The organism is Xanthobacter wiegelii (genome assembly GCF_043193855.2).
GTDB lineage: Bacteria > Pseudomonadota > Alphaproteobacteria > Rhizobiales > Xanthobacteraceae > Xanthobacter > Xanthobacter flavus_A.
The window spans coordinates 1755909-1813579 of sequence record NZ_CM195529.1; the positions used below are offsets into that span (position 1 = coordinate 1755909).

The following is a 57671-nucleotide window of genomic DNA, read 5'->3' on the forward strand; positions in this document are numbered from 1 at the left end:
GTCCCTGGTCCATCGATCCATCGTCGCTGTGTCCGGCAGAGTTCTAGTCGATGCCCGCAGCGCTTGTCATGGGGCACGGCCCGTGGCGCTTTGCTGGAGATCGATGGAGCGATCTTCTATCAACGCTCCTCTCGCCGCGGCCGCGGCGCAGTTGAACCGGGGACGGCACATGGCGCGAAGGCTCGATCTGACGGGACAGGTGGCGGTGGTGACGGGCGGAGCGAGCGGCATCGGCCTTGCCGCCGCGACCGCCATGGCCGAGGCCGGCGCGCGCGTCATCCTCGCCGACCGTGACGGGGACGCGGCCGGACGCGCGGCAGCCGGCCTTTCTGGCGCCGAGGCGCTGGCGCTCGACGTGACCGACGAGGCCGCGGTCGCAGCCGCGTTCGGTCAGGTGGTCGCAACGCACGGCGGTCTCGACATCCTCGTCAACAATGCCGGCCTGTCCATCCGCAAGGGTCTGACGGAGCTTGAGCTTGCCGACTGGGAGAAGGTGTTCGCCGTCAACGTCACCGGCGGCTTCCTCTGCGCGCGGGCGGCTGTCCCCTCCATGACGGCGCGGGGCGGCGGCGCCATCGTGAACGTCACGTCCATCATGGGGCTGAGCGGCGGCGGGCCCTATCCCAATCCGGCGTATCAGGCGAGCAAGGGGGCGGTGGTGAATTTCACCCGCGGTCTGGCCGTGGAGCTTGCCCCGGTGAAGATCCGCGTGAACGCGGTGGCGCCCACCTGGGTGCGTACACCCTTCATCGATCCCCTGATGCGCGATCCGGACAAGCTCGCCGCCATCGAGAAGCTGATGCCGCTCGGCCGCATCGCCGAGCCGGAGGAGGTGGCGGACGCCATCCTCTTCCTCGCGAGCCCCATGGCGGCGATGGTGACGGGCCACGTCCTGGCCGTGGACGGCGGGTTTCTGGCGCAGTGATCCGTGGCGTCAGGCACGTTCTGGAAGCTTTTGCGATCAGGTCTCGGCAGTCAGCAATTAATTGCTTCTAAAGCCGGGCCGGGGCGCATTCGATGGCGCCATCCGTGCACTGCACCAGAGAGACCGGGCCATGCAGCATTTCAAGCTCTCCAGCGTTATTGCCGCGGCCCTCCTCCTAGGTCCATTTTCGAGCGCCGGAGCGGCAGAGCTCGTGAAGGCGCGCCTCGCGCAGAACCTGGCGCCCATCTCGGCGCTGACCATCGTCGCCAAGGCTCAGGGCCTGTTCGAAAAGGAAGGCCTTGATGTCACGGTCAGCAATTTCACCAGCGGCAAGCAGGCCCTCGACACGGTGATCGGCGGCGGAGCCGATATCGCCACCACCGCGGAAGCCCCGGTTACGGCTGCTGCCATGGCGGGACAGCCCATCGCTTTCGTTGCGGGCATGGAATATTCGGACGTCAAGACTCTGACCGCGAAGAAAGCGGGCATCAAGACCATCGCCGATCTCAAGGGCAAGAAGATCGCCTACACCGCCGGCACCGGCAGCGAGGTCTACACCACCGAGCTGCTGAAGAAGGCCGGGCTCACCGCCAAGGATGTCACCCTCGTCAATCTCAAGCCGCAGGAAATGCTGCCCGCGATGGCGGCCGGCAGCATCGATGCTTACGATACCTGGGAGCCCCACATCTCCAACGGCAAGAAGGCGCTCGGCGACGAGGCTGTTCTGCTCGACACCAAGGGCGTCTATTCCGAGACCTTCAACATCGTGGTGATGCAGGATTACCTGAAGGCCAATCCGCAGGTGGTCTCGAAATTCCTCGCCGCGCTCATCACCGCCGAAGCGTGGGTGAAGGCGCATCCCGAGGAGGCGATCGAGGTGGTGTCCAAGGCCGTCGGCATGAAGCCCGAGGATCTGAAGCCGATCTGGAGCGACTATGTCTATCAGGTCGGCATCGGCGCCAAGCAGATCGATGCCCTGAAGGCTCATGCCCAGTGGCGCCTCGACACGAAGAACCACCCGCCCGGTGTGACCGGCATGCCGGATTTCGCGGTGGTGCTCTTTCCCGAGCCTCTGCGCACTCTGGACGCCGCCCGCGTCAATTACAAGCTCAACTGAAGCGCCGGCGTCATGGCGGATATCTCTCCCCCGGCGGCACTCTCCCGACCAAGGAGCGGTGCGCTCCCCGCCGCAGGGGCGAGCCGGCGGCGCAAGGCCCGGCTGAGCCAGCGGATCAACATGGCGGTGGGGGTGGTGTCCATCCCGCTGTTCCTGATGGTGTGGCAACTGATCGCGCAGGCGCGGATCGTCAATCCCATCCTGTTTCCCGCGCCCACCGAAGTCGCGCGCGCCGCAATGGAATGGGTGACGAGCGGCCTGTTCGCCGAGGACGTGGTGGCGAGCCTGAAGCGCGTGGCGACGGGCTACCTCGTCGGTTCCGTCGTCGGGGTCGGCTGCGGGCTGCTTACGGGGCGCTCCGCTTTCTTCTCCGGGCTGCTCGGCCCGCTGTTTCAGGTGCTGCGGCCTATCCCGCCCATCGCCTTCGTCTCCATCGTCATCCTGTGGTTCGGGTTGTCGGAAAGCGGCAAGGTCTTCCTGATCGTCTGGGGTGTGTTCTTCACCGTGTGGCTTTCCACTCACCTCGGCGTTCAGAAGGTGGACCAGGGACTGGTGCGCGCCGCCCAGATGCTCGGCACGCCCCGCCGACGGCTGGTAGGGGAGGTGGTGCTTCTGAGCGCGCTCCCCTTCATCGTCGTCGGGCTCCGCACGGCGGTCGGGATTTCCTTCTACACGCTGGTGGCGGCGGAACTGGCGGGCGCCTTCGCGGGCATCTTCTATCGTATCCAGCTGGCCCAGCAGAACATGCAGACCGGGCTCGTCTTCGCCGGCCTCGCGGCGCTGGGCCTCATCTCCTTCATCGCCGATCGCTGCTTTGCGACGCTGGCGCAGCGCCTGGTGTGGTGGCGATGAGCATTATCTCCATGATCCGAAAGCCGACGCCCGTGCCGATGCGGCAGATGGGCGAGGTCGAGATCGACGTCCGCGACGTCACCATCGCCTTCGAGCGGGACGGCGGCGAGCTTGTGCCGGCTGTCGACCGCGTATCCTTTCAGGTGCGCCGGGGCGAGTTCATTTGTCTGCTGGGGCCATCCGGTTGCGGCAAGTCCACCCTGCTGAACGCGGTCGCGGGCTTCGAGACGCCCTATGAGGGGGACGTGGTGGTCGGCGGGAAAACCGTCACCGGCCCCGGCCCGGATCGGGGCGTCGTGTTCCAGCAGCCCCGTCTGTTTCCCTGGAAGTCGGTCCGCGCGAACGTGGCGCATGGCCCGCGCATGGCCGGAAAATCCCGCGCCGAGGCCCGCGCGATCGCCGACGAACTGATCGAGATGGTCGGCCTGTCGCGGTCTGCCGACGCGCTGCCGCATACCCTCTCGGGCGGCATGCAGCAGCGCGTCGCCATCGCCCGCGCGCTCGCCAACCGGCCGAACATCCTGCTGATGGACGAACCGTTCGGCGCGCTCGACGCCCAGACCCGGACGGTGATGCAGGAGAGCTTGCTGCGTCTGTGGGCGCAGCTGGACACCACCATCCTCTTCGTCACGCACGATATCGACGAGGCCGTTCTGCTGGCCGACCGCGTGCTCGTCATGTCGGCGGGACCGGGGCGCATCGTCCGCGATCTCGCGGTTCAGCTCCCGCGCCCGCGCACGATCGAGACGACGCTTGGCGCGCCGTTCCAGGCGCTTCGCCGCGAGTGTCTCGATCTCATCCGACAGCAGAGCCAGAAGGCCTTCGAAGGGACCCACGATGCTTGATAAGGTTGCTCCCGCCGCGCACCCCGCAGGCACCGGCTTCACCACCGCCCGGGCCGCGCTCGCCGCCGGGGCCGATCCGGTGGCGCTGGCGCTGGACGCAGCCGATCGCGCACAGGCGGCGGCGGAAGACGGCATCTTCACCGCTCTGGTTCCCCGCGCGGACGTGGAACGCGCTGCGGCGGCGGTTACAGCGCGCGCCAAGGCCGGCGAGCACCTTCCCCTGCTCGGCCTCACGTTTTCGGTGAAGGACAATCTGCACGTCGCGGGCATGGCGACGACGCTCAATTGCCCGGCCGTCGCCATGGCGCCGCAGGAAAGCGCGCTCGCCATCACGCGCCTCGAGGCGGCGGGCGCCGTGCTCATCGGCAAGAACACGCTGGATCAGTTTGCGACGGGCCTGAACGGCACGCGCAGCCCCGAGCCGCTATGCCGCAACGCGCTGGACCCCGCCTTCATCCCCGGCGGCTCCAGCTCCGGCTCAGGCGTCGCCGTGGCGGCTGGTATCGTTTCCTTCTCGCTGGGAAGCGACACGGGCGGATCGGGACGGGTTCCGGCCGCGTGCAATGGCATCGTGGGGCTGCGGCCATCCCTCGGGCTCGTGAGTACGCGCGGCGCCGTCTACAACAGCCGCCTGCTCGACTGCATCCCCATCTTTGCGACCCATGTGGATGACGCGAGCGAGATCCTGGGCCTGATCGCCGGCTATGACGCGCTCGACCCCTGGAGCCGCCGCGATGCTGATACCATCGGAACCGCGCCGGCACCGGCGCCGTCATCCCGCCTCGCCATTCCGCGCCAGGATCAGATGCGCTTCTTCGGCGATGCTGATGCCGAGGCCGCCTTCGCCGCCAATCTCGATCGTCTGCGCGGGCTCGGCTTCACGCTCGAGGAGATCGATTTCGCGCCGTTCGAGGAGGCGGGAAGGCTGGTGTTCCAGTCCGCGCTGGTGGCCGAGCGCCTCGTCGAGTACGACGAGATCATCTCCACCCATCGCGACGCCGTCCACCCGGCAGCGCTCGCCGCCATCGAGCCGGGGCGCGGCTATTCCGCCAAACAGGCGTTCGAGACGTTGTACCGGATGCGAGAACTACAGCGCGCGGCCGAAGGCGCGCTCGCCGACTTCGCCGCCTTCGTGGTGCCCACCGTGCCCACCATCTACACAATCGATGAGATGCTGGCGGACCCCATGGCCAGGAATTCGGTGATGGGCACCTACACCTATTTCGTGGCTCCCATGGACCTATGCGCCATCGCTGCGCCGGGCGCTCCCGCCCGCGCGGGCCTGCCCTCGTCGCTCAGCTTCATCGGGCTCGCCGGGCAGGATGGCGTGGTGGCCGGTCTCGCGCGGCAGTTCCAGCGGCAGGTGTGACCCTGCCGCTTCCGCATCGAAGGATTACGCCGCCGGTACGGCGGCGTTCTGCTGGTGGGCGAAGGCCCTCAGCGTTTCCGACCGGATATGGGCGAAGCATTCCCGCTTGATGGCGACGAACGCCTCCGAGAACTGCACTTCGGGCGCGCGCGGGCGGGGAATGTCCACGCGGATGTCGGCGACGATGCGTCCCGGATTGGCGCTCATCACAACCACGCGGTCGCCGAGGAAGATGGCTTCCTCGATATCGTGGGTGATGAACAAAACCGTGGTGCGGAACTCCGCCCAGATATTCAGGAGCGCTTCCTGCATCATCGCCCGCGTCTGCGCGTCGAGGGCGCCGAACGGCTCGTCCATGAGCAGCACGCGCGGGTAGTTGGCGAGCGCGCGGGCGATGCCCACGCGCTGCTGCATGCCGCCCGACAGCTCTGACGGATAGTGCTTCTCGAACGCCGCAAGACCGACGAGCGAGAGGAAGGTCCGCGCCGTCTGCTCCGCCGTCGAGGTGCTCCCGGTGGACATGAGCGGGCCGAAGGCCACGTTGTCCAGCACGCTCTTCCAGGGAAACAAAGTCGCCTGCTGGAACACCATGCCCCGGTCCGCGCCGGGGCCGCGGATGGTCTCGCCATCCACTTCCAGAAGCCCGCGCGCGGCGGGCACGAAGCCCGCCACCGCATTGAGCACCGTCGACTTGCCGCAGCCGGACGGGCCGAGCACGCAGACGAACTCACCCGGCTCCACGTCGAGGTCGAAGCGCTCGACCACGGTGCGCCGCGCTGCGCCCTCGCCGTAGGCGATGGAGAGGTCCTTCAGCTGCAACCGGCCTCGCCCCGGTGCGGGGGCGAGGTGCGTGGGCAGGGGAGGGGGCGGGGCCATCGCGGTGGCCACCCGAATGCCGCTCATTTGCCGAGCGCCTTCGCGAGGTAGGACGGATCGATGAAGGCCGCGTAGCCGGCCCGGTCCAGGACGGTGGGAAGCCGTCCCTGGTCCTTCAGGAAGGTGGCTGTCGCGAGGGCCGTATCGGCGAACTGGCCGATCTGGCCGGGCGTGCCGAGATAGTCCTTCGTCAACTGCTCGGGGCAGGGCACGATGGTGGTGCCCTGCATCATGCGCGCGGCGTCATCGGGCGGCAGGGACAGTTCCTTGGCGATGATGTCCACCGTCTCCTTCGGATGCTTCAGCCAATAGTCGATTCCCTCGCATTCCGCTTTCACATAGGCGACCACCTGCGCGGGATACTTGGCAGCGAAGTCGTTCATCACGACACCCACGTCCCAGGTGGGATAGCCGCGCTTCGCCATCTCGCCGCTGGTGAGGAAGATTTCGCCGCCATTCTTCACGATCTTGTCGAGGTTGGGCTCCCAGATCCAGGCCGCGTCGATGTCCTTGCGCAGCCAGGCGGCGACGGCATCGGAGGGCGAAAGGTCGATGAGCTTCACGTCGGTGGGGTTCACCCCCGCCTCCTTGAGCGCGGCGATGAACAGATAATGGGTGGTGGAGCCGAAGGGGGCGGCCGCCGTCTTGCCGGCGAGGTCCTTCAGGGACTTGATGTTCTTGTCCGAGCGCACGGCGAGGGATTCCACCGGGCCGAGCATGTTGAGCACGAAGATGCCCTTGTAGGGCAAAGCGCGGGTGGCGCCGAGGGTGAAGGGCGGGTTGCCGACGCCGCCGAAATCCACCTGGTTCGCCGCGACCGCGCGGTTCATGTCGCCGCCCGAGCCGAACTTGACCCACTTGATCGGCACGCCGGATTTCTCGTGCAGGCCCAGCGCCTTGGTGACGAGCTGGGCATTGACGAGGTTGAGATAGCCGATGGTGATCCCCTCCGGCTTCTGCTGCGCCCGTGCGCCGGCAGAAAGGCCGAGGGAGAAGGCGGCGGCGAGTAGAAGCGAAGCCGTGCGTCGAAGCGTGTTCATCTCAGTCTCCAGTCGGCGAAAGGGGGTCAGCGGAAGCGCCAGGGGGTGAGGGCGCGCTCGGTGAGGCGGATGAGGAGATCCAGCGCCATGCCGGTGAAGGCGAGGACGAACAGGCCCATGATCACGATGTCGCCGAGCAGGAACTTGCTCGCGTCCCAGATCATCCAGCCGAGGCCGGCGGTCGCGGCGACGATCTCGGCAGCCACCAGCACCGTGTAGGTGAAGCCGAGCGAGATGCGCATGCCGGTGCAGATGCCGGGCAGGCAGGCGGGCAGGAAGACGTGCCGGAAGAGCTGGCGCGAATTGGCGCCGAGGCTTTTGGCCGCCTTCACGTAGCGCGGATCGACACTCGCCGCCGCCTGCATGGAACTGATGGTCAGCGGCGGCAGAGCGGCGAGGAAAAGGATGGCGATTTTGGACGCATCGCCGATGCCGAGCCACATGACGATGAGGGTGTAGAGGGCCAGCGGCGGCAGGGGCCGGTAGAATTCGATCACCGGATCGAACACCGCCTTCACGTCGCGGCTGAGGCCCATGACGATCCCGAGCGGGATGCCCACGAGGCACGCGAGGCTGTAGCCCGCCAGCACCCGGTACAGGCTGGCGATGAGGTGCTCGTGCAGGAGGCTGCCCTGGTAGCCCACGGTGGCGGTGCGCACGAAGGCGTCCCACACCGTCCTGGGCGAGGGCAGGAAGAGCGGGTTCACCCACGCATAATGGGCCGCGAGCCACCACAGCGCGAAGAGCGTGGCGGCGGTCAGCGCCGTGAGGAGCCGCGTGCGGGGCAGGGCGGCCCGCAGCCGGGCCGGCAGCAGCCTTGGCCGGACCGGGCTTGAAGCGTGCTCGGGAGCGGTCTCCACGGCGCTCATTCCTCCACTCCCAGCAGATCCATGACGGTGAGCGCGAGGATGCGCGTTGCCGCCACCGCCTTCCCGATGTGGATGCTCTCGTTCACCGGCGCCCAGCCGTCTTCACCTGGGCCGAAGGTGATGGCCTTGAAGCCGCGCTCGGAGAAGCGGATGGTGTCGTTGAAGGCGTTCTTGCGATAGAGCTTCGGCTCGCCCGAAAGCACCTCGCCATAGGCCTTCCGCAGAGTGCGCACGGGTTCGGCGTCCGCCTCCTGCTCGCCCGTGCCATCCACGAAAAGGGCACCGGGGAAGGGACGGGCCTCGGCCTTCAGGGTCGGGTCGGCAGCGAGCGCGTCCGTGATCACGGCATTGATGTCCGCCATCACGCTCTCGCGCGTCATACCGGGCAGGATGCCCACCACGCCCAGCACCGCCTTGCAGCTGTCGGGCGTGAACTGCATTTCGCGCGGCACGCCCCCGGCGATGCGGAGCACCGTGACCATAGGCGGGGTGCCGCCCGCGTGCGGGGCAGGGGTATGGGCGAAGCTCATCTGTTCGAGCTGCGGCAGCAGCTCCATCATCTTGGTGATGGCATTGATGCCGGTATCGGGCCGCCAGAGATGGGTCTTGATGCCGGAGGTCTCCACCTCCACGAGGAAGTTGCCGCAATTGGCGATGGCGATGCCCATGCCCCAGCCGCCATCGGGCGCGGTCCAGGCCGTGGGCTCGCAGACGATGGTGTAGTCGGCTTCAAGCCCGCATTCGTCGAGCAGGAAGATGGAGCCGTCCGGCCCGTTCTTCTCCTCGTCTGCCGTATAGACGCACTTCAGCGTGCCCTTGAGGCGCACGCCAGCCGCCCGGATTGCCTCCACCGCGAGCAGTGTGCAGGCGAGATTGCCCCGCGTGTCCGACGTGCCGCGCGCATAGAGCAGATCGCCGTGGCGCGTCGGCCGGAAGGGATGGCCGCCGGTCATGGTCCAGGCCGCCCAATCGCCGGCAGGGTAGGTGTCGAGGTGATCGTTGAGGATGAGGGACGGTCCCTCCCCACCCCCCGCAAGCGCGCCGATGACATTAAGCCGGTGGGGCGTGCGGGCCTTCAGGTCCACCGTGAAACCGAGCGCGGCCAGCTTGTCGGCAAGTAGAAGTGCGATGCCCTCTTCCTTCCCGCCCGGCAAGTCCGGGTCCAGCGGATTCTCCGCCTCCGGCTGGCCGGCCGGGATCAATTCGCAAGCGAGATCGAGCCACGCCTGTTCGGTGATGAACGACAAAACCGCGTCGCGGTGGGAGGCTACGGCGGGCTGGGCGGATCGTGCGACGGTCATGGCATCCTCGGAATATGAATTGACCTCAGCAAGGGGGATGCCACTTGCGGAATGCGCCGTTATCTCGTTGGAGAATAGAGCGGTTCTGCCATTGCAAAGGAATTGCTTTTGAATGGCTGTCGCTCAGTTTCGCGGCCGGAGCCAGAGCGGACCTTAGTCAGGCCGCTTAAAAAATATCAAATCGATAATTTATGTATAAAAGCAATTCGTTGCTTGAGACGCGCAGGCCTCGGCATCGCGCCGCCCGGGTAGATGGTCAGCGCGGGTCGGCCCGCTCCAGCTCGGAGGCGAGGGCCTCCGGCTTCAATATGACCATCAGGCCGCGCCGGTTGGTGAGGATGCCGTCCTGCTGCATCCGGCCCATTTGCACCGTCACCCATTGCCGCGTGGCGCCTATGAGGGCGGCGAGGTCCGCATGGGTGAAGGCGGCGGCGATGAGGATGCCGCGCTCATCCTTCACGCCATAGGTCTGGGCGAGGTGCTGCAGCAGCTGCACGAGTCGCTGCGCAACCGAGCGCGTGCCGAGCATCTGCGCGAAGGCGGAGTAGCAGCGTGCCTTGAACACCAGCGCATCGATGATGCCGATGGCGAGGTCCGGCACTTGCCGCGCCAGCTGGCGCAGGCCCGCGCCGGGCAGGAAGACCAGCCGGCTCGGCCGGACCGCGGTCGCCGCCCACATGTGCGTGCCGCCGCCGAACACGTCCGGTCCGCCCACGAAATGGCCTCTCGCCCAATAAGCGAGCGTGATCTCCCGGCCCGAGGGCGCCACGTAAAAGCTGCGGATCTGGCCCTCCTCGATCACCACGATCCCGTCGTGGCGCTCGCCCTGCCGGAAAAGCGGCTCGCCGGATGCAAGGCGCATCTCGTGGCCGTGCATCCGCACCAGCGCCTGGTCCTCTTCCGACAGCCGCTCTATGAGGCTTGCCTCGCGCAGAAGGGGCATCTCCCATTCCGCCAGAAGGATGGGCGCGCCGAGGCCGGGCTCCTGTCCGCCATCTGATGCCATGGGTCCTCGTCCCACCCTCTCGTCGCGCGGGAGGCCGATCTCTGGGGATATCGAGACGCCGTGTCGATCTCCCGTCTACCACGGATACCACATCTGCCTTGCGAGCGTCGGAGCGGCACCGACCAGCCCGGCGGATGTCGCGGACGCTGTCGGTCTCGCGGTCAGATTTCAAAGAGGCGGACAGGCCGAGGCACATCAAAGCACGGAGGTCGCTTATGAGCGCGCAGGGGCATGCCTGCCGTCATTTCCGGACCGGTTTACGCTTGGTGGAAAGGGTGTTGGCCCCAGGCCGAGTCCTTCCATCTGTACCGCTCGGGCTCATGCCCTCCTGATCCTTGCTGGCGATGAGCGACTTGAGGATGGACAGGAATTCGGCCGCGTTGGGCGTCATCACGACACCCTTCCGCGTGACGATGCCATAGGGCTCCAGCTCTCCCTTCACCTCCAGTGGCAGGCGGACGAAGCCGCCGCCGGCCACTTCCTGCGCGACAATGGTACTCGGCAGCATGGACACCATGCCCGCGTGCCGCACCAGATTGAGCGTGGCGAAGATGGAGGACGTCTCCACCAGATTGTCGAGCGTCCTGAGCCCTGCCGCGCCGAATGCGGTATCGATGAGACGACGCATGGGGCTCGGGGCCGGCTGGAGCACCCACGGCAGATCGCCCATGTCGGCGAGGTCGAGATGGGTCCGCCCGGCCAGCGGATGCGAAGCCGCCGCGAACGCCCACAGCTCCTCCATGGAGAGGGGCTCGAAATCGAACTTCGCCCGGTCCTCGCTGGTGGGCAGGCGGCCGATGACGAGATCCAGCTCGCCCCGCCCGAGCGCCCCGATGAGCTGGTCGGAGGTGGTGGCGAGCACCTGGATGGTCATGAGCGGACGCTGGCGCTTCAGCTCGGCGATGGCGCGGGGCAGGAGGTCGGACGCGGTCGCCATGATGGCCCCGAGCGCCAGCGCGCCATAGCCGCCGCGCTTGAGATTGGCGAGGGCTCCGGCGAAACGTTCGCCATCGGTCAGCGTACGGCGCGCATAGTCCACCACATGGGTGCCGATCTCGGTGGCGATCATGGCACGCGGCGTGCGCTCGAACAGCTTCACCCCCAGCGTGTCCTCCAGATCCTGCAGGATTTTCGTCGCAGCCGGCTGCGTCATGTTCAGCTCCGCTGCCGTGCGGCGGAGATTTCCCGTGCGTCCGAGAACGTCCACGAGCCGAAGCTGCTTGAAGCGCAGGCGCGAGAGGAGCGCCGTCGGTGCGAGGTCCCGCATGGCGATAACCTGATGGAATAGGCTGAACAGAATTTCTCATTATCCCGTTATCGCTCAGTCGGCTAGCGTCCCCGCGAATTGGCTCGAACCGGTCCGGCCCATAACGGACGAACGGCGGACCGATGGGAGGAAACACATGAAGCTCGTTCGCCATGGCGCGGCGGGGCAGGAACGCCCTGGCCTCATCGACGCGGAAGGCCGCCTGCGCGACCTCACCGGCATCGTCCCCGACATCGCCGGAACCGCCCTGCTTCCTGACAGCCTCGATCGCCTGAAGGCCATCGACCCGGCGACCCTGCCGCTGGTGGAGGGCAATCCCCGCCTCGGCGCCTGTGTCGGCTCCGTGGGCAAGCTGGTCTGCGTCGGCCTCAACTATTCCGACCATGCGGCCGAGAGCGGTCTGCCCGTGCCATCCGAGCCGGTGCTGTTCATGAAGGCTACCAGCTCCATTGTCGGCCCCAATGACGATGTGGAAATCCCCCGCGGCTCGAAGAAGACCGACTGGGAAGTGGAATTGGGCATCGTCATCGGCAAGCCCGCCAAATACGTGAGCGAAGAGGACGCCCTCTCCCACGTCGCCGGCTATTGCGTCATCAACGATGTGTCCGAGCGCGAATTCCAGATCGAGCGCGGCGGCCAGTGGGACAAGGGCAAGGGCTGCGACACCTTCGGACCCATGGGTCCTTGGCTCGTCACCGCCGACGAGGTGGCCGACCCGCAGGACCTCCACATGTGGCTGGAGGTGGATGGCAAGCGCTTCCAGGACGGCTCCACCCGCACCATGATCTTCGGCGTCGCGCACCTCGTGAGCTACATCAGCCAGTTCATGAGCCTCCAGCCGGGCGACGTGATCTCCACCGGCACCCCTCCCGGCGTCGGCCTCGGGCAGAAGCCCCCGCTCTATCTCACGCCGGGCCAGACCATGCGCCTCGGCATCCAGGGCCTCGGCGAGCAGCGCCAGACCACCGTGCAGGGCTGAGGAGCAGCGCCATGACCAACATTGATCTCAAGGGCCGCGTGGCCATCATCACCGGCGGCGCGCGCGGTATCGGATATGCCACCGCGCAGCGCATGCTCGCCTCCGGCGCCGAGGTTTCGCTCTGGGACATCGACGCCGCCCGTCTCGCGGAGGCCGTGGCTGAACTCGGCAAGATCGGTACCGTCTCCACCGAGACTGTGGAACTGACCGACGAAGCCTCCGTCACCGCCGCCGCCGCCAGCGTCGCGGCGAAGCACGGCAAGATCGACATCCTTGTCAACAATGCCGGCATCACCGGCGGCAACGGCAAGACGTGGGAACTCGCCACCGACGTGTGGCGGCGGGTGATCGACGTGAACCTCGTCGGCCCCTTCCTCACCTCCAAGGCGGTGGTGCCGCATCTCCTCGCCAACGGCTGGGGCCGCATCGTCAACGTCGCCTCCATCGCCGGCAAGGAAGGCAATCCCAACGCCTCGCACTATTCCGCGTCGAAGGCGGGCCTCATCGGCCTCACCAAGTCGCTGGGCAAGGAACTGGCGCAGTCCAACGTACTGGTGAACTGCATCACGCCCGCCGCCGCGCGCACCGAGATCTTCAACCAGATGAGCCAAGAGCACATCGACTTCATGCTGTCGAAGATCCCCATGGGCCGCTTCCTGGAAGTGGACGAGGCGGCGTCCCTCATCACCTGGCTGTCGTCCGAAGACTGCGCCTTCTCCACCGGCGCGGTGTTCGACATCTCCGGCGGCCGCGCGGTGTATTGACCGCAGTCCGAGAATTACTGGCGGCGTGATGCCGCCGTCTCCCCGCGCGCCCCGCCACCTTGGGGCGCGCCAATACAAGAGCCGTCCGGGAATGAGCCCGAGACGGCCGGAGGCAACGGTTCCCATGGAGAGGCTCATGCCCGCCCCGTCCGCGTCGCTTCAGGCGACGATTTCCAAGGTCACAAAGCGGCTCCTGCCGTTCCTTCTGCTGATGTACGTGCTCGCCTTCCTCGACCGGGCGAACGTGGGCTTCGCCAAGAAGGCGTTCCAGGCCGACACCGGCATCTCGGATGCCGCCTTCGCGCTCGGCGCCTCCATCTTCTTCCTCAGCTACGCGCTGTTCGAGGTGCCTTCGAACATCATCATGCACCGTGTCGGTGCGCGCATCTGGATGGCGCGCATCATGATCACCTGGGGCCTCATCTCCGCGGCCATGATGTTCGCCCACAACGAATTCACCTTCTACGTCCTGCGCGTGCTGCTGGGCGCCGCGGAGGCCGGTTTCTTTCCGGGCGTGATCTTCTATCTCACCCTCTGGTTCCCCTCCTTCGCCCGCGGCCGGGCGATGGGGCTGTTCTATTTCGGCGCGCCGCTCGCCTTCATCTTCGGCTCGCCCCTGTCCGGCCTGCTGCTGGATTGGCATGGCCTCGGCGGGCTGCATGGCTGGCAGTGGATGTTCATGGTGGAAGGGCTGCTCGCCACCGTCGTGGGTGTCTGGGCCTATTTCTACCTCGACAACAAGCCGGCTGACGCCAAGTGGCTGACCCAGGCCGAGAAGGACGAATTGAGCGGCGTTCTCGCCGCCGAGGAGGCGCACAAGACCACCCACGGCCCGTCGCACCTGCTCTCCGCCATGCGCAACATGAAGGTGCTGCACTTCGCGCTCATCTATTTCCTCATCCAGATGAGCGTGTACGGCGTCGTCTTCTATCTGCCGACGCAGGTGGCGAACCTGCTCGGCACCAAGGTCGGCCTGCAGGTGGGCTTCGTCTCGGCGATCCCGTGGGTGTGCGCGCTGGTGGCCGCCTACATTCTGCCGCGCATGGCGGACGCCTCCGGCAACCGGCGTGGCTATGCGGCGGCGATCCTTGCGGTGTCGGGCCTTGGCATCGCAGCATCGGTGGCCACCACCTCGCCGGCGCTGGCGCTCCTCGCGCTGTGCTTCGCCGCGGCTGGCTTCATCGCCGTGCAGCCCATCTTCTGGACCTTCCCCACCGACTATCTCGGCGGCGTGGCGGCGGCGGGCGGCATCGCCCTCATCAACTCGCTCGGTGCGCTGGGCGGCTTCGTGGCGCCGAACGTGAAGACCTGGGCGGAGGCGGCTTTCGCCTCCCAGTCGGCCGGCCTCTATCTGCTCGCCGGGACGACGCTTATCGGCGCGTTGCTGATCCTCGCCATCGGGCAGTCGCGGGCGCTTCCCGCCGCGCCGGCCGCCCGCCGCGCGTGATCTGCGCCTGATTTCGACCAACTGACGCCCCGCGCACGACGCGGGGCGAAGAGGAGACAGAACCATGGCCATGCCGACCATCAAGGCGGTCCGCGCCTATACCGTGCGCGGCGGCGGCGCCGACTATCACGACACCCAGGGCTATCACTGGATCGACGACCACATCGCCACCCCCATGGCGCGCTACGAGGAATATCGGCAGAGCCGCCGCTCCTTCGGCATCAATGTGCTCGGCACGCTGGTGGTGGAGGTGGAGGCCTCCGACGGCACCGTCGGCCTCGGCGTGACCACTGCCGGCGAGATCGGCGCCTTCATCGTTGAGAAGCACCTTTCGCGCTTCCTTATCGGCCGTCAGGTGACCGAGATCGAGAAGATCTGGGACCAGATGTATTTCGCCACCCAGTTCTACGGCCGCAAGGGCGTGGTGGTGAACACCATCTCCGGCGTGGACATCGCATTGTGGGACCTGCTCGGCAAGCTGCGCGGCGAGCCGGTGCATGCCCTGCTCGGCGGCCCGGTGCGCGATGAGCTGCAGTTCTACGCCACCGGCGCGCGGCCGGACCTTGCAAAGGAAATGGGCTTCATCGGCGGCAAGCTGCCGCTGCTGCACGGCCCGGCCGAGGGCGACGAGGGCCTGAAGAAGAACATCGAGAAGCTGGCCGACATGCGCGCAAAGGTCGGAGACGACTTCTGGCTCATGTACGACTGCTGGATGAGCCTCGACCTCAACTATTCCATTCGCCTCGCCCAGAAGGCGCAGGAATTCGGACTGAAGTGGATCGAGGAATGCCTCTCCCCCGATGACTATTGGGGCTACGCGGACCTCAAGCGCAACGTGCCCAAGGGCATGCTGGTGACCACCGGCGAGCACGAGGCCACCCGCTGGGGCTTCCGCATGCTGCTGGAGATGGACTGCTGCGACATCATCCAGCCGGACGTGAACTGGTGCGGCGGCGTCACCGAGCTGATCAAGATCTCGGCCCTGGCGGATGCCCACGGCAAGCTCATGGTGCCCCATGGCTCGGGCGTCTACAGCTACCATTTCGTCATCACGCGCCATAACAGCCCGTTCACCGAGATCATCATGAGCGCGCCCAATGCGGACGAGGTGCGCCCCGCCTTCAGCCCGCTGCTGCTGGACGAGCCGGTGCCGGTCAACGGCCGCATGAAGGCCTCGGTGCTCGACAAGCCCGGCTTCGGCGTGCGCCTCAATCCCGAGGTCGAGCTGCACCGCCCTTACGGCAACTGAGTTCCGTCTCCTCCCAGGCTGGCCGGCGCCGTGTGCGCCGGCCTTTTTTGTTGGGCGTCCTCCCACTCGCCCGGCAGCCCGAGCGCGGTTGGGTCCGCTGTCCGCGCGAATGAGCCCTGCCGGCGCACGCCTGCGCTCCCACTTTCCGCCAGACATTCGATGGGAGAAAAATATTTCCCCCTCGGGCAAGCGGGCGGGACATGCGATCCCGTTCCCGGCTACCTTATGACGAGATAGTCTCCGATGCTGGCGAGGTGCGGCGCGCTGTCGGCGTCCCGCTCGGCGGCCACGGTCTGACTCAGGGCCGATCTCGACGAAAGGCAGGACAGTGGCAATGGATGTGGTCCATCTCGAAACCGACATTCTGGTGATCGGCTCCGGCGCCGCCGGCATGATGGCAGCGCTGGAGGCCGCGAAGGATGGCGCCAGCGTCATCCTCGCCGACCGGAGCCTCATCGGCCGCAGCGGCGCGACCATCATGGCGCAGATGACCGTGGCGGTGGCGCTCGGCTCCCAGACGCCGGATTCCTGGGAGCATCACCTCGCCGATACCCTCGCCGCCGGCCGCGAACTCTGCGACGTCTCCCTCGCCCAGCTGGTGTGCGAGGAGGGTCCCCGCGACATCCTCCAGCTGGACGCGTGGAAGGTCGGCTGGGCGCGCAACGACGACGGATCCATCCGCCAGGCGCTGGCGCCGGGTCACGACCGGCCGCGCTGCGTCTACGTGGACTTTCTCTCCACTGGCCCGGCAGTGGCCAAGACCCTGCGCGGTCGCGTGCTGCGCCAGAAGGAGGTCACCCGTATCGGCGATCTCTACATCACCGACATCCTCGTGACCGACGGCGTCGCGACCGGCGCGGCGGGCTTCTCGCTCGCCGACGGGCGGCCGGTGGCGGTGAAGGCCAAGGCCGTCGTGATCGCCACCGGCGGCCTCACGCGGCTGTACCAGCGCAACAGCGCCTCCGCCAACATGGGCGGCGACGGATACGCCCTCGCGCTCCGCGCCGGCGCGGAGCTGACGGACATGGAGTTCGTGCAGTTCTTCCCCATCGGCCACCTTGCCCCGCGCCTCGTGGGCATGGATCCCATCATGTGGGACCCCTTCCGCTACAAGCTCGGCGGTCGCCTGCTCAACGCCGAGATGCGCGAGTTCGTCAACGACTACGGCAATGAGGAGGCCGGCACCTATAATGTGACGCGCGACCGCGCCACGTTCGCAATCCTCTCCGAGGTGAAGGCCGGCCGGGGCTCCCCCGCGGGCGGCGCCTTTCTGTCGTTCCAGCACATCCCGGCGGAGACGCTGCGGGCCTCCTTCGGACCGGTCATCGACCGGCTCGCCGCCAACGGCATCGACCTCACCCAGATGCCCATCGAGGTGGCACCCATCGCGCACTACCACATGGGCGGGGTGAAGGTGGACGCCCAGATGCGCACGAGCGTGCCGGGCCTGTTCTCCTGCGGCGAGGCGAACGGCGGCGCCAACGGCGCCAACCGCCTCTCCGGCAATGCCATCACCGAAGCCTTCGTGTTCGGCCGCACTGCCGGCCGCACCGCATCGCTCCATGCGCGTTCAGCCGGGAATGCCGATGCTCCGGTGCGGGCCGGCGCGCTCGACCTCGTCTCCGCAGTGACGCCCGATGGCGGCGAGATCCACGCCGGCCTCATCGCCGACCTGCAGCAGACCATGGCCGTGAATGTCGGCCCGTTCCGCACCGAGGAGGGCCTTCGCCGGGCGCTCGTCGCCATCGCGGACCTCAAGACGCGCCTCGGCGCACTGCCGCCGGGTGCGCCCGGCCCTTACAACATGGCGCGGCTCGACTGGTTCGATCTGCGCACGATGCTCCTCGTCGCAGAGGCGGTGACGCGCTCCGCGCTCCTCCGCAAGGAGAGCCGCGGCGCCCACCAGCGCGACGATTTCCCCGCCATGGATCCCGCCTTCGTGCTGCACCACACGGTGAAGCTGGCGGGAGACGACATCGTGCTCGACCGCGCCCCGGTCGAAGGCCGTACCCTCTGCGAGGTCGCGTGATGCGTGAGACAGCCACCCTGATCGTCCGCCGCGGCCATGCCGGTGAGGAGAGCCGCACCTCGACCTATGAGGTGCCCTACACGCCCGGCCAGTCGGTTCTGGACGGGTTGCGCTTCGTGCGGACCAACCTCGATTCCACGCTGTCCGTCCGCCACTCCTGCATCAATGCCAACACCTGCAAGGAGTGCATGATCATCGTCGACGGCAAGGTGGATTATGCCTGCACGGCCCGCCTTGAGCCGCGCGAGATGATGCTGGAGCCGCTGGGCAACAAGGCACACCTGCGCGACCTCGTGACCGAGATCACGCCCCCGGACGAGCGCCTGGAGCATGCGCTCAAGTCGGGCGTCGGCAAAGTCGTGGTGGGTGCGTGAGCAGTTTCGGTGGCCGACGGGATGATAAAGCAGTAGCCCGCCGGCTGATGGCGAAATCCGGAGCGCTGGTCTGGCGCCCCGGATTTGCATGGTGGCAACGTGCTCCGCTATTCGGCGGCATTGAGGCTCGCGGTCTCCGCGACTTCGGCCGAGATCATCTTCTGTAGGAGCTTGCGCACCTTCACCGCCGCGATGTCATTAGACATGAGAACCGGATCAAGGCTGAAGAAATCCGCCGTTCCCATCTCCTGCTGAACCGCGCGGATCACCGGCCCGTCCTCGTTCTCGAAGGCGGCATGCATGCCCTCGATCTTCAGGCGATTATATTCGGCATCCTCCACCACGTGGTTGCGGCGCGTCGCGAAGAAGTAGTGGGTGGAGAATTCGTCCTCCGGTGTGCAGGTGTGCAGATCGTACTGGCTGACCGCCTCGTCGAAGCTCTTGCCGTCCTGTACCGCGCCGACAGAGAGCTGAATGTTCGCTGGTGCGCTCCAGGTGATGTCGAAATAGTGCCGCGCTTCGTCGGCGGGGCGGGGCAGGAAGTTGGCGAAGATCATCATCGCCGGCTGCTGCGACCATTCCCAGCGCGCCGAGATATTGGCCGGCGTCTCGCGGATCTGCGGCACGATAGGGGACAGCTTGCCGCGGGTCGTGATGATCTCGCCATGCACGTGGTCGATGTGGCTGAGGTCCATCACATTGTCGATGATGAGCTCGTAATTGGCCGGCATGTGCATGTAGGTATATCCGGCGGCATTGGGATGCCCGATGTCGAGCGGCGAGTAGTCCGGCAAGAGATCGAGGTTCGGCGCCTCCTCGGCCATCCAGATCCAGATGAAGCCGTAGCGTTCCACCACGGGGAAGGTGCGCACGCGCGCCGCCTTGGGGATATGGCCGTTGCCGTGGGGATTCTTGGTGCACTGGCCCGTGCAGTCGAACTGCAGCGCGTGATAGAGGCAGGCCACCTCGTCACCGATCCTCTTGCCGAGGTGCAGCGGGGCGAACCGGTGGGGGCAGCGGTCGTGCAGCGCCACGGGCGTGCCGTCGGCGCGGCGATAAAGCACCACCGAGGTGCCGAGCAGCCTGCGCGGAAACAGCGCCTCGGGGCCGACCTCGGTGGAGAGCGCCGCCACGTACCAGGTGCGCTGCAGGTAACGAGCCTGAACCGTCATGAGAACCTCCCGTCTTGTTCTGGGCGTGCCGGCTGCGTGTCGCGGCCTGCATCAGCCCGTTCTTAAAAGGCTAGAGCCGAACCACGAGGCGCGGCGTGTGGGCGCGCGAGCAGCAGGGCGTGAAGCAGTCGTTGGCGGCGCGCTCGTCCTGCGACAGGTACATGTCCCGATGGTCGGGAATGCCGGAGAGCACTTCCATGGCGCAGGTGCCGCAAATGCCCTGCTCGCAGGAGAGCGGAATGAAGACGCCCGCCGCGGCAAGCGCCGTCGCCGCGCTCTGGTCGGCCTTGACCGCGATCACCTGACCCGTGCCGGCGATCTCGATCTCGAACGGCCGCCGGTCGCCGGCGGGGACTTCGGAGGCAAAACGTTCGAGGTGGATGCGGCTCCCCGGCCAACCGGCCGCGCAGGCGGTGGATGTGACGAAATCGATGAAGCCGCCCGGACCGCACACATAAAGGTGCGTGCCGACGGGTTGCGCCGCCAGCACCTCCGGTAGGAGCAGCATGGTCTCCGGCAGGTCATCGAAGTGCATGTTCACGGCGGGGGCGAACGGAGCCTCCTGGAGCCGCTCGCGGAAAGCGGCGCGATCCGGCGAGCGAACGCAGTAATGCAGCTCGAACGGCGCGCCGCGCGCGTTCAAGTCCTCCGCCATGGACAGGATCGGCGTGATGCCGATGCCGCCCGCGAGCAGCAGCGCGTGGGGGGCCGGCACAAGCGGAAAGAGGTTGCGCGGCGAGCTGATGCGCACCGTGTCGCCTTCGCGAATGTCCTGGTGAGCGCTCAGGGATCCGCCGCGCCCGTTCGGCTCCAGCAGGATGCCGAGCTGGTAGCGCTCCGGCTGCGCTGGCGCGTTGCACAGCGAATACTGCCGGACGAGGCCGTTCGGCAGCTGAAGGTCCACATGCGCCCCGGCGTCGAACGGGGGCAGGGTGCCTCCGTCCGCGGCCTCGAGGACGAGAGAGAGGATGTCCCGCGCGGCAAGAGCGCGCGAGACGACCCGGACATCGAACCAAGCGGCTGTCATTGTGCCGCTTCCCGCGCCGCTGCTGCCTCGTTCTCTTCCTGCAGCAGCTTGTCCAGCACGAACAGCATGCGGCCGGGGCCAGCATCGTGCACAATGTCCACCAGCGGGGCGTTGGGGAATTCCAGCATGCGCTCGCGCTGGCCTTCCAGCATGCGCTTGTCCTCGAGGAAGGCCTCCATGTTCGCCGTATGCATCAGATCGACGATGCCGGGAATATAGGTGGCCTTGCTGGTGCCCCAGGAGAAGTAATAGTCAATGGAATCATCATCACGCGGCGTCACGGCCTGGCTGGAGAACGTATCCAGCAGCAGGCGGCCGTTGGTGGGGCCGGATGTGGCGTCGCCCGCCTCGTGGACCGCGAAGGACAGGATGAAGTTGCACGGCACGCTCATGCGCACATGCACCTGGATGTCGAAGCGGGCGTCTTCGGGGAAGAGATGCTTGGCGAAGGCGGGCGCAGGCACCTGACGCACGCAATATCTGGTCTCGATGCCACGCGGCGTCACATTGTGCTTGGGCTTGATATAGCCCCAGTCCTCGGTGCCGCCGAAGGTCATCTCATGGACCCAAGAGACATGGCTGAGATCGGCGAGGTTCTGGATTTCCTGGCGGTAATTGGTCTTGATCTGGATCTTGTTGGTTTTGAGGATCCAGTCCGGATTGCCGGGGCCGATGGCCTCGCAGATGAGGTCGGCATCCGCCTTCGCGGGATCGCCCATCCATACCCACACCCAGTTGTCGCGCTCCACCACTGGCAGCGAGGGCACACGCGCATCGTCCGGCACCGTCGCCATGCCGGGAACGTGCGAACACTTGCCGTCGGGTCCGAACAGCATGCCGTGATACATGCAGCGGATGGAATCCTGCTCCTTGCGGCCGAGCGAGAGCGGGGCGGAGCGGTGGGGGCAGCGATCCTCCATGGCGACGATGCCACCATCAAGCTTGCGATAAAGGAGAATCGGGCGCCCCGCGATCTTGCGGACAACGAGATCCTTGGCGCCGATGCCGATATCGCTGTCCCAGCCGGCGCAATACCAGGCATTCTTCAGGAATGTTTCCGTCATCGTCTTCTCCCTAGATTTATGTTGGTTCAAGACTTGGGGTTCGGCCTTCGCGCCGCGCGCGGCCGAGGCGCAGCAGCCCTTTCGGCACAGACGGCAGGCATCCCTCATTGGGCAGCGCGGGCGGTGGGGGGCGCCGGCATCCACAGGGGCACGATGATGTTGGCCCAGCCGCGCGTGTCGTAGCCGCCGTAATTGTCCTCGTAGACGTCGCGGCTCAACTTCAGCTGGATCTTCATCGGCCCGAAGTCGTAACCGACCAGCCCGCCGACAGCGAACTGGCTCTGCCTTGCATAGCCGGGAAAGGGCGAGCTCAGGTCCGTGGAGCCGAAGGCGATGGCGCCGATCTCGAACTTGCCGAAGGTCTTGGTAGCGGTGAGATCGACGTTGAACCACGCGGGCCCGCCATCCATGCCTTCGACCCCCGTGCCGGAGATGAAGGTGGAGGAGAGGTTCCAGCCGTCCTTGAGGTAGCTGAAGGCGACCACGCCCTGGAAGGACGTGCCGTTGCGCCCCACCTCCGAACTCACCGGCAGGTAGACGCCGCCCTGGATGCCGCCGAAGAAGCCGCCGCCGAGATCCCACTTGATCTGCATGTCTATGATGGTGTTGCCGGCGCCGGAGAAGCTGGGGCCGTTCTTGAGATTGACGTTCACATAGGGCGTCACCGTATCGAGCATGATGCGGCCGCCGAAGAAGGTGTAGGGCGTCGACCAGATCAGCCAGGCGGTGTCGAGGCCGAACACGTCCTGCTGCGGGGTGGAATTGCGCTCGCCATAGGTGGGAATGGTGATGGAATAGATGCCCTCGGGAAGCGGCGCGCCGAGGGCGATGCCGGTGCTGATGCCGGGCAGGATTTCCGAGCCGGCGCAGGCCGGCGACGACAGAGCCGCAGCGATGCCTGCACCTGTGAGGAATCTTGCAATCTTCTTCATTTGGCGGATCCCCGAATATTTTGTCGTTATTTGGTGCGGCAGGCGGGAATGTCTCTCCGTGCCGCTATCCTGGAATTAGACTGGAGCCAAAGCACGTCGCCAATTACCGAGATGGTATGGCCTCATACCCTGGCTGAGATTCCGCTGGGCGCGCATGGGCAGGCATCGCCACGCCGAAAGGCGTGGGCGTTTTTCTTTGTGAAAGCTGGCGCGTAAACAGAAAATACTGCAACGGTTGCCGTATTCGCGTCAAGGTATAGTGTCCGACCAAGATGGTTTTGGATTCTCTCCGGCCGAACGTGGAGGATCGGGACCATGACGATATTCGCGCCCCTCTCCCGAAAATCTCCCACGATCGACAAGATCGAGACCTTCCTCGTCGATCTGCCGACCATCCGGCCGCACCGCCTCTCGGTGGCGACCATGGAAGGGCAGACGCTGATGCTGGTGCGGCTGCATATGTCGGATGGCATCATCGGCACCGGCGAGGGGGCGACCATTGCGGGCCTGGCCTACGGGCCGGAAAGCCCGGAGAGCATGAAGCTCCACATCGACACCTACTTGGCGCCCGTGCTGGCGACCTGCGATCCCACGCGCATCCGGGCAACCATGGAGACCCTCTCCAAAGCGGTGAAGGGCAATCACTTCGCCAAGAGTGCCGTGGAGACTGCCCTTCTCGATGCGCAGGGCCAGCGCGTCGGGCTGCCGGTATCGGAGCTTCTCGGGGGACGTGTCCGCGAGCGCCTCCCGGTGGCCTGGACGCTGGCCTCTGGCGACACCGCCCGCGACATCGCCGAGGCGGAGGAGATGCTGGCGCGGCGTCGCCACAACGTCTTCAAGCTGAAGATCGGTCGTCAGCCCGTGCGGCAGGATGTGGCCCATGTGGCCGCCATCAAGGCGGCGTTGGGCGAGCGCGCCAGCGTGCGGGTCGATGTGAACATGGCATGGAGCGAGAGCGAAGCGAATTTCGGCCTCGCCGCGCTCGCCGATGCGGGCTGCGACCTCGTGGAGCAGCCGGTGGCCCGTGTCGACGCGCTCGCCCGCCTCACCGCGCGCGGCATCGTTCCGGTGATGGCCGACGAAAGTCTGCAGGGCCCGGCCTCGGCCTTCGATCTCGCCGCCCAGCATGCCGCCGACGTGTTCGCGGTTAAGATCGAGCAGTCCGGCGGGCTGGACGCCGCCGCGCGGGTCGCGGAGATCGCCGATGCGGCCGGCATCGCGCTCTATGGCGGAACCATGCTGGAGGGCGCCGTCTCCACCATCGCCTCCGCCCACCTGTTCGCGACTTTCCCGCGCCTCGCCTTCGGCACCGAGCTGTTCGGGCCGCTGCTCATCACCGAGGAAATGCTCACCGAGCCGCTCGACTACAGCGACTTCGCGCTGACGGTGCCGAAAGGCCCCGGCCTCGGCATCGCGCTCGATGAAGACAGGATCGCGCGGTTCCGCCGCGACGGACCCCGCCGCACCCTTAGCGTGGTCGCATCCGGCCAAAAGGGCTGAAGCACCCCACCCGCTTCCAACATAAAGACCCAGGAGAGGCCCATGCCCAGCAACATCATCGATCGCAAGATCATCGACACCCTCGCGCGGCGCGCTGCCGGCAGCGATACCGAAGGCGGCAACCCGCGCCTCAAAGAGATCGTCCATCGCCTGACGCACGACCTCATGGTCGCCATCGACGATCTCGACATCTCCATGGACGAGTTCTGGACGGGCGTCGCCTACTTCGCCGCTGCCGGAAAGTCGGACGAACTCGGCCTGATTGCGCCGGGCCTCGCGGTGGAGCATTTCCTCGATCTGCGCCTTGACGAGGCGGAGCGTCTCGCCGGCATCGGGGGCGGTACCCAGCGCACCATCGAGGGGCCGCTCTATGTGGCAGGCGCGCCCCTCGAGAAGGGCGAGGCGCGGCTCGATGACGGCTCCGACGCGGGCGAAGTTCTGTTCATGGAGGGCCGCGTGACGGGCTCGGACGGAAAGCCGGTGGCGGGCGCCATCGTGGATGTCTGGCACGCCAACACCAAGGGCAATTATTCCCACTTCGATCCGAGCCAGGTGCCGTTCAACCTGCGTCGCCGCATCGAGACCGACGCGGACGGCATCTACCGCTTCCGCTCCATCATGCCTTCCGGCTACGGCTGCCCGCCCGGCTCGCAGAGCCGCCTCCTGTTCGAAAGCCTCGGGCGGCACGCCGAGCGCCCGGCGCACATCCATTTCTTCGTGAGCGCGCCCGGCTATCGCAAGCTCACCACCCAGATCAACATCGATGGCGACGCGTACCTGCACACCGACTTCGCCTTCGGTACCCGCGATGGCCTCATCCCGAATGTGACGCGCGTGGCGGACGCGGCCGAAGTCCATGCGCGCGGGCTCAATGCGCCCTTCGCGCTCATCGGCTTCGACTTCGCTCTGGTGCCCGATGTCGAGGGGGCGGTGACCACCGAGATCAACCGCCCGCGAGCGGCGGCCTGAAGCGTTTGTAGGAAGGTCCTTACCTTCGGCCGCAAGGATGGGGGCGCGAGGCAAGGCGGGAGCGCGCATGCTCACGCCTTGCCTCCAGCGATCTTCTTGCCCAAAGCGACGAAGTTGGAGAGCACTGCGCTCTGCTCGAAGCGTCGGTAGTTGAAAGACAGGCTGGTGCCGGGGTTGTGGCCCTCGTAACCCCTGAACACGACGCCGGGGCGTGCGCCTTCCGCCACCGATCTCGGCACGAGGCCGATGCCTACCCCGATGGAGATGAGGCTGATGGCCGTCTGGTAGTCCTGCGCCATGACCTGCTCGGCCGGGATGAAGCCGGCATGGGCGCAGGTGTCGAGCACGAGATCGGCAAAGCTTGGCCGCGGCTGGCGCGGATAGAGCACGAAGGTTTCGTGCCTGAGTTCGGCGAGATGGAACGGCCGCTCGCGGCCATCGTCCGGCAGCGCGAGGATGAGGTCTTCCTGCGCGATCGGCTCGCTCTTCAGGTCGTCGTCCACCAGCTTCGGCCGGGCAACGGCGAGGTCGATTTCCCGGTGCAGCACCGCGCGGCGCAGCTCCGCATTGTTCATGGCGGACAGGGCCAGTTCCACATTGGGATAGGTGGCGCGGAAGGCGCGGACGATGGGCGGGAACACGCCGTAGGTGGCAGTGCCTACGAAGCCGATGCGGAGCCAGCCGGATCGGCCCTCGCCGGCGCGCTGCACCTCCTCCTCCGTATGCTCCACCAGCGCCAGGATCTCGCGGGCACGGGTCAGCATCAGCTCGCCGGCATGGGTGAGGCGGATCTGGCTGCGGCTGCGGTCGAACAGCTCCGCTCCGACGTCCTGTTCGAGCTGCGCAACGCGCCGGCTGAGCGGCGGCTGCGCGATGTTCAGCCGCGCCGCAGCCCGGCTGAAATTCAGCTCTTCGGCCGCCGCGACGAAATACCAGAGGCGCTTGAAGTCGAGACTCTTGGCAAGGGAGGCCACTGATTTCCATCCGCAAATTGAAGATACGGGGGCGCTGCCTCCGGCCGGACGGGCGAAGGTCCATCGCGCATCGGACGAAACAGGAGGCCGGCAGCGGCCGGCGCGCCGGGACTAGCCGGCGTGGCGCGCGCGCAGGATTGCCGCCGGAGCCCGCGGCGCGGGCGACGGGGCGCGGGACTGCCGGGTGTGCTGCCGGTCGCACGGATCGTTCTTCAAGGCCTGCTTGCTCATGAAACACCTCCCCGCCTCATTTCATCGAGGCATTTTCTGGGATGCGCGGCCGATCGCGGCCCGCTCCCGTTTGGAGGCTTTCTAAGCATCTTCGGTGCCAACTCAGGATCGGCCCTGAAACCGAGGCGATCCGGCGATCGGTGCCCGCCAGCCGGCCGGCGGGTCGGAGGGCAACTGCCGGATTTCAGAAAGCCGGTCTTTTCGGGTGTCTGCTTTCATGGAAAGCTTGCGATCAAACAAGAAGCTGTCCCAAGGGGGAGTGATGAACGCCAAGACGGAGCAGGGTGGCAGCGCAGCCCAGCCGGGCTATGCGGGCTGGATCGACCGCGCGCTGGCCGAGCATGTCCGCTTTGCGCCCGATGTGGGACAGATCGCATTGTTCGGCCAGAGGATGCTTCTGCTCCACGCCTCCTCCTTCACCGCGCTGCGGCGGGAACTGGTGGAGCGGCTCGGCATCCCCCAGGCGCGGGAGATCATGACGCGCCTCGGCTACCAGCAGGGCTATGATGACGGCGTGCGGGTGCTCGAGAGCGCGGGCGACCACCCCATCGAGGAACTGCTCTCTATGGGTCCGCGTCTGCGGGCGATGGAGGGTTTCGTCGTCAACAGGCCCATCGACGGCATGACCTGCGACGTGGAGCGCGGCACCTTCTGGGGCGACTATCTGTGGACCTTCTCCATGGAGGCCGAAGCCCATCTGGAGCACCTCGGCCTCAGCGGCGCGCCGGCCTGCTGGATGATCGTGGGCTATGCCAGCGGCTACTGCACCGCCATCACAGGCATACCCATCCTGTGGCGGGAGATCGAATGCTGCGCCATGGGGCATTCGCACTGCCGGGTCATCGGCCGGCCGCTGGCGGAATGGAGCGACCTCTCCGAGGACGACACCAGTTATCTCCACGCCGAGACATTTGTCGGCCTCCCCAAGAGCGATGCGCCGGGGCCGGGCGCGAAGCCGTCGGCCCTTGGCAACATGGTGGGTGTCTCCGCCGGCTTCAACGCGGTGGCGGGGCTGGTTCGGCGCGTCGCGCCCACCGACAGCACGGTTCTGTTCCTCGGGGAGAGCGGGGTGGGCAAGGAGCGGTTCGCCAAGGCGCTCCATTCCATCAGCGCGCGCGTCGACAAGCCCTTCGTCGCCATCAATTGCGCGGCCATCCCCGACGAGCTGGTGGAATCCGAGCTGTTCGGCGTGGAGAAGGGCGCCTTCACCGGCGCCGACCGCTCGCGCCCTGGGCGGTTCGAGCGGGCGGATGGCGGCATTCTGTTCCTCGACGAGATCGCGACCCTGCCGCTCCCCTCCCAGGGCAAGCTGCTGCGGGCACTCCAGGAGCGGGAGATCGAGCGCGTGGGCGATTCCCGCGTGCGCAAGGTGGATGTGCGCATCATCGCTGCCGCCAACCGCGACCTGCGGCAGGAGGTGGAGGCGGGCCGCTTCCGCGAAGACCTGTTCTACCGGCTGAACGTCTTCCCAGTGACGATCCCGCCGCTGCGCGACCGGCGCAGCGACATCCCCCTTCTCGTCTCCTTGTTCCTCCAGCAATTCAGCGCACGCTTCGGCAAGACGGTGGCCGGCCTCACCCGCCATGCCCACGAGGCGCTGTGGAACTACGACTGGCCGGGCAATGTGCGCGAGCTGGAGAACATGATCGAGCGCGCCGTCATCCTGTGCGACGAGGGCGGCAGCATCGACATCCAGCACCTGTTTGCGGGTGGGGAGAAGATCAACACCCGGCTCTTCGGCATCGATGCATCCGGCCGTCTCGAAGAAGCCGGCAGGAATGCCCCCGGCGACACTCCTGTCGACGATCCGGTGGACAGCCTGCTGGACGACATGACCTCCTTCAAGGACTTGGAAGAGGCCCTCCTGAAGCGCGCCTTGCGCCGCTGCAACGGCAATGCCTCTGCCGCGGCCCGGATGCTGAAGATGGGACGCGGCCAGTTCGAATACCGCATCCGCAAGGCGATGGACCGCTCGGCCGAGTGACGCGCGCCGGCTCGGCCGAGCGGAGGCTTTCCACTACGCCCCCGTCGCGTAATAGCGTTGGCATCCGGAGTTTGAATGAAACCTAACCCTCGGCGATGCCTTCGGACGCCCACTGTCGGGCAGGGGCGCCAATTCATCGATCTCGTTCGATTGGTTGACGTTGGCGCCTAAAGAAATGGTGCCGGATGAAGGCGCCTCATTTCTCCGAAATCCAAATGAAATTAGTTATGAACTTTTTTTACAATCATGCCGATGTTAACAAAAGGACCCAAAAGTCGGGGAGATGACTTGAGGGCGCTGTCCGTCGGACTGCCGGGAGCACGCGGGAATAGACGGGACGAGGGCCGATCAGGCCGCCTCCCATACTCGGTGCAGGATCTGAGCAGCGAGCGCGCAGAACGCCTACGCGCCGTGTCCGTGCCTGTGGTGGATGTCCGGGTAATGCGGATGCCGGTGCACCATCGGCGCGTGCCGGTGCCAGTGGCTGTGCGGCTCGCCGGAGGGTGTATCCGCATCGTGGGCGTGCTGGTGGTGCGCGTCGTGGCGGTGGCGGTGCTCGTGCTCCAGCGCCTCATGTGCGTGCTCGTGCTCATGCTGCTCCGAGAGGTGCAGCCAGAGGCCGAGCGCCATGAGTAGACCCGCGATCACGAGCTGAAACGTAATGGCCTCGCCGAGCAGGGCAATGGACAGGACGGCCCCAACGAACGGCGCGAGCGAGAAATAGGCGCCGGTGCGCGCGGTGCCGAGATGGCGCAGCGCGAGCACGAACAAAGCGAGGCTAATACCGTAGCCGAAGAAGCCGACCACGGCAGCCGCTGCGGTGGCCTCGCCCGAAGGGAAGGCCGCCCCGTGGCCGAGGGCGATCACGAGATTGATGGTTCCGGCGATCAGGCCCTTCAGCATGGCGATCTGCACGGGATCGGCAGACGAGAGCTTCCGGGTCAGGTTGTTGTCGACGCCCCAGCACAGGCACGCCCCCGCGATTAGCGCGGCACCGAGGTCGAGCGTCGCCCGGCCCTGCCATGACAGCAGCGCAGAGCCGGCGAGGATCGCGAGCGCGCCCAGAAGGAGGCGCCTGTCCACATTCTCGCGGAAAGCGATCCAGGCGATAGCCATGGTCGCCACACCTTCCAGATTGAGCAGAAGGGATGCGCTCGCCCCATCGGTCCGGGCAAGGCCGAACATGAGCAGCAGGGGGCCGAGGACGCCGCCGGCGAGGATCACCAGCGCGAGCCATGGCACATCGGTCCGCCGCAGCGGCGCTTCCACCGCCGGCAGCCGGAGCGCGGCTCGGGACAGGTGGACGGCGGCGAGGCCAGCCCCTGCCCCGAGGTAGAGCAGGCCGGCCATCATCCATGGATCGATGGCGCCGAGAAGCAGCTTGGCAAGCGGCGTGCTCGTGCCGAACAGCGCAGCCGAGACAAGGGCGAAGACGACACCGAGCTTCACAATTCGACCCTATCCTCTGCGGGCAGTGCGTCGCCCTCAGCGCCCGAGATACGTGATGAGCGCGGCGATGCCGAGCACGACCAGCGCCAGGATGAGGAGGCCGAAGAGCCACATCCCCCACATGCCGCCGCTCATCATCTGATCGTAGTGCATGATGGTCTCTCCTCTGCGGGATCAGGCCACCTTCAGCACCGCCATCATGCCGGTCGCCATGTGGTAGAGGTGGTGGCAATGGAGGAACCATTCGCCCTTCGGCCCGGCATCGAAGGCGATGGTGACGGGCATGTGCGGGGGCACCATCACGGTGTCGCGCACCGCCCCGGGGAAGCGCTTCCCACCTATGCCGACCACCTGGAAATGATGACCGTGCAGGTGCATGGGATGGCTCATGCCGGTGGGGTTCATGAAGGTCATCTCCACCCGCTCTCCGGGGCTCACAACAAAGGGCTCGGCCTCGGCATGGGTCCGCCCGTTGATGGTCCAGCGGTAGCCGGCCTCCTCTCCGAGCATGATCGGAAAGACCTTGTCGGCCCTCCGCCGCGCGAGCGGCTTGCGGGCGGAAAGGCGCGCCTCGAAGTCGAGGTCGAGCAGCCCCTGCGGACGCTGGGCGGCCTCGGGAATGCGCGGGACGGACGCCCCGGCGGTCGCGAGAACAAGGCCGGTGCGGCGCCGCGAGGCCTCCACCTGTGCCAGCACGGGGAAGGCACCGCCACCAGCCGGAATATCAATCATCAAGTCAATGCGCTGGCCCTGCGCCAGCGGAAAGGCTTCCGCCAGAAGAGGTGCGCAGGGCACGCCATCGACCGTGATGCAGCGCGGCGAGAGGCCCGGTGCCGAGATGAAAAAGGCGGTGGCGGTGCCGCCGTTGATGATGCGCAGCCGCACCCGTCCGCCCTTCTCCACCCGCACCACGTCGGGATCGCCGAGGGTGCGGCGGTTGGCGAGGAAGGCGTCGTAGTCCACATCATTGGCATGGGTCATCATCCCGCCGCCCATCCCGCCGCCTGCGCCATGCCCGGAATGGTTCATTCCCTGCTTGGCCATCCCCGACATTCCCTTGATGGTCCCGCCCATGCCGTGGCTGCCGTGGGTGCTGCTCCCACCGAGGCCGGCGAGGATCTCCTCGGGGCTGCGGAAGGAGAAATCGTGCAGCATCAAGACCACGTCCTGCGCATCGCCCGCATCCGCCTCGCGGGTGACGAGCGGAGCGGCGAGCAATTGCTGCTCGCTCAGGGTGTGGGAATGCATCCAGTGGGTGCCGGGCGTGAGGAGAAAGTCCACCTGGTCCGTCCCGCCGGGCGCGAGTTCGCCGCCGTGGGGGCGGGCGCGGTCCTGATCCGCCGGGGCGAAGATCTGGCCGTGCCAGTGCATCACCGCCGGCGCCTGCGAGGCATTGAGCACCGCGCCGGTAAGGCGATCACCCTCCTTCGCGAAGATGCCTTCGCCGGCCGGGCCCTTGACGGCGAAAACCTTGGCCGCCTTGCCGTTCACGTCGATTGTGAGGCTCTCCACGGTGATGAGCGGGGCGGCGCGGACGCGGCTCCATCCTCCGGAGAAGGCGAGCGCGCCGGCGGCTGCGCCACCCGCGAGGAGGGTGCGGCGGGACAGGGAAGACGGGTGCTCAGGTCGGGTCATGGTCGGCCTCCTGGGTGCGTCGCCGGGCAGACGAGGCAAGGCAGGGATTGAGTTCAGTATTTCGCCTGGGCCGTGGTGCCATCGGGCGCGGTGAGCTGGACGGCGCCCTTAACGCCCTTGGGCACGGCGACCGGGGCGGTCCCGGCAAGGCGGCTGCCGCCGGCGGGCGTGAGGGGGAAGCGCTGGGCCTTGCCGTCCACCACCAGGATGGCATTGGCCTTGAAGCCGTCCGCCGGAACCGACTTGTCGGAGCCGTCGCTGAGATAGAGCGAGACGGCAGTCGTCCCGTCGGCCACCAGTTCCGCATGATAATGCCCCGCATCCACGCGCACGCCGCCGTGGGCGCCGGTGCCGGGCTCGTGCGCGAGCAGCGGCGTCGCGAGAAGGGGAAGAGCGATGAGGGCCGACGCAAGGGGGCGGAAGATCATGGGGCACTCCGATCAAAAGGCATCCGCGCGCGCGGCGGCCGGGTTGGGGCCGGCCTCGCCCACCGCCGCCACCAGCCGCTCCAGCGGGCGGCGGCCGTAGACAAGGACGAGGACGGGGGTGAGCACGGCATCGAGCAGCGTGGCACTGACGAGGCCGCCGAAGATGGTGACGGCCACCGGGTGGAGGATCTCCTTGCCCGGCACCTCGGCCCCGTTCATGAGCGGCAGCAAGGCGATGCCAGCGGACGTGGCGGTCATCAGCACCGGGGTCAGCCGCTCGAGGCTCCCGCGCATGACGAGGGCCGGGCCGAACGGCAGGCCCTCGGATATGGCGAGATTGATGATGTGGCTGATCTTCAGGATGCCGTTGCGCGCGGCGATGCCGGTCAGCGTCACAAAGCCGATCATGCTCGCCACCGAGAGTGGCTGGCCGGCCAGCCACAAGGCCACCACCGCGCCGATGAGGGCCAGCGGCACGCTGCCCATGATGACCAGCGCGAACAGCGCCGAGCGGTAGCGGCTGTAGAGGATGGCGAAGACCAGGAGCAGCGACACCGCCGCGAGCGCGCCGATGGTGCGCATGGAGTCCTCCTGCGCCGCGAAGGTGCCTTCGAGGCTCGTGGACATGCCGGACGGCAAGTCCGTCGCGGCGATGACGCGCCGCATGTCGGCGATGATGGCCGCCGTATCGCGCCCGCCGGAGGTGTTGGCGAGCACCACGATGCGCCGGCGCCCGCCCTCGCGCAGGATCTGGTTCGGCCCGTCCGTCTCCTTCACGTCCGCCACCTGGGAGAGGGGCACCCAGCCGGATGGGGTCTCGATGAGCAGGCGGGCCAGCCCCTCGGCGCTGCGCGTTGCCTCGGGCAGACGGACGATCAGGTCGAAGCGCCGGTTGCCGTCCACGAGGGTCGAGACCACGCGCCCGTTGGAGAGTCGCGCCAGCGCGTCCGTCACCTGCGCGGGCTGGAGGCCATGGAGGGCGGCGCGGCCGTAATCCACGCGCACCGTCACCTCCGGCACCCGCACCTGCCGCTCCACCTGCAGGTCGACGAGGCCGGGAATGGCGCCGAGGCGCTGGCGCAGGCTTTCCGCCGTTGCGCGCAAGGTGTCGAGGTCGTCGCCGAACAGCTTCAGGGCGATCTCGGCCCGCACGCCGGAGAGCATGTGGTCCAGCCGGTGGGAGATGGGCTGGCCCACGTTGAAGGACGCCGGCAGAACGGCGAGGCGGTCGCGGATATCCGCCGTGATCTCGGCCCGGCTTCGGGCGGCGGGGCTTACCCCAATAGACGACGAGTCAATCTCATCGTCTATTGGGGTTAGCCCGCGCGGCGCCTGAGCGAAGCCCTCTCGGCGTCGGTCGAAGACCGGGGCCGTCGGCATAAGGTCCACCTCGATCTCGGAGGCGTGCACGCCCTCCGCATGTTCGTCCAGCTCCGCCCGGCCGGTGCGGCGGGCCACCGCCTTCACTTCCGGCACGTCCAGGATCAGCGTCTCGGCAACAAGCCCCATGCGGTGGCTCTCGGCCAGCGAGAGGCCGGGGCGGAACGACATGGAAATGGTGAGCGAGCCCTCGTTGAACGGCGGCAGGAAGGCGCGCGGCAGGCCCGTGGCGGCGGCCAGCGCAGCGACGAACAGGAAGGCGGTTCCCGCCATCACGAGGCGCGGGTGGCGGAAGGCGGTGGAGAGCAACGCCGCGTAGCCGCCCTTCAGCAGGCGCACCAGCGCGCCGTCCCTTTCCGCATGGCGGCTGAGGGCCGGCAGCAGGTAGAAGGCGAGCACGGGCGTGAGCGTGATGGAGGTCAGAAGGCTCGCGAGGATCGAGACGATATAGGCCTGCCCCAGCGGGGCGAACAGCCGCCCCTCGATGCCCGGCAGGGCGAACAGGGGCACGAACACCAGCACGATGATGAGGGTCGCGTAGACGATGCCGGAGCGCACCTCCCGGCTCGCCGCCACCACCACGTCGAACACGGGACGGGGCGCCGCGGCGGCGGCATTCTCGCGCAGCCGGCGGAAGATGTTCTCCACATCCACCACCGCATCGTCCACCAATTCGCCGATGGCGATGGCGAGGCCGCCCAGCGTCATGGTGTTGATGGAGAGGCCGAAGGCGTGGAACACGATCGCGGTGGCCAGGATCGACACCGGGATGGCGGTGAGCGAGATGACGGTTGTGCGCCAGTTGAGAAGAAACAGGAACAGCACCACGGCCACCACCGCCATGGCTTCCAGCAGCACCTTCTCCACATTGCCGATGGAGGCAGCGATGAAGTCCGCCTGCCGGAACACGGGCGGGGAGATGCGGATGCCGTCGGGCAGCGCGCGGTTGAGGTCGGCCACCGCCTCTTCCACCGCATTGGTGAGGGCCAGGGTGTCGGCTTCCGGCTGCTTCTCCACCGAGAGAATCACGGCAGGCCGGCCCATATAGCCGGCATCGCCGCGCTTCAGGCGAGCGGCGAAATCCACCTGCGCGATCTGGTGGAGGAAGACGGTGCCGCCGGCGGGGCGCGGCAGGACGAGAGTCTTCAGGTCGTCCAGGCTCAGGGTGCGGGCGATGTTGCGGATGAGGAATTCCCGCCCGCTTTGGTCGGCGAAGCCGCCGCCGGAATTGGTCCCGAATTGGGAGAGCGCCTTTTCCAGCGCATCGAGCGTGATGCCGTAGGCGCGCATGGCGGAAACGTCCGGCGAGACGCGGAACTGCCGCACCTCCCCGCCCATGGGGATGACCTGCGCAATGCCGGGGATGGCGAGGAGGCGCGGGCGGATGACGAAGTCCGCCGCCTCCCGCACCGCCATGGGCGATGCGGTGTCGCTGGTGACGGCGAACATCAGGACCTGGCCCATGATGGAGCTGATGGGGCCCACCTGCGGGGCGACGTTCGCCGGCAGCCGGTCCCGCACGAGGGCGAGGCGCTCGGCGATCTGCTGGCGGTTGCGGAAGATGTCGGTGCCGAAGTCGAATTCCACATAGACGACCGAGAGGCCGACCCCGGACACCGAGCGCAGGCGGACGAGGCCGGGCAGGCCGTTCATGGCCGTTTCCAGCGGGAAGGTGACGAGTTGCTCCACTTCGGCGGGGGCGAGGCCATCCGCCTCGGTCATGATGGTGACGGTGGGCCGGTTGAGGTCCGGCAGCACGTCCACCGGCAGCCGCGTGACCGCATAGGCGCCGTAGACCACCAGAACGAGCGCGAGTGCGAGCACCAGCAGGCGGTTACGCAGGGACTGGGTGACGAGGACCGTGAACATCGCGGGCCTCAGCGGATCTGGTCGAGGAGTTCGGCGCCGTCGGTGACCACGCGCTGGCCGGCGGCGAGGCCCGCCAGCACCAGTACGCGGGACGCGTCGAGGGGCTCCGTGTTCACCTCGCGCGGCATGAAGCGCTCGGCGCTGACGTGTTCATAGACGATGGGCTGGCCGTTCGCCCCGCGCACCACCGCAGAGCGGGGGATCGCGATGCCAATGCGCGGGGCGCCGGCCTCCGCGAAGACCGTCAGGAACTGGCCTGGGCGCAGCTCCCCGGTATTCGAGGCGACGGAAAACAGGAGGGGAAGGGCCTGTGCCCGGTCGGATATCCCCGCGCCCACGAAGGCGAGGGCCACGCTCCGCCCGTTGGGCAGGCGTCCCGTGGCACCGGACCGCCCGGCATCCGGCGAGAAGCCGAGCGCCTCCACCCACAGCCGGCGGGGATCGACGATGCGGAACACCACCGTGTTCGGGTCCGCCATCTGCCCCGCCACGGCATCGGCGGTGGCGATGACGCCGGACACCGGCGCGCGCAGGGCCTCCGGCTCGCGCTGCACCCGCTCCAGCCGGGCGCGGCGGGTCTGGAGCCCCTTCAATTCGATTTCCGCTTCCTCTACCTCGCGGCGGGTGACGGCGTTGGGAATGGTCGAGAGCCGCTCGTAGCGCCGCTTCACGATAGCGATCTGCTGGTCCAGCTCGTAGCCCTGCTGCTCCAGGTCCTTGAGGTCGGAGGCGCCGATGGGCGGATGCACATAAGCGAGGATCTCGCCGGCCGCGACCTTCGTGCCGAGGGGCTTGAAGCCACCTTCCGGCGGCGCGAGGCGCCCGCCCACGGCGGTCTGGACGAGGCCGCTGGCATTGGCGTCCGGCACCACGCGGCCGGGCAGCTCGACGGTGCCGGCAAAGGTGCCTGCGGCGGTGACGAGGGTGCGCACGCCAAGGAGGCGCTGGGTGGGCTTGGGCACGATCACCGAGCCGTCGGGGAGGCGCTGAGCGGCATCGCGGGCGGGGGGCTGCGTGTCCGCAGCCCATGCCCCCTGCGGGACGCCGGCAAGCGCGACGCCGAGCGAACCGAGCATGAGGAGCGCGCCCGCCCGCCGCCGGGACATGGCCAGCGCCCCGGCCAGGAAGCCGATGAGGAGGCCCGCCAGAATGCCTGCGAGGAGGTCCGCCCGCAGCCCGCCGAGCTGCGCCAGCACCGCCGGCGCTTGCGTCTCGGACGGTGTCGGAGCGGCGGCGGGGACGGTCAAGGTGGCGGCAAGAACGTCCACCGTGTCGCCGGCCGTAATGGTGAAGGCGAGGTCGTGGGCGCCCGGACTGGCGGCGAAGGGAGCCGGCAGCACATAGTCGCCCGGCCCGGCGGGCTTTGCCGGTCGCGATCCTTCAGGCGTGTCCACCTCAATGGCAGCGCCCTCCACCGGGGCGTTGTCGGCGAAGCGGTCGAGGTGGATGGTGAGGGTGTCGTCGCGCAGCACCGCCACCAGCTCGAAATCGGCCGAGGTCGCCTCGGCGCGGGGGGCGAGCGTCGTCACCCCGGGCGGCGGGGGCGCACCGTGGTCGTGGCCTTCGTGGGCCGCAGCGGGGCCGGACAGCACCGCGCCGGCGAGAAGCCCGCACAGGCCGAACACGGCTTTCCGCAGAAAATGACGCCCCATGCCTCGACCCGTCCGCTGCCGATTTCGGTACGGGAGAGCGATAGCGTGGGGCGCGTCACGCCGCGTATCGCTTCTGTATCAGTTTGTTTCAGCCTGGACCTTGGGCAGGCGCACCATGGCGACGAGGCCGCCGCCGGGGGCGTTGGCGAGGGCCAGCGTTCCTCCATGCGCCTCGGCCACCGCATGCGCGATGGTGAGGCCGAGCCCGACGCCTCCAGTGGCGCGGCTGCGCGAGGCCTCAAGCCGCACGAAGGGCTCAAGCACGGCGGCCAGTTGGTCCTCTGGAATCCCCGGTCCCTCGTCCCGCACCGTCAGGACGGTATCGGATTCCTCGTCCATGATGGACACATGCGCGGAGCCGCCATAGGCGAGCGCGTTTTCCACCAGATTGCCCACCATCCGCTTCAGGCTGACGAGTCGTCCCTCGACGACCAGGCGCGGCGGGGCCGAAAGACCGGCCCGCAGGCCCCGGTCCCGCGCGTCGTCCACGATGGTTTCCACCAAAGCCACAAGATCGAGCGGCCGCACCGGCTCTTCGCTCGCCTCGCCCCGCAGGTAGGAGAGTGTGGCCTCGACCATCTGCTCCATCTCCGCGACATCCCCGGCGATGGCGTCGCGCAGCGCCGGGTCGCTCACATCCTCGAGGCGGAAGCGTAGGCGCGTCATGGGCGTGCGCAGATCGTGGGAGACGGCCGCGAGAGCCTGGGTGCGCCGCTCGACCAGTCCCGCGATGCGCGCCTGCATGCCGTTGAAGGCATGGGCCAGCTCCCTCACCTCCTTCGGTCCCGTCTCGGGCAGGTGAATGCGCGCCGCATCCGGCGGAAGGGCCGCGACGGTGCGCGCCATGGCCCGCAAAGGCCGCGTGAGCCATGCGGCGATGGCGAGGGACAGGAGCAGCACCCCCGCCGCCATCAGCGTGGTGGAGAGCAGGGAGCCGTGCCCCCCGGCGGTCTGCGGCACGGAGGCAAACAGGCGCACATTCAGCCAGCTCCCGTCGGGCAGGCGCACGGCCACGAGGCTGAGGTGCGGATCGGGCCCGGCGCCGACCAGAATGTCCGCTGCGGCAAGGTCCGGTGCGAGCGCGCGCACCTCGGCGGCGAGGCGTTGGGCGGATGGGTCGGCGTGGGGCCCCGTCGCGGCCATGGCCTCGCGGCCCCAATGGGCATCGATGGCGCCCCCCGACAGGGCATGGGCCACCTCCTCCCGACGCTCCGCAGGTGCGGCGGCGAGTGACCGGCGCAGCGCCACGACCTGGTCGGCAAGGCGGACGGCATGTGCCGCATGTCGCTCGCGCTCCATGGCATGTTCGTAGGTCCACAGGCTCAGCACATGGACCACAACGATTCCGAGCACGGCCACGACTGCGGTCCGCAGGGCGAGACTGTCGATGGCGCGGATCATGAGCGCGCCACCTCCGGGACGAAGAAATAGCCGGTCCCGCGCACCGTCTTGACCATCTCCGGCCCGCCGCTCGAATCGAGCTTCCTGCGCAGCCGGCTCACCTGGATATCGATCGCCCGGTCGAAGCCGGTGGCGATGCGGTTCTTGGCCGCGTCCATCAACTGGTCGCGCGTCAGCACCCGCTGGGGGTGTTCGAGGAAGGTCAGCAGCAGGTCGTATTCGCCGGTGGAAAGATCGACGATGGCGCCTCCCGGATTGGTCAGCTCCCGCCGCCGGGTATCGAGCGTCCAGCCGGAGAAGGCGAGCCGCCCGCCGCTCGCCGCGCCCGCTCCCGTGCCGGTCCCTTGGGGCTGCATACGCCGCAGCACCGCATGGATGCGGGCGAGCAGTTCGCGCGGGTTGAAGGGCTTCGCCAGGTAATCGTCGGCACCCAGCTCCAGCCCGACGATCCGGTCCACATCGCTGCCGCGGGCGGTCAGCATGATGATGGGCACACTCGAGGTGCGGCGGATGTCCCGGCACAAATCGAGCCCGCTCACCCCCGGCAGCATGACGTCGAGAATCACGAGGTCCACCGTGCCGGCGGCCATCGCCTCCCGCATCTCGCGGGCATCGTGCGCCGCCGTCACCTTGTGCCCGTGCTCGCGCAGGAACTTGCCGGCCAGGCGCCGGATCTCGGCATCGTCGTCAACGATGAGGATGTGGCCTTCGGGGGACACGGTCGCTCGCTCCTCGGAGCCGCATTTCTATAGCTTCGACGAGCCTTCGCAACCGTCATCACGCCGGAAGTATGCGTCGGTGTCGGTGGGGCGGAAGGGTGACAACCTATGAGGGCGGTCTGCCGGTTCCGTTCGCCCCAGTGTCAGGGCTTGAGGCGGACGCGCCAAGCTACCATGGAAAAGCAGCTGCCGGCGCCCGGCGTCCCGGACGCCGGCCGAAGTGCTTCAAGTCAGTTCCGCTTCGCGGATCGCGCCCGCCATAGCCTGCGCGCTGGCTGCGTAGGTTCGGCGCGCAGATCAGTCTCACCGAAGTGCAGGCTCTTCAGCTTGCCTGGAGCAGATCGAACTCGCTGCTGCCGCCCTGCTCCTACCATCGATAATTCAATGAGGCGTAGACGGTGCGGCGCGTGCCGTAGATCACTGAGTTCCAGTAGAAGCCGGCAGTGTAGTATTCCGTGTCGAAGATGTTTGTTCCCGACAGCGAGAAGGTGGCGCCGCGTAGCTGATGATCGAGCTTGCCAAGGTCGTAGCGAAGAGACGCGTCCACCAGCGCATAGCCTGGGATCGCGATCTGCCCGCCATTGGCATCGTTCATGACGGCCCAAGAACTGCCGACATAGCGAAGGCCGGCGCCGATGCCGAGCCCATCCAGAGTTCCCTCGTAGAAGGTGTAGTAGGCCCATAGAGCGGCGCTGTTGTGCGGGACGCCCGACGGCGCGGTGCCCACCTTGCTTATGCCGGCGTCGTTGGGATTGTCCTGCGTCACCACCGTGTCGAGATAGGTGAAGGAGGCGATGATATCGAGGTTAGCGGTGACGTTCGCCTTGGCCTCCAGCTCGATGCCTCGCGAGCGCACTTCGCCGTCCTGCACCGAATAGCCCACGTTGATGGGATCCGTGGTGAGCACGTTCTGCTGGGTGATCTGGAACACCGACGCCGTGAACATGGCCCGCCAGCCCTGCGGCTCATACTTGATGCCGGCCTCGTACTGCTCGCCGGTCGTTGGCTTGAACGACCGGCCCTGAAAATCCGTCCCAGCCACCGGCAGGAAGGAGGTGGCGTAGCTGGCATAGGGCATCACGCCGTTGTCGAACTTGTACCCCAGGCCCGCACGCCATGTGAAAGCGGAATAGTTGGCCGCCACAACTTCGTCCGTAAAGCCGTAGTCTGCGAGGATGGTGCGAGAGTAATAATTTGCTTCCTCGTTGCGCGCCCAATCCTGGCGTCCACTCAAGGTGAGCAACCAGTTGTTGATTGTCATCTGATCCTGCGCGTAGACCCCGATCTGGGAGATGGTACTCTCCGTATCCGACCAGGGGCGGCCGAACGTATAGATGAAATTATAGTTCGGCGCGAAAATGTTGATGGCGTTGTAGTTGGTGGAATTCGTTCGGATTTCGCTGGCGTTGTACCATCCCCCGTCGACGCCGAGCAGGATCTTGTGTGCCACCGGCCCGGTCTGGAAATGGCGGGAGAGATGGGTGTCGATCAGGAAGCTGTCCGAAACCTTGGGTCGCAACTGCACGCCGACATTGTAATATTTGTTGTCTACCACCGCGATAGGCCAGTCCCAGCCCCAGGCCGTGTTGTAGTCCACATCGGCGTGGGCGTACCGGGCGTTCTGTACCAATTGCCAGTCATTGTCGAACGTGTGCTTGAACTCGTAGCCGACAGAAGTGTTCTCGACGTTCCAGCTGCTCAGTCCGGGCGCACCGAGATAGAGGCTGGGCGATATCTTCGGCCCCAGCTGAAACAGGCTGTTGGCCATGGGGATGCTCTGCTCCGAGCCGCCCTTTTCCGTCTTCTGGTAGTTCGCCAGCAGGGTGAGCGAGGTATTGGCGTTCGGCTGCCAGGTAACGGCGGGAGCGATGTAGATGCGGTTGTCTGGGGAGTAGTCGATCTGCGTGCCGCTGTCCCGAAACAGGCCGGTGACGCGATAGAGCCAGGTGCCGTCTTCGGTCGCAGGCCCGCCGATATCGAAGGCGCCCTGGATGCGGTCGTAGTTGCCGCCGAGGATCTCGATCTCGTGCAACGGCGTGGCCGTCGGGCGCTTGGTGACGGCGTCGATGATGCCACCCGGGGTGCCTGCGCCGTAGAGAGCCGAAGTCGGCCCTTTGACCACGTCCAGGCGCTGGAGGCCATAGACCTCGATATCGCTGTCATAGTTGTTGAAGCCGTTGCGCAGGCCGTCGCGGTAATTGGCATTCTGATCGATAGCGCGGAAGCCGCGAATGTAGATGTCCGGCATCCCTTGGCCGCCGGGATAGTCCACGGCCCGCACGCCCGGGGTGTAAGCCACGGCAGAATTGAAATCCTGCACGCCGCGCTGGTCCATTTCCGCCCGCGTCACTACGCTGATGGATTGCGGGGTGTCGATGAGCGGCGTCTCGGTCTTGGTCCCGGCCGACGTCTCGAGCGCCACCACCTGCTGGGCGTCATCGCCTTCCACATCCACGGTGCCAAGCCAAGCCTCGCCGGAGCCGGCTGCGCCCTGCGCCTGAGGCGCTGCGATGGTCACCGTATTGGAGCTGGTGAAGCGGTAGACCAGGCCCGTACCCGCCAGCAGGCGTGCCAGCCCGGCATCGCGCGAATAGGTGCCGGAGAGTCCCGGCGCGCGGCGTCCGGCCACAAGATCTGACGGGAACAGCAGGCGAAGGCCGGCCTTGTCAGCGAATGTCGTGAGCGCGCTCCCGAGGTCCTGTGCCGGAATGCTGAAGGTGATGCCAGGTGCGCCCTCCTGCGCGCGCCCTGGGCCGGGGTAGATCATCGCCAGCATGGCGCACACGGCGGTTCCTGAAAGCCAAGCCGTCCGCCCAGCTGTCCCATCCACCTGCCACCGCCGATCCCATCCCGCCGCCATCGTCTCTCTCTCCGTCAGGCCGGCCCACCAGCGCGCCGCCGTTCAGGACCTTCGAAGACAAGGACGAAGCGACGCCGGTGACCTTGCAGCGGCGCCTGCGATTTTTTTCGCGCTCAGAGGATGACGTTGATCAGCGGCAGGCGGACCACGCGCACCGGCAGCGTCTGCTCGATGGTCTCCAGCACCGATCCGGGATCGGCCAGTTCGAACACGCCGGTCACCTCCAGCCCCTTCAGGCGGCCGCTGGCAATGATGATGCGTGCGTGGGTGTGACGCTGGAGCTCGGCCACCACCTCCACCAGCGGCCGGCGATCGAAGATGAGCTTGCCGCGCCGCCAGGCGGTGATGGAGTCGGCATTCACCGTCCGCGGCCCTATCACCCGCCCGCGGGTGTCATAGCGCAGACTTTGGTCCGCGCGCAGGGTGACGCCGCTCGCGCCTGCCGCCACGGTGACGGCGCCCTCCACAACGGTCACCACCACCCCGTCGGGCTGCATGTCGACGTCGAAGGCGGTGCCGAGGGCGCGGGTGCGCCCGTCCGCTGCGGTGACGACAAAGGGACGGTCCGGATCGCGCGCGACGGTGAAGAGGGCCTGCCCGGAGAGCAGCCTCACGGCCCGCTCGGCCCCACTAAAATCGAGCGCCAGCGCCGTGCTCGCATTGAGCAGAACGCGCGATCCGTCCGGCAGGTCCGTCGCCCGCACCTCGTTGACACCGGTAGCAACGTCGGCAGCGAGACGATCGCGGATAGTACCGGCGGCGAGCGCGCCTAGGCCCAGCGCGGCGAACGCCCCGCCACCGATCAGCGCCCGGCGCGTGATCTTTTCCCGTGATGTCTTGCGCGCCGTATCCCGCGCGACGGCTCCAGCGCCGCCGAGCCCGTGCCAGAGCGCCTCGGCCTCGCGCGCCGCCGCCTCGTGTTCGGGGCTCTCGGCGCGCCAGCGCGCGAAAGCCTGCGCCTCCGCTTCCGCCCCCGGTGCCCCGGAATGGATGCGCACGAGCCATTCGATGGCGCGATCGCTTGCCGCAATGGGTGCGCGGGCGAACGCGGGCGAGACGGAGCGGGGCGTGGGCGTCATGCGCGGATACCGAAGCAACGTGCCGAAGCTAGTCCAATGCTCGCAGCTTGTCGCGGCAGTGCCGTAGGGCTTGAACCAGATATTTCGCGACCATGCTGTCGGAGACTTTCAAGCGCGCGCCGATCTCTGCATGTGTCAGCCCGTCGCACCGGCTCAACAGCAATGCGGCCCGGGGCTTCTGCTCCAACTCGGCAAGGGCACGCACCAGCACCCGCAATTCGTCGCGGTGCAACGCATAGGCTTCCGGAGAGGGCGTGGCATCGGCAATCTCGCGTAGCACTGCGTCGTCGCTGATCTGCCGGGCGGCATGACGGCGTTCTCGCCGCAGCAGGTCGATGGCGATGTTGCCAGCGATGCGCAGGAGGAAAGCGTGGCAGTCACGCACCCCCACTGGAGCCTGCCCCATGCCGGCAAGCCGCAGCCACGTCTCTTGAAGGGCCTCTTCGGCAAGGTCCCGCGAACCGACGCGTCGACTGAGTTGGGTTCGCAACTCATGCCATTGGCGCATGTAGGCGAGCATCAGATCGCCGCCGGTGTCAGTTTTCGCAATCATCGTGGCGGGGCAGGCGGCTATTCGGTGAAGAAGAGCGAAATTGATAGCTGCTTCGCTGAAGGCGAGCAATCGCGATGATTTGGAGTAATGATAAGGTGGTGTAAGAAGAAACCTGACGTTGCCCCTCCTGGCTAATCCAGTTTGAAGTTCGTTCTGGCCCATTGAGAGGGCCAGAACATGAGGCGCAGCCGCTTCACGAAAAAGCAGATCATCGGCATCCTGAAGGAGCACGAGGCCGGGGTGCCGGTCTCGGAGCTGTGTCGCAAGCACGGGTTCAGTGACGCGGCATTTACAAGTGAAAAGCCCGTTTCGGCAGGATGGACGCGCCGGAGGCCAAACGGTTGTGGGCGCTCAACGATGAAAACGCCAAGCTGAAGTGCATGCTGGCCGACGCCATGCTGGACGACGTCGCGCTGAAGGATCTGCTGGGAAAGAAGTGGTGAAGTCCGCTGCCGAGCGCAGAGCTGTCGCCTACCTTATGGAAGCCCATGGGATGAGCGAACGGCGGCGGGGCCTCTGCCTGCTGCGCCAGTTCCTCCAGTGCTCGGATGGCCTGAACCGCCGCGCCCTTGGCCTCGTTCTGATCCCTCAACTCGGCGAGGCGGTAGACGTTGCGGGGACGCTGCGATGTTTTGAACGCAGCCATCTCAGTGTTCAGGGCCGCCCGGAACCGCTTTGGCTTCCCGCCTTCGGTTGCGGCCAGGGAGACGGACGAATTCCCCGTCCGGTGCCGGCGCATCCCGCCGCCCTCGAGTGAGAGCCCGGGCTGTGACGGGTCATGCTCGGGCCGTCCGGAAGGAGAGCGCGTTTCAAATAGGACGAGGCCGAAGCCAAAGGTGTCGAGCAACAGATCGAGCGAGACCCAAGCCGGCGGCCGCTGTCACGATCCCAGGCCTCCGGCTTGCCGCAATAGCCATCCTGGAGGCCGGCCTTGTCGTCGACTTCGAGCTGGGACAGGCCGAGCTCCTTCCGCCGCGCCTTCAGGGCATTCAACAGGCCGCAGTAATTCCATCAATAGGCGATGGTCTCGTAGTCGGCGCTCATGCAGTCCGCACCTCCTTCTCCGCCATGGCGGAAACAGCCCGCGGCGTTGCGCAGTCCGGGCACGACAAGACGCTGCCCAGATCCTCCGGCGCGCGTTCGAGATCTCGGCATAAAGGTCGGCGAACGCCATGTGCGCGGCGACGCGGCAGCTTGGGCACCAGGCTGAGAGCCGGTTGAAGCCGAAGCCGGCCAGATAGGACAGCGAGATGCCATCCGCGCCGGGGCCAGGCGCGTGCGATCCAGTAGGGTGTCGGGGACGATCGCTGTTTCTTGAAGGTCGAAATATCCGCCAGTCAGCGTCACCATCCCCATCGCGAAATTCTACAGTTGCGATGCGTCAATGCCCTGCTGCGGTGCGGGAATAGTGTCGCCGCGCGGGACTTGGAGGGCGGCGCGACAGCAGCCGCGAATCGCCGGAGGGACGGGAAGCCGTTTCTCCGGAAGGGTTCGTGCGTGCTTTCGGGGCGCGGCCAGGACAGGAGGTCGTTCCATGAACGACGAAGGTGCAATCCGGCGCAGGCCGCGATTGAAGACGCTCGCGGCGGCCGCGGCCGGCGTTGCGGTGGTTGGCGCGGCGGTTTTCGGGTGGATCGTCTCCCCGCCGCGCATTGATGATGGCGGCCGCACGCTGCCGCAGGCGGCGGCCCCGGAGCTGGTGGCCCGCGGCAAGTACATCGCGGAGCTGGGCGACTGCGTCGCCTGCCATACCACGGCGGACGGGAAGCCCATGGCCGGCGGGCGCGGGCTGGAGACGCCGTTCGGCATGCTCTATTCCACCAACATCACGCCCGATCCGAAGACCGGCATCGGCGGCTACAGCTTCGGCGCCTTCGATCGCGCCATGCGCCAGGGCGTGACCGCCGACGGCACCCACATGTACCCGGCCATGCCGTACCCGTCCTATGCGAAGATGTCGCCGGACGACATGTATGCGCTCTACGTCTACCTCATGAAGGGCGTGGCGCCGGTGGATAGCCCTAACCGGCCGTCCGGGATCGGCTTCCCCTTCAACCAGCGCTGGACGCTCGCCTTCTGGAACGAGATGTTCCTCGACACCCACCCCTTCGTCGCCGATGCCGGCAAAAGCGAGGTGTGGAATCGCGGCGCCTATCTGGTGCAGGGGCTCGGCCATTGCGGCGCCTGCCATACGCCGCGGGGCATCGGCTTCCAGGAGCGCGCCATGTCCGACACGGACGGCAGCGGCGACATGTTCCTCGCCGGCTCAAAGGTCGAGGAATGGAACGCGGTCAACCTGCGCGGCCTCGGCGACGTGGATGACACGGTGGAGCTCTTGAAGACCGGACAGAACCGCTTCGGCACCGTCTCCGGCTCCATGACCGAGGTGATCCACAACTCCACCCAGAACTTCACCGACGCCGATCTCGTGGCCATCGCCACCTATCTGGATGGCCTGCCCACCGACCAGCCCCGCCCGCGGCGGCCGGCCACGCCGGACACGGGTGTGGCCTCAGCGGTTCCTGCCGCGATGTTCACCACCCGCGGCGGGCTCGCCTATGCCCAGTTCTGCGCCGATTGCCATCGCCTGAACGGGGGCGGCGTGGCCAAGGTGTTCCCGCCGCTCGCCGGCAACCCGACCGTTTCGGCCAAGGACGCCTCGACGCTGGTCCACATCACCCTGACCGGCTGGGCGACGGCGGAGACGCAGGCCCATTCCCGCGTCTTCACCATGCCCGGCTTCGCCCGGCTGGGGGACGATGAGATCGCCGACATCCTCTCCTTCGTCCGCGCCAGCTGGGGCGGCAATGCCACGCCGGTCACGGCCGGCGAGGTGAAGGCTGCGCGCGCGACGCTCGATCCCAAGGTGGACACCCGGCCCTTCGACACGCCGCGCATCGCGGATGTGCTCAATGAGCCCAATGCGGCCCAATTGGTGCGCGGCATGCGCCTCAACACCGAGACGCACACTCTGCTGCCGAAGAATGTCGGCAACGCGCTGAACTGCGCCAGCTGCCATCTCAATGCCGGCACGGTGGCCGACGGCTCGCCCTATGTGGGCGTCTCCGCCTTCTTCCCCAGCTACGCGCCCCGGGCCGGGCGGGAGATCACGCTGGAAGACCGCATCAACGGCTGCTTCCTGCGCTCCATGAACGGCAAGCCGCTGGCCAAGGACGGCGACGACATGAAGGCCATGGTCGCCTATTTCGACTGGATGAAGCGGGAGACGAAGCCCGAGGACAAGGTGGAGGGCCGTGGCGTCGGCAAGATCAGCCAGGCGATCAAGCCGGATACGGAGAACGGCGCCAGGGTCTACGCCGCCCAGTGCGCCGTGTGCCACGGGTCGAACGGAGAGGGGATCAAGGACGCCGCCGGCGCCTTCGTCTATCCCCCGCTCTGGGGCGACCAGTCCTTCAACATCGGCGCGGGCATGGCGCGCACCTACACGGCTGCGGCATTCGTGAAGCGCAACATGCCCATCGGCTTCCACGGCGGATTCCCGCTGGGCCAGGGCGGCCTCACCGATCAGGAGGCGGTGGATGTGGCCGAATACTTCAGCCACATGCCGCGGCCGGACTTCGCCCCCAAGGTGAACGACTGGCCGAAGGACAAGAAGCCGGCGGACGCCCGCTACTGACCGCCTGAAACAACGAGCGCCCGGACCGTAACGGGGTCCGGGCGCTCGCGCATCCCCCCGTCGCGGGACGTTGGACGGGCGGAAAGGGGATGGTTGGGGAGGACTCAGCCGGGAAGCACCACCACCTTCGTGCCGTTGGGCACGCGGCGGTACAGGTCGATCACGTCCTGGTTCATCATGCGGATGCAGCCGGAGGAGACCGCCTCGCCGATGGTCCAGGGCTCGTTGGTGCCGTGGATGCGGTAGAGCGTGTCCTTGCCATCCTTGAACAGATAGAGGGCGCGGGCGCCCAGCGGATTGGTCTCGCCGCCAGCCATGCCACCGGCCCAAGGGCGATACTTGACGGGTTCGCGCGCGATCATGGCGTCGGTGGGCCGCCAGCTCGGCCATTCGCGCTTGTTGCCCACATTCGCCGTGCCGGAGAATTCGAGCCCTTCGCGGCCGACGCCCACGCCATAGCGCAGCGCCTTGCCGTTCTCCTGCACGAGATAGAGAAAGCGGTTCCGGGGATCGACCACCAGCGTGCCCGGCTCCTGCCCGGTGGGGTCCTTCACCAGCTGGCGCACGTTGCGCGGCTTGATGTCGTCCGGGTCGGCGGCGGGGATGCGGAAGCCACCGTCCTCCAGCGCGCCATAGCGCGCCGCATCGGTCGGCGCGATGCGCGGCGCCTTCACCGGCATCTCCTCCTGCGTGGTCACGCAGGCACCGAGGGCCAGCGGCAGGACGAGAGTGGTGAACAGGCTGCGACGGGAGAGCACGTTGGCGGCCAAGAGAAGATCCAAGTTCGGCATCATTCCCCCGCGGTCTGGCGGTGGCGGGCTTCGGCAACGGCGCGCTTGAAGCTGGCATAGTCGAGGGTCGAGGCGAGCAGAGGGCCGACCAGATAGGTGGGCGTGCCGCTGAGGCCGAGGGAATCCGCCTGCGCCGCATTGCGCTTCAGGAGCGCGCCGATGTCCGCGATGTGGGCTTTCAGGTCCGCCATCAGCCGGTCGAGGTCAACGCCCGAGCCGGCCACCGCCTTCAGCATGGTCGGCTCGTCGATGCGGCGGCCGGGGATGGCCATCAGGGCGTTATGAACCGTCTCGTAGCGCCCCTGATAGGTCGCCGCGAGGGCCAGCTGCGCGCCGTAGACTGAAGCCTCGGTGAGGACCGGCCAATCCTTGTAGACGAGGCGGATGTGCCCGTCCTCCTTCACCACGCGGGCAAGGTCCGGCGCCGATTTCTTGCAGAAGGGGCAGTTGTAGTCGAGGAAGGCGACGATGGTGACATCGCCGTCCGCATTGCCGAAGGTCGGCGCGGCCGGGTCGCGGAGGATGGCGTTGACGTCGACGCCTTCCGCGTATGCCCCGCCTGCGCCCGCCAGCGCGGTTGGCACGAGCGCCGTGAGCGCGGCGATGCGGATGAAGTCCCTGCGTCGCATGGGTCGTCCTTCGGTCATGGGGTCAGAGGCCCGCTTTGGTGGCGAGGTGGTCGATGTCGGCGCCGGTCAGCGCGCCCACGCGGCGCGATCCCGGCACCTCGCGGCCAGCGGGATCGAGGAGGAACAAGGTGGGCGGGCCGATGACCTGATAGCGGCCCATGAGGGCCTGCGCGCCGTCGCCATACCGGGTCACGTCCACGGCGATGCGGTCCAGCCCGGACAGGCGCGCGGCTGCGGCCGGCTCGGCCATCGTCGCCTCGTTGGACTTGCAGACCGTGCACCAGTCGGCGGTGAAGGAGACGAGGGTGGGCCGGCCGTCCTGACCTGCGGCGGCGAGCGCCTGCCTCAACGCCGCGGGGGACGACACCCGCACCTCCCGCACTTCCGCGGTGGCGGGGCGGGCCGGCGCGGCGAGGAAGCCGAGGGGACGCAGCGGGTCGCTCGCGCCACCGGCCGCGCCGACCAGCAGCAGGAGACCACCCGCCACGGCGGCGATGCCCGCCGTCTTGCCCAAGGTTTCGCCTATCCGGCGGCCGGCATCGGCGTCGGACGTCAGCGCATCGAAGCCGCCGGCGAACACGCCGAGGCCGATGGCGAGAAGGCCGTAGAGGGCCAGCCCCGCCGCGTCGGGCAGCACGCGCGCCGCGAGCCAGGCGGCGATGGCGAGGAAGAGCACGCCGCAGCCCTGCTTGATGGCGAGAAGCCAGCGTCCCGAGCGGGGCAGGATCTGCGCGCCGAACGCCCCCACCGCCACCAGCGGCGCCGCCATGCCGAGGCCCAGCATGAACAAAGCGGAGCCGCCCCGCCCCGCATCCCCCGTCTGCGCCGCATAGAGCATGGCGGCGGCAAGCGGCGGCGTCACGCATGGCCCCACCACCAGCGCCGAGGCGAAGCCGAGGCCGGCTGCTCCCGCGATGGAGCCGCGCCCGCCCGACGGCAGCCGCGCCGCCAGCGCGGAGGGGACGGCAAGATCGAAGAGGCCGAACATGGCGCCGGCCAGCGCGACGAACACGGCAGCCATCAGTCCTATGGCCCATGGCGTCTGCAGAGCCGCCTGAAGGTTCGCGCCGGTCCAGGCCGCGCCCATGCCGAGCACGCCATAGGCCGCGGCCATGGCAAGGCCATAGGCGCCGGACAAGGCGAGGCCGCGGGCCGGTGTCGGCTTCGCTCCGCCGCCGGCGAGGATGCCGGAGAGGATCGGCAGCATGGGGAAGACGCAGGGGGTGAAGGCGAGCAGCAGGCCGAGGCCGAAGAAGGCGGTGAGGAGGGGCAGCAAGCCCCTGTGGAACAGTGCATCCATGGCGGCCGGTTGTGCGGCGGGCTCGGCCGCTGCGGCCGGTTCGCGGGGGGACGCGGTGCTCCCTTGGTCCTGCGCGGGCGAGGCGTCGGCAGGCGGACGGGCGGGGGTTACGGCGAGCGTCGCCAGATCCACGCGCCGTGTCACGGCGGGGTAGCAGACGCCCTGCTCGGCACAGCCCTGGAAGGAGATGTCCAGCGCCCCTGTCGCCGGCAGGCCGGTGGCCACCGCCGTCACCGCGCGGTGATAGATGTCCACCGGCCCGAAATTCGGATCGTCCTTCTCCTCGCCGGACGGCAAAGCGAGGGGGACGGCGGTGCCGTCCTTCCCGGCCTTCAGGCTATCGCGATAGAGATAGGTGCCCGGCGCGATGCGCCAGCTCAGGGAGAGGTTGCCGTCCGTCCCCCGTGTCGCCGAGACGGTGAAAGCCTCGTCCGCCTTCAGGATGCGGCCCTGCGCCAGCGCAGGGACGGCGCCGATGGCTGACAGCACGATGAGCCCCAGCGCGGCGAGCGCGCGGCGGAGGGGGGAGAGGGGAGAGCGGAGCGTGTTCGCGGCCATGAACGCTCCCTCGGATGCCCACCTTAAGCGGGCCTTAAGGTCGGGGTAGAAGGGAAGGGGCAAGGAGAGCGGTGTGATGCGCATATTGGTCGTCGAGGACGACCCGGTCCTGATGGACGGCCTCAAGGTGGGGCTCGGCCTCGCCGGGGCGACGGTGGACGATGCGACGACCTGCGCCGATGCGCGGGCGGCGCTCGCGGCCGCGCGTTTCGATGCGGTGGTTCTCGACGTGATGCTCCCGGACGGCTCCGGGCTCGACGTGCTTGCCGGCCTGCGTGCGCAGGGCGACGCGACGCCCGTCCTCCTGCTCACCGCCCTCGACGAGGCGCCTGACCGAGTGCGCGGCCTCGATGGCGGCGCCGACGACTATCTCGGCAAGCCGTTCGACCTCGATGAATTGAATGCCCGCGTGCGCGCCATCGCCCGCCGCGGCCACGGCCGGGCCGGCCCTCTGCTCAAGGTGGGAGCCCTGGTGCTCGATCCCGCCACCCTCGCCGCGACGCTCGACGGGCAGTCCATCGCCCTGTCGCGGCGGGAATTCGCCGTGCTCTCCGCGCTCATGGAGCGACCCGGCGTGATCCGCTCCCGCATGGAGATCGAAGAGCGGCTCTACGGCTGGCAGGAGGAGGTGGAGAGCAATGCCGTGGAGGTGCACATCCACAATCTTCGGGCCAAGGTCGGCCGCGAGACCATCGAGACCGTGCGCGGCCTCGGCTACCGCGTCAGGGGGGCGGCATGACCTCGCTCAAGCGCAGGCTGGTGCTGATCCTGCTGGCGGCAACGGGCGTCATCTGGCTGTGCGCAACCGGCTGGATCTACGCCTCGAGCCGCAGCGAGCTGGAGCATGTGCTGGACACCCGCCTGCAGGAGGCGGCGCGCATGGTCCATTCGCTGGTGGCCGGCGGCAACATCGCGGCCGCCGAGGCCGTGGCGCAGGCGACGGCTCCGCCGGAGGCCGGCTACGAGCGCCAGCTCTCGTGCCAGATATGGTCGCTGGACGGGCGCCTCGTCGCGAAATCCGGTGGTGCGCCGGAAGAGGCGCTGGCCGGGCCCGCGGAAGGCTTCTCCGAGCGCACGGTGAACGGCGAGCCGTGGCGGGTCTATACCATCCTTGATCCGGACAAGGGCGTGCGGGTCATGGTGGGCGACCGCATCGGCCTGCGTGACCGGCTGGTGCGCGATCTGGTGGCGGGGCTGCTGGCGCCGGTGATCCTCGTCGTACCCCTGCTGGGCCTGCTCATCTGGATCAGCGTCGGCCGCGGGCTCGCGCCGCTCCATGCTGTGGCCGGCGACATCGCCGCCCGTGACGGCGAGGACATGCGCCCCGTGGCGCCGGCGGCGGCCCCGGCCGAAATCCGCCCGCTGCTGGAGGCCATCAACGGCCTGTTCGCCAAGGTGGAGGCCGCGCGGCGGCAGGAGCGGGACGTGACGGCCTTCGCCGCGCACGAATTGCGCACGCCCCTCGCCGGTCTGAAGACGCAGGCCCAGATCGCGTTGGCGGCACATGATGCACCGACGCGCGAGGGCGCACTGCGGCAGATCCTCGTCTCGGTGGACCGCACCACCCGCCTCGTGCGGCAGCTGCTGGCGCTCGCCAAGCTCGAAGGCACGCCATCCCCGTCGCTCGAAGCTCCCGGCGAGACGGAGGCCGGGGCGTTGCTGCGCGACATCGTGCGCCAGACGTCGAAGCCTGCCACGGCGCATGTGGTGGTGGACCACGCCCTCGACGGAGTGAAGCTGAAGGGCGACCGCGAGGCGCTGCACCTGATGCTGCGGAACCTGCACGAGAACGCGGTGGAGCACACCGTCGAGCATGCGGCCGGCGGCGGCACCATCTCCTGGCGCCCCTGCGCCGGCGGGCTGTGCGTGGAGGACGAGGGGCCGGGCATTCCCGAAGACGAGCTGCCGCTGGTGACACGCCGCTTCTACCGGGGCCGCAGCCGCAGCGGGGCGGGAAGCGGCCTCGGGCTCACCATCGCCACCATGGCGGCCGCCCGCGCCGGCGCCCGGCTCACGCTGGAAAACCGCCCTGATCGACAGGGGCTGAGAGCCACGATCATTTGGTCGCGCACCTGAATTCCGGCAATGGCGGCTCCGGCCCAGGCGAACAATCGCCGCCTGCCGCTCGATTCGACCTGCACTGGGATGGAACAGGGGAACACCGGTGTTCCGGACAATTCTCTGCCTTAAAAATTTCCGACCCAGGAGCCGTTTGCGCTCCGTTGCCTGTTCCACCCACTACGCTTGTCTACCTAAAAACTCAGGCGTTATAAGGCGTTAAGTGGGACAGCTGGGTGGGCTCGAACCCCCGACCTCCGGCTCCACAGGCCGGTGCGAGGGTTGGATCACCGCCTCCTTCTTCACTCATCTGTACTTTGACTTCGGTGGCGACGCGGGGCGACCTATCCGACTTCAATATCTCGCTGTCTGATTTTTCTTTATATATCAAATGCTTAAATGGTGCCGGATGAGGGCGCCTCAATTCTCACATATCTAGTTGAAAATAGTTATAAATTTCAGTCCTATATCAAGTTGGTGCCAACACAAATGCCAACAAATCGGGGCGATGCTGCTCGATGGCACTATCCGGCGAACTGCCGGGATCTGGCGCGAAGGGACAGAACGATGGCCACTCAGGCCGCCTCCCATACCCGGTTCAAGATCCGCGCGGAGATAGCCTTCTTGTCCACAAGGGCAGTGCCGCCGGGACCGACGGCCGGGCTCACCTAGCCCAGCGCTGCGAGCACCATCCCCGCCAAGCCGCATATCGCAAGGGTTGGGAGCATCCCGAGCCTGAGCCGGAACATGGCGATCATCGCCATCGCGGAGAGCGCGGCCGCGCGCCAGTCGATGGAGGAGAGCACGGGCAGGTCTGGCCCGATGCCGCGCCAGTCCACGCTCACCACCTGCCGGAAGACGACGTGGATTCGGGAAATACGCGGAGCCCATGTCGTCTTTCTTGGACGTGCGCCTCGCGAGATCGACCGCGAGCCATGCCCATGGCATTAGGCCCCCATCCAGTCGAGGCGCGCGGAATGCGATGGGGCGAGGCCGAGAGCGTTACGGGGTATCACGCAAATCTCGCCCCGTCAGCGCCGAGGCCTAATCGCTGCCAGCCGCGTGCGCTCGGCGCGGCTGCTCTTCAGGAAGAAGCGCACCATTTCGCGGCTCGCGTCCGGCCCGTTCGGATCGGTAAAGGATCCCGACGGGCTGCCGCCGGACCAAGCATGACCGGCACCGTGGAGCACCCAGTTTTCCAGCACCCCATTCCCCGCGGCATCGCTGTGGACTTCCCGGGTGTAAGCCACGCCGCCCGGAGACTGGCCGGAGGTGACCGTCGTCCGGAACTTCATTTCCCCCTGCGCCTGCGCGGCTGCCTGCGCCACCACCTGCGTGCCGTTCACCGGATGGACCGTCCTGTCGCCGTCACCGTGAAAGACAATGGTGGGCACGACAACCCCATCGCTGCGGTGCGCCGCGGGACTGCCGCCCTGGCGCATCGCCGCGAAGGCGGAAGGCATGTCGCGGGCGGCACCGCACGCCAGTCCGGAATGCACACCAATGGCGCGGAAGAGATCGGGATAGGTCGCGCCCATGATCGCTGCCGTCGCACCCCCGGCGGACAGGCCGGCGGCAAATACCCGGTCCGGGTCGACCGGGAACTCGTCCATGATCTGGCGCGTGATGCCGGCAATCAGCGAGGGCTCGCCCCGGTCGCGCTTCTGATCGCTCGCATTGAACCAGTTCCAGCAGCCGGAGGCGTTGGCATCATGGCTCTGCGCTGGATAAGCGACGATAAAGCCGTGCTCCTCCGCCAGCTCGTTCATGCGCGTGCCGGCCGCGAAGTCGTCCGAGGACTGGGTGCAGCCGTGCAGCATCACCACGAGCGGCACGGCCTCGTCCGCCAGGCTCTGGGGCACGTAAAGCTTGTAGGATCGGCGGCCCGCCTGGTTGGCAAAACTGCGTTCCTCGAAGCGGGCACCTTCCGGCACCGGCACCTGCGTGGCCACGCGCGGTCTCCTCGCCTTGAGGCGGGCAGAGGGGCTGGCGTCAAGGACCAGATCCAGCATTCCGTCCAGCCAGGAGGCGGGCCGGGCGGCGACGTGGTCGACATGGACAGGGGCAGCCGTTGTGGCTGCAGGCGCAGTCCAGGCGCTGCCGGTTTCCGGCGAAGGCGGAACGAGGTCGACGATCGATGTGCCCGCGTCCGCTTCGGCAGGCCGATCGGTGTCAGGGGAGTTGGAAAGGCCGTCACGCAGGACGGTCATGGCTTCTTCGAGCCGGCCCTGGCGGGTGAGGCGTGTGGCTTCCAACACGTCGATCTTGAATTGTCTGGCCATCTGGTGCGGCTCCACGAGTTCATTCGGACAAAGCGCAGGAGCCGGCCCTGCGGTGAAAGGCTGGAATTCTCCAGCATTGGCGAGTTCAGGTCGTCAGCAGATCCGATCGGCCAGCGCCGCCTTGACACCCGCGCTGGCCTGGAGGGCCCCGAGAATCTGAAGGGAGGCGATGGTGGAGCGCGCCAGCTCGGGCGAAACATCCTCCTCGATGACCGCCATGCCGAGCACATGGATATGGAGCATCTCGCCGGAATTGTGCGCGGCCTCAAGATCCTTGCGGCTATAACGCCGCAGACCCAGGTCCAGCTGATGCCGGCTCAGCGATTTTTTCAGAGCCTCATCATGGCGGTCGATCTGATTGCGGATCGCGGTGCGGATGAAATCCGTGCGGTTGGAATAAAACCCTTCGCGCACCAGAAGGTCCACCTGGCCCAGGTCCACGTAACCAAGGTTGATGGTGATCTTCTCGCTCTCCGCCTGCCGCGGCCTGAGCTCCTGCACCTTGTGGGCCATTTTTCCATCCCTAAACCATCTGTGTGGATGGTAGATGGCCCTGCCAGTCGCCCTGCACAAGGGGCTCCGGTGAAGGTTTTTGTCGCGTCAGGACCCGAGCCGTACGTGGACGGCACGCTCTCCCGGTTCATCCCGCAGCGGGATGAGGAGCGGGCTTGTGGACAGTGCAACACCGTCGAGGGTTGCCGAAGCAATGCCCCGGCTCACCCCCTTCGGATTGTCCACGGTGATGCGATAGCGCGCCGCGCCATGGCGGATCGTGAGATCGAACCCGGGCCAGTCCCGCGGAATGCAGGGATCAAGGCGCAGCATGTCCCCTTCCTTGCGCAAGCCCAGGATGCTCTCGATCCCCGCCCGCTGCATCCATCCCGCGGAGCCGGTGTACCAGGTCCAGCCACCGCGGCCCGCGTGGGGCGGCTCGGAATAGATGTCGGCAGCGAGCACGTAGGGTTCGACCTTGTAGCGCACCACGTCCGAGCGAGTGCGCGCGTGATTGATGGGATTGAGCATGGAGAACAGGTCCGAGGCCTTGTCGCCTTCTCCCAGGGCCGCGAACGCCATCACGGACCAAAGCGCCGCATGGGTGTATTGGCCGCCATTCTCGCGGATGCCCGGCGGATAGCCTTTGATGTAGCCGGGATCCAGCGGCGTCCTGTCGAAGGGCGGCGTGAACAGCAGCGCCAGCCCTTCCCCCGGCCGGATCAGCTCCCGCTCCACGGCCGCCATGGCGCGGACCGCCCGCGCGGGATCGCCCGCGCCGGAGAGCACCGCCCAGGACTGCGCGATGGAATCGATGCGGCATTCGTCGCTCATGGCCGAGCCGAGCGGGGTGCCATCATCGAAGAAGGCGCGGCGGTACCAGTCTCCATCCCACGCCGTGCGCTCGAGGGCGGCTTGAAGTCCTTCCGCATGGGCGCGCCAGCGCGCGGCCCGACCATCCTCTCCCCTTGCTTCAGCGAGGGGCGCAAACGCTGTCAGCGCAGCATGCAGGAACCAGGCGAGCCAGACGCTCTCGCCTTCGCCGCCTTCGCCCACACGGTTCATGCCATCGTTCCAGTCCCCGGTGCCGATCAGCGGCAGGCCGTGCCCCCCGAGCGCGAGGCTCTCGTCCAGGGCGCGGGCGCAGTGCTCGAAAAGGGATGCAGACTGATCGGACACACTGGGCGGGAAGAAGGCCTCATGCTCGCCGGGATGGAGCCTCTGTCCTTCCAGGAAGGGCACCGCCTCATCGAGGACCGCGCCATCGCCGCTCACCTTCATATAGTGTGCGGTGGCATAAGCGAGCCAGGCCCGATCGTCGGAGATGCGGGTGCGCACGCCGCGGCCGGAATGGGGCAGCCACCAATGCTGCACGTCGCCCTCCACGAACTGCCGCCCGGCGGCGCGCAGGAGATGGGCGCGCGTCATGTCGGGACGCAGCGGCGCGAGGGCCATGCCATCCTGCAGTTGATCACGGAAGCCGTAGGCCCCGCTTGCCTGGTAGAAAGCCGAGCGCGCCCACACCCGGCAGGCCAGCGACTGGTAGAGCAGCCAGCCGTTCAGCATGATGTCCATGGCGCGGTCGGGTGTGTGCACCTCGACGGCGCCGAGGATGGCGTCCCAGCCTCGGGTCACTTCGGCGAGGACCGCGTCGAGGTCGGCGGCGCGGAACCGGGCGATCAGGTCGCGGGCCTCCGCCGCATCGGCGCCCTGGCCAAGCAGGATGACGATTTCCGCGCTGGCGTTGGGACGCAGATCCATCGTGGTGCGCATGGCGCCGCAGGGGTCCAGACCCGCTCCCACCAGCCCGGAGAACCGTCCGCCCCGCAGCATCGCCGCGGGCGCGGCGAGGGTACCGTTCCGGCCGATGAATTCGCTGCGGTCGCCCGTCCAGTCGGTCTGGTGTCCGGCCATGTCGAGGAAAGCGACACGGGCGCCGAAATCCCCATTCCAGGTATTGCGGGCGAACAGCGCGCCGGTCTCGTCGTCGATGCCCGTGGTCACGAACGGAGAAGTTGCGGCGCGTGACGGGCCAAGCACCCATTCCACATAGGCCGCGAGGGAGATCCGGCGCGGGCGATGGGTCATGTTGCGCAGCTTCAGGCGCGCGATCTTGATCGAGCCTTCCACCGGCACGAACTGGATGAGCTCGCTGGCGATCCCGTGTGCCGCGTGGGTGAAGGCGCTGTAGCCGCGCCCGTGCCGGGCGACGTAGGTCGCCGCCTCGTCGCGCATGGGCAAGGCGGTGGGCGTCCAGACGGCGCCGGTCTCGTCGTCGCGCAGGTAGAAGGCTTCGCCGCTCCGATCGGTGACGGGATCGTTGGACCAGGGGGTGATCAGGTTCTCCCGGCTGTTTTCCGCCCAGGTGCAGCCGCTGCCTTCGGTGGCCACGTGGAAGCCGAACGCGGGGTTGGCGACGACATTGATCCACGGCGCCGGGGTGGACCGGCCCGGGCCGAGCACGGTCACATATTCGCGCCCATTGTCGGCGAAGCCGCCGAGGCCGTTGAAGAATTCCAGCTCCGGCACGATGGGCGGCGGCTCCGGCACCACCACGCGACGCTTGGGCGGGGCGCTGGCGGCGAATTCGGCTTCGCTGATCCGATCCAGCTGCTCCACGAGGCTGCCGCGCTGCGCCACGAGGACGATGCGGGCGATGGAGGACAGGAGCGACCGCGTTTCCCCCGGAATGAGATCGGCCCGCAGCACGAAGACGCGCCCCGTGGGCTTCCGCTCC

The 57671-nt window shown here is 67.5% G+C and carries 45 protein-coding genes and 1 pseudogene (1 of these 46 only partly in view); 18 read left to right on the plus strand and 28 right to left on the minus strand.

Annotation, left to right across the window (positions count from 1 at the left end):
* The first annotated feature begins 169 nt into the window (after positions 1-169).
* The 5 genes from V5F63_RS08100 to V5F63_RS08120 all read left to right on the plus strand — a co-directional run bounded on the left by V5F63_RS08100 (position 170) and on the right by V5F63_RS08120 (position 5108).
* On the plus strand, positions 170-925 hold the full coding sequence (locus V5F63_RS08100) for an SDR family NAD(P)-dependent oxidoreductase (protein WP_209488574.1): 756 nt from the start codon (positions 170-172) through the stop codon (positions 923-925).
* A gap of 130 nt (positions 926-1055) precedes the next feature.
* Positions 1056-2042 carry an ABC transporter substrate-binding protein gene (locus V5F63_RS08105; protein WP_209488575.1) on the plus strand — a complete coding sequence of 329 codons (987 nt, stop codon included), beginning with the start codon at positions 1056-1058 and terminating at the stop codon, positions 2040-2042.
* 12 nt (positions 2043-2054) lie between these two features.
* Positions 2055-2894 carry an ABC transporter permease gene (locus V5F63_RS08110; protein WP_394102029.1) on the plus strand — a complete coding sequence of 280 codons (840 nt, stop codon included), beginning with the start codon at positions 2055-2057 and terminating at the stop codon, positions 2892-2894.
* A 47-nt stretch (positions 2895-2941) separates the two neighbouring features.
* Complete coding sequence (locus tag V5F63_RS08115; RefSeq protein ID WP_245327496.1) at positions 2942-3739, plus strand: ABC transporter ATP-binding protein; 798 nt, start codon at positions 2942-2944, stop codon at positions 3737-3739.
* The gene (locus V5F63_RS08120) at positions 3732-5108 is read left to right on the plus strand and encodes an amidase family protein (RefSeq protein ID WP_394102028.1); all 1377 of its coding nucleotides are present in this window, start codon (positions 3732-3734) and stop codon (positions 5106-5108) included. The genes V5F63_RS08115 and V5F63_RS08120 overlap by 8 nt, the downstream gene beginning before the upstream one ends.
* Positions 5109-5132: 24 nt before the next feature.
* On the opposite strand, the gene V5F63_RS08125 is transcribed toward V5F63_RS08120, so the two are convergent.
* The 6 genes from V5F63_RS08125 to V5F63_RS08150 form a co-directional block, all read right to left on the minus strand.
* Complete coding sequence (locus V5F63_RS08125) at positions 5133-6011, minus strand: ABC transporter ATP-binding protein (RefSeq protein ID WP_394029784.1); 879 nt, start codon at positions 6009-6011, stop codon at positions 5133-5135.
* Positions 6008-7024 (minus strand): taurine ABC transporter substrate-binding protein, encoded by a 1017-nt coding sequence (locus V5F63_RS08130; protein ID WP_209488579.1) that lies wholly within the window; start codon positions 7022-7024, stop codon positions 6008-6010. The genes V5F63_RS08125 and V5F63_RS08130 overlap by 4 nt, the downstream gene beginning before the upstream one ends.
* Before the next feature lie 26 nt (positions 7025-7050).
* Positions 7051-7893: an ABC transporter permease gene (locus V5F63_RS08135; RefSeq protein ID WP_394102027.1), complete on the minus strand. Its 843-nt coding sequence runs from the start codon at positions 7891-7893 to the stop codon at positions 7051-7053.
* A complete protein-coding gene (locus V5F63_RS08140) occupies positions 7890-9194 on the minus strand; it encodes a M20 family metallopeptidase (RefSeq protein ID WP_394102026.1) in 1305 nt (434 codons plus the stop codon). The genes V5F63_RS08135 and V5F63_RS08140 overlap by 4 nt, the downstream gene beginning before the upstream one ends.
* Before the next feature lie 256 nt (positions 9195-9450).
* Positions 9451-10200 carry a Crp/Fnr family transcriptional regulator gene (locus V5F63_RS08145; RefSeq protein WP_209488582.1) on the minus strand — a complete coding sequence of 250 codons (750 nt, stop codon included), beginning with the start codon at positions 10198-10200 and terminating at the stop codon, positions 9451-9453.
* 241 nt (positions 10201-10441) lie between these two features.
* Positions 10442-11467, minus strand: a complete 1026-nt coding sequence (locus V5F63_RS08150) for a LysR family transcriptional regulator (RefSeq protein ID WP_394102025.1) — start codon at positions 11465-11467, stop codon at positions 10442-10444.
* A 136-nt stretch (positions 11468-11603) separates the two neighbouring features.
* On the opposite strand from V5F63_RS08150, the gene V5F63_RS08155 reads away from it, so the two are divergent.
* The 6 genes from V5F63_RS08155 (at position 11604) to V5F63_RS08180 (ending at position 18309) form a co-directional block, all read left to right on the plus strand.
* Positions 11604-12446 carry a fumarylacetoacetate hydrolase family protein gene (locus V5F63_RS08155; protein ID WP_394102024.1) on the plus strand — a complete coding sequence of 281 codons (843 nt, stop codon included), beginning with the start codon at positions 11604-11606 and terminating at the stop codon, positions 12444-12446.
* An 11-nt stretch (positions 12447-12457) separates the two neighbouring features.
* Positions 12458-13210, plus strand: coding sequence for an SDR family NAD(P)-dependent oxidoreductase (locus V5F63_RS08160; RefSeq protein ID WP_394102023.1), 753 nt, complete (start codon positions 12458-12460; stop codon positions 13208-13210).
* Positions 13211-13346: 136 nt separating this feature from the next.
* Positions 13347-14657 (plus strand): MFS transporter, encoded by a 1311-nt coding sequence (locus tag V5F63_RS08165; RefSeq protein WP_209488586.1) that lies wholly within the window; start codon positions 13347-13349, stop codon positions 14655-14657.
* 64 nt (positions 14658-14721) lie between these two features.
* Positions 14722-15906, plus strand: coding sequence for an L-rhamnonate dehydratase (gene rhmD, locus V5F63_RS08170; protein WP_394102022.1), 1185 nt, complete (start codon positions 14722-14724; stop codon positions 15904-15906).
* Positions 15907-16240: 334 nt separating this feature from the next.
* Entirely contained in the window at positions 16241-17935 is a 1695-nt protein-coding gene (locus tag V5F63_RS08175) for an L-aspartate oxidase (RefSeq protein ID WP_394102021.1), read from the plus strand.
* Complete coding sequence (locus tag V5F63_RS08180; protein ID WP_209488589.1) at positions 17935-18309, plus strand: 2Fe-2S iron-sulfur cluster-binding protein; 375 nt, start codon at positions 17935-17937, stop codon at positions 18307-18309. Before V5F63_RS08175 ends, V5F63_RS08180 begins: the two co-directional genes overlap by 1 nt.
* A gap of 107 nt (positions 18310-18416) precedes the next feature.
* Here V5F63_RS08180 and V5F63_RS08185 read toward each other — a convergent pair whose 3' ends face one another.
* The 4 genes from V5F63_RS08185 to V5F63_RS08200 all read right to left on the minus strand — a co-directional run bounded on the left by V5F63_RS08185 (position 18417) and on the right by V5F63_RS08200 (position 22504).
* Positions 18417-19481, minus strand: coding sequence for a Rieske 2Fe-2S domain-containing protein (locus tag V5F63_RS08185; RefSeq protein ID WP_209488590.1), 1065 nt, complete (start codon positions 19479-19481; stop codon positions 18417-18419).
* Positions 19482-19551: 70 nt separating this feature from the next.
* Positions 19552-20508, minus strand: a complete 957-nt coding sequence (locus V5F63_RS08190; protein ID WP_394102020.1) for a PDR/VanB family oxidoreductase — start codon at positions 20506-20508, stop codon at positions 19552-19554.
* Entirely contained in the window at positions 20505-21572 is a 1068-nt protein-coding gene (locus tag V5F63_RS08195; RefSeq protein WP_394029774.1) for a Rieske 2Fe-2S domain-containing protein, read from the minus strand. The genes V5F63_RS08190 and V5F63_RS08195 overlap by 4 nt, the downstream gene beginning before the upstream one ends.
* A 104-nt stretch (positions 21573-21676) precedes the next feature.
* Entirely contained in the window at positions 21677-22504 is an 828-nt protein-coding gene (locus V5F63_RS08200) for a transporter (RefSeq protein ID WP_394029773.1), read from the minus strand.
* A 315-nt stretch (positions 22505-22819) separates the two neighbouring features.
* Here V5F63_RS08200 and V5F63_RS08205 point away from each other — a divergent pair, with 315 nt between their 5' ends.
* Entirely contained in the window at positions 22820-24004 is a 1185-nt protein-coding gene (locus V5F63_RS08205) for a muconate/chloromuconate family cycloisomerase (protein WP_209488594.1), read from the plus strand.
* Between the two features lie 42 nt (positions 24005-24046).
* Complete coding sequence (gene catA, locus V5F63_RS08210) at positions 24047-24973, plus strand: catechol 1,2-dioxygenase (RefSeq protein WP_394102019.1); 927 nt, start codon at positions 24047-24049, stop codon at positions 24971-24973.
* Positions 24974-25044: 71 nt separating this feature from the next.
* On the opposite strand, the gene V5F63_RS08215 is transcribed toward catA, so the two are convergent.
* Positions 25045-25947: a LysR family transcriptional regulator gene (locus V5F63_RS08215; RefSeq protein ID WP_394102018.1), complete on the minus strand. Its 903-nt coding sequence runs from the start codon at positions 25945-25947 to the stop codon at positions 25045-25047.
* Between the two features lie 493 nt (positions 25948-26440).
* On the opposite strand from V5F63_RS08215, the gene V5F63_RS08220 reads away from it, so the two are divergent.
* Positions 26441-28162: a sigma 54-interacting transcriptional regulator gene (locus V5F63_RS08220; protein ID WP_394102017.1), complete on the plus strand. Its 1722-nt coding sequence runs from the start codon at positions 26441-26443 to the stop codon at positions 28160-28162.
* Positions 28163-28564: 402 nt separating this feature from the next.
* On the opposite strand, the gene V5F63_RS08225 is transcribed toward V5F63_RS08220, so the two are convergent.
* From V5F63_RS08225 to V5F63_RS08270, 10 genes are all read right to left on the minus strand, one after another.
* Complete coding sequence (locus tag V5F63_RS08225; protein ID WP_394029882.1) at positions 28565-29614, minus strand: DMT family transporter; 1050 nt, start codon at positions 29612-29614, stop codon at positions 28565-28567.
* Between the two features lie 171 nt (positions 29615-29785).
* The gene (locus V5F63_RS08230; RefSeq protein ID WP_394102016.1) at positions 29786-31246 is read right to left on the minus strand and encodes a multicopper oxidase family protein; all 1461 of its coding nucleotides are present in this window, start codon (positions 31244-31246) and stop codon (positions 29786-29788) included.
* A gap of 53 nt (positions 31247-31299) precedes the next feature.
* Positions 31300-31674: a hypothetical protein gene (locus tag V5F63_RS08235; RefSeq protein ID WP_394102015.1), complete on the minus strand. Its 375-nt coding sequence runs from the start codon at positions 31672-31674 to the stop codon at positions 31300-31302.
* Between the two features lie 12 nt (positions 31675-31686).
* Positions 31687-34923 carry an efflux RND transporter permease subunit gene (locus V5F63_RS08240; RefSeq protein WP_394102014.1) on the minus strand — a complete coding sequence of 1079 codons (3237 nt, stop codon included), beginning with the start codon at positions 34921-34923 and terminating at the stop codon, positions 31687-31689.
* A gap of 8 nt (positions 34924-34931) precedes the next feature.
* Positions 34932-36575: an efflux RND transporter periplasmic adaptor subunit gene (locus tag V5F63_RS08245; RefSeq protein ID WP_394102013.1), complete on the minus strand. Its 1644-nt coding sequence runs from the start codon at positions 36573-36575 to the stop codon at positions 34932-34934.
* 78 nt (positions 36576-36653) lie between these two features.
* Positions 36654-37976 carry an ATP-binding protein gene (locus tag V5F63_RS08250; RefSeq protein WP_394102012.1) on the minus strand — a complete coding sequence of 441 codons (1323 nt, stop codon included), beginning with the start codon at positions 37974-37976 and terminating at the stop codon, positions 36654-36656.
* Positions 37973-38695, minus strand: coding sequence for a response regulator (locus tag V5F63_RS08255; RefSeq protein ID WP_209488603.1), 723 nt, complete (start codon positions 38693-38695; stop codon positions 37973-37975). Before V5F63_RS08255 ends, V5F63_RS08250 begins: the two co-directional genes overlap by 4 nt.
* Positions 38696-39062: 367 nt before the next feature.
* On the minus strand, positions 39063-41471 hold the full coding sequence (locus V5F63_RS08260; RefSeq protein WP_509210825.1) for a TonB-dependent siderophore receptor: 2409 nt from the start codon (positions 41469-41471) through the stop codon (positions 39063-39065).
* Positions 41472-41668: 197 nt separating this feature from the next.
* Positions 41669-42634 carry a FecR family protein gene (locus tag V5F63_RS08265; RefSeq protein ID WP_394102010.1) on the minus strand — a complete coding sequence of 322 codons (966 nt, stop codon included), beginning with the start codon at positions 42632-42634 and terminating at the stop codon, positions 41669-41671.
* A 28-nt stretch (positions 42635-42662) separates the two neighbouring features.
* Positions 42663-43418, minus strand: coding sequence for an RNA polymerase sigma factor (locus tag V5F63_RS08270; protein WP_394029761.1), 756 nt, complete (start codon positions 43416-43418; stop codon positions 42663-42665).
* On the opposite strand from V5F63_RS08270, the pseudogene V5F63_RS08275 reads away from it, so the two are divergent.
* Both V5F63_RS08275 and V5F63_RS08280 read left to right on the plus strand, forming a co-directional pair.
* A pseudogene (locus V5F63_RS08275) lies at positions 43365-43695 on the plus strand (transposase); the annotation flags it as partial. The gene V5F63_RS08270 and the pseudogene V5F63_RS08275 overlap by 54 nt on opposite strands.
* Positions 43696-44721: 1026 nt before the next feature.
* The gene (locus V5F63_RS08280) at positions 44722-46824 is read left to right on the plus strand and encodes a c-type cytochrome (protein ID WP_394102009.1); all 2103 of its coding nucleotides are present in this window, start codon (positions 44722-44724) and stop codon (positions 46822-46824) included.
* A gap of 104 nt (positions 46825-46928) precedes the next feature.
* Here V5F63_RS08280 and V5F63_RS08285 read toward each other — a convergent pair whose 3' ends face one another.
* From V5F63_RS08285 to dsbD, 3 genes are read right to left on the minus strand one after another with little or no spacing between them, the layout of a single operon-like run.
* A complete protein-coding gene (locus V5F63_RS08285) occupies positions 46929-47615 on the minus strand; it encodes a L,D-transpeptidase (protein ID WP_445329494.1) in 687 nt (228 codons plus the stop codon).
* Positions 47615-48244 carry a DsbA family protein gene (locus V5F63_RS08290; RefSeq protein ID WP_394102007.1) on the minus strand — a complete coding sequence of 210 codons (630 nt, stop codon included), beginning with the start codon at positions 48242-48244 and terminating at the stop codon, positions 47615-47617. The genes V5F63_RS08285 and V5F63_RS08290 overlap by 1 nt, the downstream gene beginning before the upstream one ends.
* A 22-nt stretch (positions 48245-48266) precedes the next feature.
* Positions 48267-50102: a protein-disulfide reductase DsbD gene (gene dsbD / locus V5F63_RS08295; protein ID WP_394102006.1), complete on the minus strand. Its 1836-nt coding sequence runs from the start codon at positions 50100-50102 to the stop codon at positions 48267-48269.
* A gap of 76 nt (positions 50103-50178) precedes the next feature.
* Here dsbD and V5F63_RS08300 point away from each other — a divergent pair, with 76 nt between their 5' ends.
* A complete protein-coding gene (locus V5F63_RS08300) occupies positions 50179-50841 on the plus strand; it encodes a response regulator (RefSeq protein WP_394102005.1) in 663 nt (220 codons plus the stop codon).
* Positions 50838-52178, plus strand: a complete 1341-nt coding sequence (locus V5F63_RS08305) for an ATP-binding protein (RefSeq protein ID WP_394102004.1) — start codon at positions 50838-50840, stop codon at positions 52176-52178. The genes V5F63_RS08300 and V5F63_RS08305 overlap by 4 nt, the downstream gene beginning before the upstream one ends.
* Positions 52179-52828: 650 nt before the next feature.
* Here the strand turns inward: V5F63_RS08305 and V5F63_RS08310 are convergent.
* From V5F63_RS08310 to V5F63_RS08325, 4 genes are all read right to left on the minus strand, one after another.
* Positions 52829-53005 carry a hypothetical protein gene (locus V5F63_RS08310; protein WP_394112934.1) on the minus strand — a complete coding sequence of 59 codons (177 nt, stop codon included), beginning with the start codon at positions 53003-53005 and terminating at the stop codon, positions 52829-52831.
* Positions 53006-53191: 186 nt separating this feature from the next.
* A complete protein-coding gene (locus V5F63_RS08315) occupies positions 53192-54442 on the minus strand; it encodes an extracellular catalytic domain type 1 short-chain-length polyhydroxyalkanoate depolymerase (protein WP_394102002.1) in 1251 nt (416 codons plus the stop codon).
* 93 nt (positions 54443-54535) lie between these two features.
* Positions 54536-54955 carry a ribbon-helix-helix domain-containing protein gene (locus V5F63_RS08320; protein WP_394102001.1) on the minus strand — a complete coding sequence of 140 codons (420 nt, stop codon included), beginning with the start codon at positions 54953-54955 and terminating at the stop codon, positions 54536-54538.
* Between the two features lie 87 nt (positions 54956-55042).
* Positions 55043-57671, minus strand: partial view of a glycoside hydrolase family 94 protein gene (locus V5F63_RS08325; RefSeq protein WP_394102000.1) — the final stretch only. The gene runs 5930 nt beyond the window's last position; only the last 2629 of its 8559 coding nucleotides appear in the window; its start codon lies beyond the right edge, outside the window; the stop codon is at positions 55043-55045.

Excerpts from the sequence above, each read along its gene's own strand:
- V5F63_RS08100 (WP_209488574.1), top strand. The coding sequence starts at position 170 with ATGGCGCGAAGGCTCGATCTGACGGGACAGGTGGCGGTGGTGACGGGC.
- V5F63_RS08105 (WP_209488575.1), top strand. The coding sequence starts at position 1,056 with ATGCAGCATTTCAAGCTCTCCAGCGTTATTGCCGCGGCCCTCCTCCTA.
- V5F63_RS08110 (WP_394102029.1), top strand. The coding sequence starts at position 2,055 with ATGGCGGATATCTCTCCCCCGGCGGCACTCTCCCGACCAAGGAGCGGT.
- V5F63_RS08115 (WP_245327496.1), top strand. The coding sequence starts at position 2,942 with ATGGGCGAGGTCGAGATCGACGTCCGCGACGTCACCATCGCCTTCGAG.
- V5F63_RS08120 (WP_394102028.1), top strand. The coding sequence starts at position 3,732 with ATGCTTGATAAGGTTGCTCCCGCCGCGCACCCCGCAGGCACCGGCTTC.
- V5F63_RS08125 (WP_394029784.1), bottom strand. The coding sequence starts at position 6,011 with ATGAGCGGCATTCGGGTGGCCACCGCGATGGCCCCGCCCCCTCCCCTG.
- V5F63_RS08130 (WP_209488579.1), bottom strand. The coding sequence starts at position 7,024 with ATGAACACGCTTCGACGCACGGCTTCGCTTCTACTCGCCGCCGCCTTC.
- V5F63_RS08135 (WP_394102027.1), bottom strand. The coding sequence starts at position 7,893 with ATGAGCGCCGTGGAGACCGCTCCCGAGCACGCTTCAAGCCCGGTCCGG.
- V5F63_RS08140 (WP_394102026.1), bottom strand. The coding sequence starts at position 9,194 with ATGACCGTCGCACGATCCGCCCAGCCCGCCGTAGCCTCCCACCGCGAC.
- V5F63_RS08145 (WP_209488582.1), bottom strand. The coding sequence starts at position 10,200 with ATGGCATCAGATGGCGGACAGGAGCCCGGCCTCGGCGCGCCCATCCTT.
- V5F63_RS08150 (WP_394102025.1), bottom strand. The coding sequence starts at position 11,467 with ATGCGGGACCTCGCACCGACGGCGCTCCTCTCGCGCCTGCGCTTCAAG.
- V5F63_RS08155 (WP_394102024.1), top strand. The coding sequence starts at position 11,604 with ATGAAGCTCGTTCGCCATGGCGCGGCGGGGCAGGAACGCCCTGGCCTC.
- V5F63_RS08160 (WP_394102023.1), top strand. The coding sequence starts at position 12,458 with ATGACCAACATTGATCTCAAGGGCCGCGTGGCCATCATCACCGGCGGC.
- V5F63_RS08165 (WP_209488586.1), top strand. The coding sequence starts at position 13,347 with ATGCCCGCCCCGTCCGCGTCGCTTCAGGCGACGATTTCCAAGGTCACA.
- rhmD (WP_394102022.1), top strand. The coding sequence starts at position 14,722 with ATGGCCATGCCGACCATCAAGGCGGTCCGCGCCTATACCGTGCGCGGC.
- V5F63_RS08175 (WP_394102021.1), top strand. The coding sequence starts at position 16,241 with ATGGATGTGGTCCATCTCGAAACCGACATTCTGGTGATCGGCTCCGGC.
- V5F63_RS08180 (WP_209488589.1), top strand. The coding sequence starts at position 17,935 with ATGCGTGAGACAGCCACCCTGATCGTCCGCCGCGGCCATGCCGGTGAG.
- V5F63_RS08185 (WP_209488590.1), bottom strand. The coding sequence starts at position 19,481 with ATGACGGTTCAGGCTCGTTACCTGCAGCGCACCTGGTACGTGGCGGCG.
- V5F63_RS08190 (WP_394102020.1), bottom strand. The coding sequence starts at position 20,508 with ATGACAGCCGCTTGGTTCGATGTCCGGGTCGTCTCGCGCGCTCTTGCC.
- V5F63_RS08195 (WP_394029774.1), bottom strand. The coding sequence starts at position 21,572 with ATGACGGAAACATTCCTGAAGAATGCCTGGTATTGCGCCGGCTGGGAC.
- V5F63_RS08200 (WP_394029773.1), bottom strand. The coding sequence starts at position 22,504 with ATGAAGAAGATTGCAAGATTCCTCACAGGTGCAGGCATCGCTGCGGCT.
- V5F63_RS08205 (WP_209488594.1), top strand. The coding sequence starts at position 22,820 with ATGACGATATTCGCGCCCCTCTCCCGAAAATCTCCCACGATCGACAAG.
- catA (WP_394102019.1), top strand. The coding sequence starts at position 24,047 with ATGCCCAGCAACATCATCGATCGCAAGATCATCGACACCCTCGCGCGG.
- V5F63_RS08220 (WP_394102017.1), top strand. The coding sequence starts at position 26,441 with ATGAACGCCAAGACGGAGCAGGGTGGCAGCGCAGCCCAGCCGGGCTAT.
- V5F63_RS08230 (WP_394102016.1), bottom strand. The coding sequence starts at position 31,246 with ATGACCCGACCTGAGCACCCGTCTTCCCTGTCCCGCCGCACCCTCCTC.
- V5F63_RS08235 (WP_394102015.1), bottom strand. The coding sequence starts at position 31,674 with ATGATCTTCCGCCCCCTTGCGTCGGCCCTCATCGCTCTTCCCCTTCTC.
- V5F63_RS08240 (WP_394102014.1), bottom strand. The coding sequence starts at position 34,923 with ATGTTCACGGTCCTCGTCACCCAGTCCCTGCGTAACCGCCTGCTGGTG.
- V5F63_RS08245 (WP_394102013.1), bottom strand. The coding sequence starts at position 36,575 with ATGGGGCGTCATTTTCTGCGGAAAGCCGTGTTCGGCCTGTGCGGGCTT.
- V5F63_RS08250 (WP_394102012.1), bottom strand. The coding sequence starts at position 37,976 with ATGATCCGCGCCATCGACAGTCTCGCCCTGCGGACCGCAGTCGTGGCC.
- V5F63_RS08260 (WP_509210825.1), bottom strand. The coding sequence starts at position 41,471 with ATGCTGGCGATGATCTACCCCGGCCCAGGGCGCGCGCAGGAGGGCGCA.
- V5F63_RS08265 (WP_394102010.1), bottom strand. The coding sequence starts at position 42,634 with ATGACGCCCACGCCCCGCTCCGTCTCGCCCGCGTTCGCCCGCGCACCC.
- V5F63_RS08280 (WP_394102009.1), top strand. The coding sequence starts at position 44,722 with ATGAACGACGAAGGTGCAATCCGGCGCAGGCCGCGATTGAAGACGCTC.
- V5F63_RS08285 (WP_445329494.1), bottom strand. The coding sequence starts at position 47,615 with ATGCCGAACTTGGATCTTCTCTTGGCCGCCAACGTGCTCTCCCGTCGC.
- V5F63_RS08290 (WP_394102007.1), bottom strand. The coding sequence starts at position 48,244 with ATGCGACGCAGGGACTTCATCCGCATCGCCGCGCTCACGGCGCTCGTG.
- dsbD (WP_394102006.1), bottom strand. The coding sequence starts at position 50,102 with ATGGCCGCGAACACGCTCCGCTCTCCCCTCTCCCCCCTCCGCCGCGCG.
- V5F63_RS08300 (WP_394102005.1), top strand. The coding sequence starts at position 50,179 with ATGCGCATATTGGTCGTCGAGGACGACCCGGTCCTGATGGACGGCCTC.
- V5F63_RS08305 (WP_394102004.1), top strand. The coding sequence starts at position 50,838 with ATGACCTCGCTCAAGCGCAGGCTGGTGCTGATCCTGCTGGCGGCAACG.
- V5F63_RS08315 (WP_394102002.1), bottom strand. The coding sequence starts at position 54,442 with ATGGCCAGACAATTCAAGATCGACGTGTTGGAAGCCACACGCCTCACC.
- V5F63_RS08320 (WP_394102001.1), bottom strand. The coding sequence starts at position 54,955 with ATGGCCCACAAGGTGCAGGAGCTCAGGCCGCGGCAGGCGGAGAGCGAG.